The following is a 40937-nucleotide window of genomic DNA, read 5'->3' as shown; positions in this document are numbered from 1 at the left end:
TCCTTCTCTCGCCAATAGGCATTGGCCGAGACCCCTTTTCCGGTCGTGGCGACAAGATCGAACGGGCTCCAGTACTCCGCATAAAGCTGCTGCACAGGCCGTCCCTGGCGTGCTGCTTCAAGGAAGACGAAGTTGCGAACCAGGTCCGACGCCAACAGAGGTTCGCCGCGTGCGTTCAGCGTCTCGAAGATGACTTGCGGGTCGTCCTCCACCTCAAGCGTCAGGGTCATGATCTGGACGTGGTCGGACAAGGCCATGTACAGCGCTTGGGCACGGGCCGGATCCAGTTGACGGTTCGCCCCCAAGGGCGCCACGGCGTTGCTGCGACGGATGTCGGCGACGAGTGCATCTCCCAGCGTACCGTCCGTTGTAGGATCGACAGGGTCGGTGAGATCAAGGCCGCGCATGTACCCGAGGCAGGCGTGGTAGAGGTACAGAAAGGTCTGCACCATCAAGGGCCGTTCAATCTTTCTGCGTCCGTCCCGGGCTGGGTACGCTGCACATAGGTCCTGGATGCTTGTCGCCGAGTCGCTCAGGCGCCGCATCTCGTCCTGGCCGGCCTGGGTCGGCCAGACTTTGTAGTAATCTTCGGGGCGCTGGTAGGGGCCAGGATTCCGAGCCAAGCCGTCTAGCATCTGGGGGATGGGGCTATCGGCCAGTTGGAGCGCAGCTTGGCGGAACGCCAGCAGCAGGAGCTGCAGGGTGGTGGACCGCTGCTGACCGTCGATCACCTCGAAGGCCGGGACTCTGCCGAAGGTGTTGGGCACCGGCGTCATGACGATCGAACCCAAGAAGTGCTTCGGCAGCGGCTTCGCCACCATGGCCGCGCCCTTGGCTGTCAGCGCCTGCTGCTCCAGCACGGCATCCGACCGGTCCTGAATGTCTGCCCACAGCGGGCCGACCTGCTTCTCGAGCGTCCAAACGTAGCCTCGCTGGAAGATCGGTATCTGGTACTGGTGTGGCGTACTGAACAGGCCGGTGACTGTGGTCTTGTTGGGCTGCATCCAGAATCCTGCTCTTTGTTGTGGTCGGAGTTGCTTGGCTCAGCCGTCGTCGCGGATATCGAGGGCAGGCAGATTGGCAACAATCTTCTGAGTCTCCAGGCTGACCGTCACCACGCGCTGGAACAGCTCCAGTGGGTACTTGGAGTTTCCGATGGTCTCGACGGCCCAGTCGTTGGCGTCGTTGACGATGCCGCTGGCCTTGTCCACGCGAACGGCTTGGCGCTCCATCACCCAGTCCAGAGCGGCCTTGCCGTTGACCACGTACTCCCAGGCCGCCTCGGGGATGCCTTTGAGGGTGATTTTGGTGTTGTAAATCACCGTGCTGCGGTCATCGACGTTCTTGCCAGTCTCGGGATCCTTCTTCTTGGCAAACTTCATCTTCTCGACACGGTAGTCGGCGTCGGTCAAAGGACTCTTGGCCTCCATGATCAGCGGGCACTTCTCGACCGTGTCGTAGTTCAGGTGCAGCCTGGCCAGGGCGCGGCCGGCCTTGCTGAAGGCCCAGAAGTCAGCTGCCAACTTCACACGCGGAATGCGAGGCAGCTCCTTACTGAGGTTATCGGCGTACCGCGCGCGGTAGTCCGGCGAATGCAGGATGCCGTAAATGTAATAGAACAGGTCTTCCTTGCCGATCGCCTCGCCCGCATAGGCGGACTGAAAATGCACTAACCCGGCGTCGGTTATGGAGTCGCGGCGACTCACGCTTTCGCCGGACCCGAACAAGCCCTCATCGGCTTGCTGCGCGACTTCATCGTAGAGATAAAGTGGGAAGCACTGGGATACTCGAATATCAGTCGAACACAAATCGAGCAAAGAGCTGGAGATTAGCGTTGTGAATTCCTTCATCGCCCCAGCTCCGGACACGGCGATCACGAGATTCTCAGTCGCCGCGGTCGGGAAGATGCGCGGCATCTGGTAGACCATCTCGTTGAATCGTCGGTTGAAGTACAACCATTGCTTGGTGAATGGGCGATACAGACTGGTTACCCGACATGCCTCGTCGTACGCGTGGGGGCGTCCCTTGCCAAGCTCTTGCTTCAGTGCCCGCGTCCAACTGATCTGGGTGGCGTCGGTGTCGATGAATCCGTCTACGGCCTCGTCGCGCTGCTTCTTGGACTTGCCAGAGAACTCTGCATCGAAGCGTGCTAGTTCGGCGTTGTAGAAACCGATCATGCCGGCCATGTTGGCACCCAGCTTGTCGCGACTGGCGTTGTAGGCCCAGGCATCCCGGCCGGTGGCAACTCCGAGCGAAAAGTTGTCGAACAACTTGAGGGAATCGCCCTTCTTGTCGCCAAGTACAATGAACCGACTGAAGCTGTCGTCGCGTTGCTTCAGCCAGTCACCATGATCATCCGGGGTGATCTCCCCCCAATCCGGCACACCGGCCACGCTGAAGTAGCCGGCGATCTTCTCCAGCTTCTCTTCGCGGCTTAAGTAGTCACCAATGTCATGGAAGAAGATCTGTCCGCGCTCGGCAGCCTGCGGATTCTTGACCAGCAGTGAGATAGCGATGGGAGCACGACTACCACTACCGAAGATCTTGCCGCCTTCCTTACGCGAGGTTTCGCCAGATGTGCGCTGATTTCCTCGCAGATGGAATACGTAAAGGCTAGAAAACTCATCTACCAAGCACTTACGCATCCCGTCTTGCGAGGTTGCATCCAGAAACCCTGCATTGGTTACAAAGCCGATGATGCCCGCTTCGCCGATACGGTCACTGGCCCACCGGATGGACCGAATGTAGCTGTCATACAGATTCCTGACGGATGTCATCACCGACCGGGCTGCGTATGTTTCCTCAATGCGTTTGTCCAGCGCTGGATAGCCAATATTCTGGTTGTTGTCGTTCTGGCTATCTTGTCCCACCGAATACGGCGGGTTGCCGACGATTACGCGGATATCTAGTTTCTTCTGCCGCTTGCGCCGCTTGCTGTTATCCACCAGCTGTTCTGATAGCAGATCGTCCTTTTCGTACATCTGGAAGGTATCGGTCAGGCAGATACCCTCGAACGGTACGTAATCGCCGCCGGCGATGCCGTGGTAGGTCGCCTCAATGTTGATGGCGGCAATGTAGTACGCCAACAGCACCAGTTCGTTGGCGTGGATCTCGTGCTTGTACTTGTGCGACAGCTGATCCTGGCTGATCAGACCCGATTGCAACAAGCGCGTGATGAATGTGCCCGTGCCAGTGAACGGATCCAAGATGTGCACACCCTCGCTGCCCAGGGTCTGGCCAAACTCTTGGCGCAGCAGGTGGTCTACGCTGTGCAGGATGAAATCCACCACCTCGATAGGCGTGTAGACAATGCCCAAGCGTTTGGCCAGATTGGGGAAGGCTCCATTGAAGAATTTGTCGTATAGCTCCTTGATGATTTTCTGCTTGCCGGCCGGAGAGTCGATGCCCTCGGCGCGCATTTTTACGCTGTCGTAGAACTCCTGCAGAGTGGACGCTTCCTTGTCCAAGTGCTGCTCGTGCAGCACATCCAAGACGCGCTGCATGGCGCGTGACATGGGGTTGTGGTTTGCAAAGCTGTAGTCGGCAAACAGCGCCTCGAACACCGGCTTGGTGATCAGGTGCTGAGCCAGCATCTCGATGATTTCGGCGTCGCTGACCTTATCGTTCAGGTCGTCGCGTAGCTCCTTGGCGAACTCATTGAAAGCTTCGCGAGCGGCGGTCTGGTCGGGATCCTCAAGTAGAGCCTTGATGCGATCGATGTGTGTCTGGGCGATCCTGGCGATGTCGTTGGCCCAATCCTCCCAGTGGTTGCGGTTGCCGCACTTGTCCACCACCTTGGCATACAGCGCGCGTTCGATCTCGCCGACCTCGAATTCCAGCTGGGTCTGGTCGGGAGCAGGCCCGTACTTCTCGGCAGATTCGCCGATGGCGAACTTGCCTTTGGCCTTGCCGGCCTGCTTGGCGCTGTTGTCTCTCAGGGGGCTGGCCTTGCGTTGCACCGTGTCCGCGATGGCAATGACTTCCATCTTGCTGCGATCGGGCCCGACGAGGTCCAGCTTGTTGACCATGGCATCGAAGCGGTCATCGTGCGAACGCAGCGCCTGCAGCACCTGCCAGACCACAGCATAGGTCTTGTTGTCGTTCAGGGCCTCGTGGGGCTCGATACCGGCCGGGATGACCACTGGCAGCACGACGTAACCGCGCTTCTTTAGATGGTTGCCGTTCTTGTCTTTGACGGTACGCATGACCCGACCGACCGACTGCACCACGTCCACCTGGGAATTGCGGGGCGTCAGGAAAAGCACGGCATCCAGCGCGGGCACATCAACGCCTTCGGACAGGCAACGCACGTTGCTCAGCACGCGACAAGTGTCGGCTGGTGTGGGCGCTTTCAGCCAGTCCAGCTTGGCCTCCTTCTCGCCGGCGTTCATCCCGCCGTCCACGTGCTCGGCTTCGCAGGTCAGGCGCGCTCCTTCCTCGATGTCCTCGGCATCCTGGTAGGCCTCCACCACCGCCTGGAACATGCCGGCGATTTCCTTGGAGCTGACCTTGTGGGTCTTGCCGCCCTTGCCCGGCTCGATGACCTGGCAGAACGCTACGGCGCGCTTCATGGGCTCCGGGGTATCGGTGCCATCCTCGTGGATGCCTAGCTTGGCCAGGGCCTTCCAGCAGCCGACGATCTTCGCCGCGTCGTCCACCTTGAGCTGGTTGTTCTCGTCGGCCAGCAACTTCTGCAGGCGACGGTTGATGTGGCTTTCCTCCACTGCCAGCACGATCACCTTGTAATCCACGAGCAGGCCGCGCTTGACGGCTTCGGAGAAGGTGATGAGGAACAACTGCTTGCCGTACCAGGCTTCGTTGTCCATCGAGTACAGAGCCACGTTGTCGCGCTCGGCAACGGCTTTAGCGCTATCTCCGTAGATACGCGGAGTGGCGGTCATGTACATGCGCTTTGTGGAACGGATGTAGCTGGCGTCGTGAACGCGCACGAACGCGCTTTCATCATCGCCCTCAAAGGTGGCGCCAGTGGTGCGATGTGCCTCGTCGCAGACGATCAGATCGAAGTCCGGCAACCCGTGCGCTTGCTGGGCATCGTGGATGACCTCGATGGAGTGGTAGGTGCTGAAGACCACCGTCATGTGTTCGTCGTCGTGGCGCAGGGCTACGCCCTGGGCCAGCCGCTTTGCGTCCGTAGTCGCCGGGTAGCGCAGCTCGTGCGCGAGCGTCTGGACGGCGTCGTCCTCCTTACGGCCGCGCTTCTTACCCACGTCGCTGTCGGAGCAGACTGCGAAGCTGTGCAGCGAAATGCCGCTCTCCTGCGTCCATTCGGTCAGGGTCTGCGACAGCAGCGACAGGCTGGGCACGAGGAATAGCACGCGCTTGCCCTTTCCTGCCATTGCCTCGGCGATCTTGAGGCTGGTGAAGGTCTTACCGGTGCCGCAGGCCATGATCAGCTTGCCGCGGTCGGCCTCCTTCAAGCCAGCGGTGACTTCTTTGAGAGCTGTCTCCTGGTGCGGGAGCAGAGTCTTCTTCGCCTTGAGCACCGGCGCCTTACGAGGCTGATATCGCGCCCAGTCGATCTGGCTCTCTTCTAGATCGTGTAGGGTGATCTTGCTAACCGGCGGCTGCTGGTCGACCAGCGCGTTCTCCGCGTGGTCGGACCAGTGGTCGGTGCTGCTGACGATGATGCGATGGGTGAACGGCTTTCGCCCGGAAGCGGTAAAGAAGCTATCGATGTCCTTCTTCTGCAGCTTGTAGTCCGGGTCGTAGAACTTGCATTGGATGGCGTGGAACTCACCGGTGCCGGCGAGTTGCGCCACCAGGTCGATGCCGTCGTCCTTGGCGGTGAACCCGTGTCCGGGCGCCCAGTCTGCCCACGTCCAGACCTGGCTGTAGAGGTCGCGGTAGGTGGCTTCGTTGCGCAGATAGGTGAGGATCAGCTCCTCGAAGTACGTGCCCTTCTCCCGTTCGGTGACGGCGGCGGCGCGGTAGGTGGCGAGAAGCTGGGAGAGGGCTGTCACGGATATGGATCCTGGTGCGGCTGCGGAATCGAGTGGCCGGAGGGGCGCGACGATGCACACGCCATTTAAAATCAATGACATAGCACACAGCGATTGGTCCACCCCGGACAATCGATTCTAGGTGCTGGCACCTCAAAGGGCGAGGAGCCCGGACTGGTTGCCGCTGAGAGCTTTTCCCGCACCCACGACGGCGACCGGATGCCAACCGGCTGCTGGCGGGTGGGAGGACTTCGCACTCGCCAACGGGGGCCGCCAGGCGACGGATCAGGCGTGCCGACTCAAGCCGGTCCATGAAGTCGTTGATCGGCGTGTAGAAGTTTGGAATCCGGTCGTTCTCTTCGTCGGTGAATACCCAATAGGCGAGGCGATGCTTTGAAATCCCGGCCCGGCGGGCTTCTGCTCGGTTGGCGTAATCGGCATTCCACTGATTACCGCCATGTCCTTCTCAATCAACCGGCGCTCTCGCTTCACCGACCCAGGGCTCAGCCCTTCCTTCGCACGCTTGGCCAGGAGTTCGGCAGCGATCGCGCCGAACGTCGTCTCCGCCTGCTCGATCTTCGCGGCCCGCTCGATCCTGGCGGCGTTCGCGGGATTCCCCCCTTACCAAGCTCAGAGGCAGTTCAGCGACGCGATAGGCAGTTTCGCGCGGCTTGAGTGTCCGGATCTTAGTGTCGGTGAGCATGTGAGTCAGCCATTTGTGAGTCAGCGCCCCCAGCACCGACCATCTGACTCACAGCCTGACTCACTTTCTTGCCGGGTTCAACTGGACAACCACGGATGCGCACGCACAAAAAACCCCGCAAATTGCGGGGTTTATGACCATCGCATGGACTTGCCTGGACGACATCGGATGCCTATGTGGTGGAGCCACGGGAACCGGGTTCAAACCCTCTTGATGGGCTATTAGGGGCGTTTGGGGGCTCATGAGGGCCGGTGAGGGGCCGATCAGGGACTAGTCGGTCTCCCACGGGTTCGGCCAGCTTCCGACCGCTTTCAGCCATGAGCGGACACTTGGGTCTGACTCGCCAGTGAGTGCGAGGAGTTGCGTCGCGATGCAAGGGTTGCCCGTCCGCTAGCACTCTATCGCCGGACGCACTGCATGCCTATGAAGCTGCCACTTGGCCATTTGCATCACGATTTTGCATCAGCGCGAGGGTTCTCCATCGCATCTAATTTGCCTCGCCTGTCTGGATATCGATCGGCGATACACCTTCGCCAACACCTGGAACGTCTTGGGTGTAGGCCCTCCATCGAAGAAGAGAGTGATTTCCTCTTCCCGGCGGGTCTTCAGGCCTGGCCAGAGCTTTCCGCCTGCGAACACCCACCTTCGAAGCTGGGTCGGCACATCCTCGAAGTGGCCGCCATTGACCTTTCGAAGGAGCGTCGAACTCCTGAAATTCGCGCCTCCGACGTTGCAGACGAAGTCCGTCAGCGCCGAGAACTGATTGTGGGAAAGCGCGACCTTGACGGCGTGCATTACTGTGACCTGTGCGCTTGCCATGTCGCGCACGAGGATCTCCGCCCCCTCAGGTTCCGATACACCCTTCTTGAACTCGGGCGGCTCGCTTTCGTCGCAGTGCGATTTCTTGATTAGGCGTCCGTACGCGATCGTGCAGTACCCGGCTGTATCGTTGTACAGACGAGGCTCGAAGCCTTCGGATCGCTTCGTCAAGGCCAGTCCTTTGGCGTTGACGGGGCGGAGCACCTCGTCTTGTGCAAGCATATCACGCGCGCCTGCGCCCACCAATTCACCGGGCGCTAACTTCTCCCGGGTCGGAACCGTGCCGCCGGAGCAACCCGAAACCACCAGACCGGCGAACGCGACCGCTATCACGTTCGTCCAGGCGCTCGAACACAGAGAGTCGGTTCTTGATCCAATGCGCATCCGCGCATCTCCCTTTGCCTGTTGCACTCTGTTCAAGATCAGCCTAGCCGTCGTCCACTCTTTCCTGGTCAATCGAGCCGCGGACACCTCCTGCACCGGGGCACCGCATGCGCGATGCAGGCGATAATCTCGACTACTTGTCGGCCAGTTGGGCCGAGCAAAGGAATACGCTCACGTAACCAGGAGTCGCCTTCGTGACGGGGCGGGAAACGAAACGCTCACCCGTTCCGATCTTGAGCCGGTCGGCCCACTTGCGCTCCGATTGGCTTCCGGACTCGTACCGGATTTCGTTCTGAGTGATCTGGTAGTTCGGGAAGGCATTGGTGCGCTCGCTGATCGGGCGCAGATCGATGCGGGAGATGACCTCGGTTTCCGTATTGATCTCGCGGGCGAATTTCTCCAGCTCCGCCACGTAGGTTTCCGCCTGGCGCTTTAACTGTTCGGCCCCAGGACCTTCACACCAGAAGACGCCGATGTGCCACTTCTTCTGCTCCTCCCGGAACCGGCCTAATCCCCTGACAGTCACCCCAGCCTGGGAGGGTGCGCCTGCTTCGATTTTCGCTGTGCGCAGCGCCTGCACGGCGATCTCTCGGACGCTCGGCGCGGTGTCGTTGAGCGCTATGTCTTCCAGCATCTTGCGGACGCTGCGGTGGCTGGTGAATCTTCCAAGAGACTTCGCCGCGGGGGCGCGCACCAGCGGGCTGTTGTCGCCAGCGAGTTGGAGCAGGATGTCGACCGGTTTCGTAGTCTCGAAACTCCTGCCGATCGCCGTCGCGACGACCGCCCGAACCTCTACATTGGGGTCGGTGGCGGCATTGGAGAGAAGGGCATACGCCGTCGCCGTTTCCATCTTTCCGAGTGCTTCGACGGCCGATGTGCGGACTTCGATGGTCTCGGCCGGATCGCGCAACAAGGTGCCGAGCTCTACCGCGCTGTCGCTACGACCTCCGAGCGCCGAAGTGGCCTCGGCACGGATCGCGACATCCGGATCGCCCAGCAATTCCATCAACACCCCGGAGCTTTCCGGATCGTCGTTGCGACCCAGGATCTGGATCGCTTGCGTGCGTCGTTCGGCGCCTTTGTCCGGGTCTGCAGCCAGCTGCAAGGCGGACGCCGACAGGGCCCGGCTGTCGACCAGCGCCGAGCTCGCGATCTTGGCTACAGTCGAGTCGGCGTCGGTGCTCAGGGCCAGCAGGGTATCGCCTGCCGCGGGAATGTTCAGCTTGCCAAGGCTTCGAATGGCGGCCAGACGAAGTCGCATGTCCTGACCGGTCGCCGAGCGATCCTGCGCCACCGCGACCAAGGTGGAAACCGACCCGGGCATGGACAGTTCGCCAAGTGCCTCCACTGCAGCGACGCGAACGCTGGTGGAGGACTGGCTGGTTGCCAATTGCTCTACCTCGCCGACTGCCTCCGTTCGCTTGCCCTGGGCGAGGCTCCAGGCGGCAGCCGCGCGGACGTCTTCGTCGGGGTCGGCGCCAACGAGCCCCGCCACGCTCGAGGCAACGACGTCGGATCTCGCGCTGTCCATGATCGACCATTGCTGGCCCAGCCCGTAGACAGCGGCCGCACGCACGCGTGGGTCGCTGTCGGTCAGCCCACCACCGAGCGTGGTGTCCACGGCAGGCAAGGCGCCGAGCCGGGCGATCGCCGACATCGCCTCTACCCGCACGCCAGGATCGGAATCCGCCGCGGCCGCGGTCAGGGCGATCCGGCTGTCCTCGTTCGGATACAACCCGAGCGCGCGCGCCGATGCGATGCGCACAGCGGCAACTGGCGATGTTCCCAAAAGCCTTGCGAACTCGCCTTGGGCGGCAGGCCACTTCGCGTCCGCGAGGGCCTGGATGGCTTCGATTTGGATGACCGGGTCGTTGCCCGCTATCGCGTCCGTCGCCGCAGCCATGGCCAGTTCACGCTGCAACTGCGGGGCGGAGACAGGAGGGACGGAGCCGGGTGTGAACACACGCATCCAGCCACCGCCCGCGTTGGCCTGGGCGGAAATCCGGAAGTCCGCGGCCGTTTCCCGCAGTCGATTCGCCACGGCGGCCACGCTCACCAGCCCACGCTCATTCTTACCCTGCCAGGGCGCGCGAGTGGTCGGCTCTTTTGCAAATTCCGCGAGCTGATCCGCCAGCACACGCTCGAATTGCCCAGTGTCGTCCCCAGGTGGGCAATACGAAATGAGGGCCTGCGACGAGCCCTCCGTCGTCTGTTCCAGCAGCGATCCTTTCCCGATGTAGCCGAGGTCGGATTTGCCGAGCGCGCAGTCCGGGTAGATCATCACCAGCGTCCCGGCGCTCGCCATCGAGGCCATGTTCCTCAGTGCGATGGTTGGCAGTCCCGACCAGGGTTTCTTGGGGTCGTAGTCAGTGGTGACCAGGATCGATTCCAGGCCTGCGTCTGCCTGGTCCAGCTTCAGGGCAACGAACACGAACAGCACGTCGTGCGGACGCAGTCCCCGGATGGCCTGGAACAAGCCGGCCTCGATCTCCTGGCCGGTAGCGCGCGCTCCTGCGAGGTAGCTGATGCGCCTGCCGCTCATTCCGTAGTGCTCACCCAGCACCACGGCCAATCGACGCGTCGCATCGTCCTGACCATCTCCCGCAGTCACGATTACGGCACTGGTGCCGCTGTCGTTTTTCACGAGGGTCAACCCTGCGCTGGCCATGGAGCACCAAGACAGGAGCCCGCATGCCGTCAACCGGATGGTCCACATCATTGCCCACCCCAGATCCTGATCCGCTCGCTGAAGATCGGTGCTGCCACGGAATCCTCCAACCCGATGTCGTCCAACAGCCAGCGCATAGACGCGATGGCCCTTTCGTCACGCTCATCCATCGTGATCGATGGGTCGGTGTTCTTCCACCGGAGCAGGAGCTCCTCGGAGAGGGTCTGCACCCTCGGATCCAACAGGCCCTTGTTCGACCAGATGCGCAGTCGCTCCCGGTAGCCCGCTTGGCGCGTGTCGATTTCCGCTTGCGTCAACTTGCGGAAGAAAGGCTGCCAACGCGCCGTTCCCAGATCGTCCGTCTGCATCATTTTCGTCCGCGTCCTCTGCTCGAAGCCCTTTTCCCTGGACATCCGATCCACCTGCGCCCCGAGGAAATCGTTCAACTCCGTGATCGACAACCCGCCGTCCCTGGCCGTGTCCGCCGATTCCTCCGCAAGGGCCCGGAGCAGCACGTAGGTGAAAATCCCATGCCGCTCCTCGGTGAATTCGAGGGCGGCACCGCGCGAGGCCGCCACGATGAACATGACCCTCTCTCCTGATGCGTGTCCCTGGACGCCCGCATCATCGAGGTTCTGCAGCATCTGCACGGGGATTGCCTCGCGACTGGCGACGGACGTTGTCGGGCCGGGATTCGGCGTGGCGACGCTCGGCGTGGTGCTGTCGTTTGCGATGACCAGCCTCCCGGAATAGTTACCCGAATAGCAGTGGTCGAGCAGGATCAGTTTCCTCGTGGCGGGAAGTTCGCTGACCATTTCGGCGACATGCTGGAGTCGCAGGCCGTCCAGGTCCGGTCGCCTCGGGTTGCCCTTGTAGTTGAGCCAGTAGACCTGGTGGTTGGATTCGCGCAGGAGCCCATGTCCGGCGTAGAAAAGCACGAAGGTGTCCTCGGGCTTCAAGGACTCCTGCATGATCGCCAAGTGCTCGACGATGCGCTGCCGGGTGGCGTTCTCATCCAGCAAAATCGTCACGACGTAGCCCTGTCGCGCGAGGCTGTCAGCCAGGGCTAGTGCGTCATCGGCTGCATAGTTGAGCTTTGCCACGTCCTGTTCGGCGTAATCATCGATTCCCACGAGCAAGGCATACCGCTGCGATGCGGGTTGGGCGCCGACGCCTTCCGCGAACGCGCATGCGGCCACCAGGAAGAACGTCGCGCCGATCAATCTGTTCATTGCGGGCCTCCGGATTGCAAGGCAGTGCGCAACAGGTTGGACAGATCCTGCGCCAGCAATGCCGCGCGTACTTCACCAGCACGCCGATCCGGGTCGTTTCCAGCGACGAACTCGTCCAGCGCCACCTGCACCTCTTCGCTGTTGGTGTAATGGAACATCACCTCCGTCTCGAAGCGCCCCGCGTTTTCCCTGGCGCGCGCGGGGAAGATCGCGAAGTAGTCGGCGTCGATGCGGTTCGAAGCGGTGCCGTCAGGGTAGAGCGTGGCGAACAGTTCGACGGACGATACCGGACCCCGCGACTGGGCGGCGCCGACAGGAAGCGCCTTGGCGAGGAGCGCGCCCGCATCGATGACGCCTGTGCCGTACTTGCGGGAATTCCAGGAAGCACCGGTAGGACACGCCACGCCCGTCGGCGGCGGATTCGAGGCGTCGTTGGGGCGCCAGGAGGTCTTCTGAACGAGATCGCGGAACACGTTCGCGGTGTTGCCGCTGGCTTTCAAGCTCGCCATGGCGGGGTGGGCCCGGTGGCGGGAAAGCCACAGAGCCGCAATGCCGGCCGTCGTACCGGTCGCGAACGTGGTGCCTGCGCCCATGCCTGCGTCGTAATCGGCCGGAGCCTTCGTCGTAGCACGCCAGACGCCTTCCCCAGGCGCCGAGAAATCGATCGCTCGACCGCGCGATGCGTGGGTCCAGGGAGTGCATTGCGGATTGATGGCGGAAACGGCGATCGACTCGGAGAAGCGCGCCGGCCAGACCACGGTGCGGACGTAATTCCCGGCGGCCGCCACGACCACGACGCCGTTGTTCGTGGCGTTGCGGACGGCCTTGTGCAGCGTCCGACTCGGTGGGCCTCCCATGGCGATCGAGATGACGTCCGCCTTCTGGCCCCAACGCCCGGTCGCCGCATCTTCGATGGCGCGCGACAAGGCCGAGGTGTCGAACACCACGACCGATTTGTGCACGCGTAGCGGCATCAGCCTCGCGCCGGGAGCGATGCCGGAAACGCACTGCGTCTTCCCGGACAGTTGGCAACCGTCGGGGCTGACGATGACGCTTCCGCTGCCGGTTCCGTGACCCGGATTCTTCAACAGACCCTGCTCCAGCAACGGGTCGAGGGCATCGTCGTCGTTGTCGACGTAATCGTGATCGTGGGTGTCGTCGATCGGTATAGGCGTGCTGCCGGTCCAGTTTTCCGGGTTGAGGGTGTACCCCGTATCCGGGTGGCCGATGAAGATTCCGGATGCTTCGGCGCCGGCGGCGGCGACACCAGAATCGCGAATCGCCCTCCAGGCCGCCGGGACGTCCGCGTACTTCAGGCTCCAGCGCTCGTCGGCGAGGGAGATGGGATCCGGAGGCGAGTCGCCGCCTCGAATGCCCGTGTCGTCCGGCGCGTCGACGGTCGTCAAGGTGATGAGCGGTTCCGCGTAAGTCGCGCCCGCGGCATCACCCGCGCGGTAGGCGTCGTCGAAGGCCTGGCCAATGGAGTCAGCCGGCTCCGCATTCCTGATTCTTCGCTTCGCCGTCAGCGTGCTCGCGGACACCTCGACCACGAGACCATCGGCGCTCAGCGGTCGTGCGGTTGCGCAGGGCACACTGGCTGGGCAGACGGCGCGTCTACCGCCGTTGAGGGATGCCTCGGCGTTGGAAGCGAGCGCCGGCGTGGCGAAGTGGAGGGCGATGGCCGGCGCCGCCACCTCACCGAAGCGCGGTCCGCTGTTGTTTATGCGGACGCTGCGTTCCGCGGTCGTCCAGTCTTTCATCTCGACCAGGTCCGCCTGCCTCGCCATGGCCGTCGCGCGGGCGCGGACCATCTGCGAGAAAGGGGATTCGGTCTGCGGCACGACATCGCGGATGGCTCCTTGCCTGAAAATCCTGCCGTCGATCGGCGTGGTACTGGTGATGGCCTTGAAGGTATCCCCGACCCAGGGTCGATCCGCTGGCGCCCGCATGCGGAACGTGCGAATGACGCGTCTCCCCGCCGGGATCTGGTCCTGGGCGCCGACCGCCGGATAGACCAGGTCGATCTGCCCGGTGCTGCTCAGGTCCAGCAAGGCGAAGTAGAGCGGTTCGGTCGACAGGTTGCGGATTTCGACATCCAGTGGCGTTCCACTCTGGATGGCTACCGGCGTCGGGGTGCCCGGCGCCGAGTCCGCAGGACGCACGTCGAGCTCGATCCGCAGGTTGCTGTAGGGGTTACGCAACAACTGCAGCGATAGCCAGCGCGTCCAGTCGTGCAACTGATTGACGAGGCGTTCGGCGGCGTTGACATCTCCCACCGGCACCGTCGCGGTCAACGCAACGCCGTCGCGCGCAACCACTTCATAAATGCCATCGACGAGATAGATGCGGAAATCAGCCGCCGCCAACGATGCAGGCGATGCGTCCAGCAAGCGCAAGCTGGAATAGTCGGCCACCAGTCTCCCGATGGCGCTTCGCAGGCCGCTCTCGATCTGCGGGCTCACCCAGACTGCCCGCGCCTTGCCGTCGAAGGACACCGAATCCATGCGCGCCCTCGAATAGGGTGGAATCGTCGCGGCGCCGACCAGTGTTCCAGACGCCGCGTCGATCTCGACGGTGTCGATCTTGACGGTCGCGATCGGCGAGACGAGCGGGCCGCTACCTGGCGGGAAGACCGAAAGCACCGCGCCGGGACGGATGCCGTACAACGTTCCGGCTTGCACGGAGGCCCGCGCGCCGCCTTCGGGATTGACGATGATCCAGGCGCCGTTCGATCCGCTCGCGGTGTCGAAGAGCAGCGAATCCATGCCCGCCCCTTCCAGCTGCGGCGTCTGGCTCGGAAACTGCGTGTGGACGCGGTCGATTACCTTGGGAAACACGCTGCGGTAGGTGCCATTCGGATCGGTCTGGGCCACCTGCGCCAGGTGATAAGTGAGCGCCCCCTGGATGCGGTCGTCGAACATGTCCTCGTTCGACAGTTCCTCCGAACGCGAGCCGGAAATGAGGACGTACCCTTCGCCCAGCCCGAGGATGTCGTCTGCTCCGTCGGTGGATCGCGCGCCCGCTGGGGCGATAGTGCCCAGCCCTGGAGGCAACCGCTCGTCCCGCGCGATCCGACGCACCTTGTTGGTGGCCCGGGCGGCGTTTCCCGAATGGCAACTGTCGAGGATGATGGTGATGTACTTTGTTCGCGTCGCCACGGCTGAAAACGCGGCGTTCAATTCGTCATCGCTGATGTCATAGACATCGGGCATCCTCGAATCCACGGCCACGAGAGTTTCGTCCCAGCGATCCGTCTCATCGTTGGACACGTCGGGCATCTGCGAGCCGTGCCCGCTGAAATAGAACACGGCGACATCGTCGGAGTCGGACTTCTGCGCTAGGTCCTCCTTGATCGCACGGAGGATGCCGTCGTGCGTTGCTTGGCCGTCGAACAGGATGGTGATGTCCGTCGGCGCGAAGCCGTAGCGGTTCACCAGGAGCGTCCGAATCAGATGGACGTCATTCCTTGTTCCGTTCAGGTCAGTGACGCTACTTGCCTGATAGTTGTTCACGCCGACCAGTACCGCGCGCCGTCGGGTCTCGGCCAAGCAGTCGTTACATAGCAGGAGCAGGATGCAACCGATGAACCACGACGCGCGAAGGTCGATCATGAGTCGCCCTCCTTCTCATGCGGATGCCGTGCGCGCATCCTGCGAACTCGGGGTTCCTCCCCAGTAACACTTGCGAACGTAGTGGCTGCCGCCAGGCGGCCATCGCTAGAAGGAGCGCTCCGGCGACTTCGGATCGGCGCTCCACGGCGTGGCAAATGATTGATTTGCAAAGATTCGAATCTCGGCGAAGGATAGGCCGATGCTTGCCGCGGATGGGATCCAGATACCTGGCTCCTGACGAAAAGATGACCGCGTCGATCGGGTCTAGCGGCCGTCTTCGTTCGGCAGTCGACCGGCTGCGGCCCATCTCACTGCTCGCCGTGAACGCCTGTTTGACAGACACGTAGCGCTGCTCCGTATAACTGAGCGAGGGACTTCAGCTTGTCGTCCGGCGCGTGCATTGCCCGTCTCCGCAACGAGGGACGTCCGCTTTGGGTCGAAGGCAGACACTGACCGTCCCGCACCCTGCCATTAGCCAATGGGGGGCAATGAGGATCGTTAGCCGCCTGCCTCCGCCAACTAATCGCGGTAATTAGCAGCGCCTGCGTTCTCAAACGAATCCGCGTTCACTTCTATGGTCGCAATACCTGCCAGCTTTGAGTGGGCTGCGATGAACAATTTTGGATTGTAAGCTGCGCGCCAGCCGTGGATGAGGTCAGGCAAAGACCCGATGGCTCGCTACGCAACTGCGCTCCTGCCTGAATCCACTTCTGATTACGGCCGTTCTGACAGGTGTACACAACCACCGGTGCTCCGGGCGTCGTTCGTCCGTGAGCATCCAGACAAAGGTTGGACTGCAACCGCAATGTACCGTCCACCCCATGCACCCAAGACTGGTTGCCTCCGCTGTGGCAGCTATAGCCCAGCGCAGCTACGTTGCTGGTACCAGAGCCCCCCTTTGCATCCAGGCACAATCCATTGCCGGCTTTGACCGCACCACGCAGAGAGTTTCCTATCGCAGTGGCTTGAATGCTGCCCACTTGGATAATGCCGACGTTGGCTGGGCATGGCGCATTGACATGCGAACCCGAAACACTGGCTACGGCAGCGCCGTCATTTCCAACTGGCTTCAGGAACTCCGCTCGGGCGTAGGGTTGGTTATAACAATTCGAACTTGGAGAACTCCATTCGAAATATTCTGTCCAATTCATCATGCCTTGCGAAGATATCTGCATAGACTCGGAACGGATACTACCGAGCTTGAACGATAAGCCACTCATCATGTCGGTAACCGTAACCCCGAACCATCTGTCACCTTCGTGCGCAAGCCGGAACTTGTAAGTATGACCTGGCGTCCATTCATGGGCCATCCGACAGCTTTTTCCTTCGCCTTCCCCACCAAAAGTCAGACAATAGCTACCCGGACTTCCTGACTTTGCTTCGGACGCATTCCAAATTGAAAAGAGAAACATGCGCGGACCGCCGCCGTTGCTCTGCATTCCCGCATAACCGCCCGACGAAGTTCCTACGAAGTCAAACTGGTTGCTCCAGTAGACGTTTGATCTGTATCCAGGGTCAACTTCGACAGTAATGCTAAAGTCTACGACGCTTAAGCCTCTTATTCCTGACGGAAACTGATAGTAAGTATAGGTCCCCGGCGTACTTCCGCCAATGGTCGCGAAGGGAGCGATTAGAAGAGCGCTCGCAGCGGCGCAGCACATGACCTGCGAAAAATTCGTCATACTTCACCTCACTTGTAGTGACATCGCGTGACGAGACATCTTCGAGTCTAAGTATCTGTTCGAATGCGCGCCGTCGCCTTTTGCCATCAACTAATGGCGCGAGTAGCAGCAAAGCCCAATGAGTGGAACTCTTGTATTTCTCGGTTGCTATAGCCGTATCTTCGCCTGCCACTACTTAAAGCAAGATAGCTATCAATATCTGTTCACAGTCGCCATGGCAACAACGAAAGCCGCACAGACCCCCATCGATTTTGCGCTCATGCAATCGCTCTTGGCAGCTATATCCACCATATATGGAGGCATGTGCAATATATGGACTCGCATAGTAGGCGAACGCGATATGAAACCCAGTTCCATCAATTCACGCAACCTCTCTCAGACTATCTACACCGCGACGAGACGCAGATCTCGCCTTTATGTAGCGCTCTGCATTAGATGCCTTGCAGCTCAAGATCGCTCCACCGCCCTCAATAGCACCTCTAGGAAGCCAACTTCTCCGCTTGGCTAGACATCATTGGCCGACACAACGGAATGCCTCAATGATCAGTCTGTTTGCCGTCGAAAACCAAGCCGCCAAGCGAGATGAGCTGGGTGATCCGCTGCAGACGCTAGAGCGACACAACGACTTCGTGGCGCTCGCCGCCGCGATCGATGCCCAACTTACGCTAGGTGATCGTGGCCGCGGCGGGCGGTCGCCGTATCCGACTGAGCTGATGGTCCGGTTGCTGGTACTGCAACAGCTGTACAACCCGTCCGACGATGCTCTGGAATACCAAGTGCTTGATCGCGGCAGTTTTCTGCGTTTCCTGGGATTGGAACGCAGCGCGCGCGTACCCGACGCCAAGACCGTGCGGGTGTGGCGCGAGCGACTCAAGCGGTAAGTCCCTGCGCACGGTTGGCTTGGAGCGGGCGAAGGTGCAGATCGGTCTGAAAGTGATCGCGCGCAACCTGCAGCGGCTGGCGCGCCTGCTGGGGCGAGGCGTGGTGCCCGCCCAAAGGGTACTTAGCGAACGGGGGCGACGCCGAGGCGGGCATGTTCGCCCCTCGCAATGAGCGGAGTTGTCCAGTGACATTCGCAGCGGCGATGCGATGGCAAGGGGAATCGGGTTACTCGCGGTGCCCTAATGGGCTGAGCTAGCGACAACCTCGAGGACCTGCGCACCCAGCTGGCAACCCTGAACCTACCGGGCTTCCTGTGCGCGGTGTCGACGTCGGTACTGGCCGATAGTGCGCTCTGCGCGACCAGGCGCGCGCGCTCGAGCTCAAGCGCTTCATCGAGGCCAATGCGCAGGCGCTGGAGCAGCTGTTCGCCCAGAAGCTGGGCGTGCGCGGCGCCGAATCACCGAAGAAGTTGGCGCAGCTGCGCGGCTGAGCGAATTCGGTGGAGAGGCTTCCCGGAGCCGGTGGTTGCGTGCGGCCCGAGTGCCGGCAAGCGAAGCGGCGTCGCTCGCTTCGACCAAAGTTGAGGCCGCGAGCGGCCGGGCCTCAAGGGCCGGCCGGCCCGCCGTGCAGATGTGCACAAGGCAACGGGGCTGTCCGATACACGAACCCTGAGATGGGGCAGAAAGTGCTCGTTCCGGTTGCGGAACCGCTCCTGGGGCTCCACCCAATGCTTGCGCCAAATTCCGCGGGTAACGGAAGCGACGAGCCACCTATATCTCACAAGGCACACTCTAAGACTTTTCCCTATTGCGAGACCTTGCGGAAAGGGGCAGCTTTTTCACAAACAGGGGCTTCCGTCACATTTTATAAAGCGCACTGATCGATGCGCGCTGTGCTTGGTCCCTGCGGCGGAGGCACGAAGCCACTACAGCTCCGAATAGACCGTCAGTTTCAGGCTGCGGCCATGAACAAGTCTCTGCTGACCGAGTCGGTTAGCGGCGTAGAGACGATCAAGAGCATGGCAGTCGAGCCGAGGATGCTCCGCTGCTGGGAAGCCCAAACCGCGAAATCGGTGGAGGCCGGATCGCGCTCGGGCAGATGAGTTGAATCTTTTCTGTCGGGCCTGTTCGCGAAACACGATAAAGATGTTCGTCGATTCCCGACAGGGAATGCATCGAAACTCCCGGCGTCTCCACTAAAGTGATAGAGCTAAGGAAGCGCAGACAAAATCCACTGATTTCGGTGGCGTCAACAAAGATTTTGTCTCCGTTTCTTTTCTGGTGCGCAACACCTATGACCTGGGATTGCAGGTTGCGCTTAGCGACGAAGTAAACAGGGGGATAAGTAATGAAAAAGGTAATCCATAAGACATCGCTCGCCGCGGCTATCGCAGTGGCCGTAGCCATTGCGGCGGCCGCCGCAATGAGACCAAGCGAGGATTCCGCGCTGGCCGAGCCGCTGGGCGGAGCGCCGGCGGCGTCGTCTCATACCGACATGGCGCCTAGCGAGCGTCAGCGCTACATCGTGGTCTACCGCGAAGCGCCATTGAGCGTCTACAAGGGCGAGCTCGACGGTTTTGCGGAACCCGAGCATCTAACGAGTACGACCGACGACGCTGGTCGCATCGACGTGCATGGCGTGGAGTCTCGACGCTACGTAAGCCACTTGGCAACCGTCCAGGCTCAGCATGAGAAGGAAATGATCGACTTGTTGAATCGTAGCCCACGCGTGAACTTTCGGATGCGCCACGCTCTCAACGGTATCGTCGTCGAGCTGTCCGCCGCGGAAGCCAGTCGCATCGCAGAACTCGATGAGGTGCGTTTCGTCGAACCCTATCGCGAATATGAACTGAGCACCGACGCCGGTCCCAGCCTCATTGGTGCACCGGCGTTGTGGAACGCGGCCCCTATCGGCTACCGCGGCGAGGGCATGGTGATCGGCATCATCGACTCCGGCATCAACTTCGGCAGCCCGGCGTTCGCCGCAGTCGACGACAGCGGCTACCGGCATGTCAATCCGCTCGGTGCGGGAAAATACCTGGGTACCTGCGCGGCAAGCGGAGTTGACGAGGGCCGCTGCAACGACAAGCTGATCGGCGGCTACGACTTCGTCTGCAATGCGCCCGGCAATCAATGCGGCAAGGACGATGTGCGCGAGGAGCCCGGCTTCGGCGACACCAACAGCCACGGCAGCCACGTCGCCTCGACCGCGGCCGGGAACGCCTCGACCGCGACCTATCGCGGCCACAACATCCGCATTTCCGGTGTCGCTCCACGCGCTAATATCATTGCCTACGATGCGTGCTTCACCGAAATCTCTAGCGGCAAAGGCCGGTGCCCGAACACCTCGACGGTGCGCTCGATCGACCAGGCCATCGCCGACGGCGTGGTCGACGTGATCAATTACTCCATCGGCGGCGGTTCGAATCCGTGGAGCGAAGCGACCTCGCTATCGTTCCTCAACGCCACCGAAGCCGGCATCTACGTCGCCGCGTCCGCGGGCAACGCCGGCCCGACGCCGTCCAGCGCCGGCCACCTGGAACCCTGGGTCGCAACCACCGCCGCCTCGCAGCATGGCCGCGGCGACTTCGTTCTGGCGTTGGCGGTGACCGGCCCGGGGAGCGTGCCCGACGACCTGCAGGGGATCGAGCTGACCGAGGCCAGCGGCGGTACGCCGTTCACCGTCGCCATTCCGGCCAACACCCCCGTGCGGGTCAGCGCCGGCATCGACACCGCCAACGACGGCTGTGCCGCATTCCCCGCCGGAACCTTCCAAGGCGCGGTCGCGATGGTTCGCCGCGGCACCTGCAGCTTTACCGACAAGGTCAAAAGTGCCACGTCCGCGGGTGCGGTCGCGGTAGTCATCGCCAACAACCAGGCCACCAGCCTGAGCCCGAGCCTAGCCGGTGCAACCATCCCGGCGTTCGCCGCCAGCCAGGCCGACAGCAATCTGCTGCGCGACTTCGCTGCTGCCAACGGCAACAGCAGCACCGGTGGCATTATGCTCGAGGCAGTTATGCTCCGTAACACGCCCGATCAACTTGCCGACTTCAGCTCGCGCGGGCCGGCCGGTGCTCTGGACATCGTCAAGCCGGAAGTCACCGCGCCGGGCGTGGACATCCTCGCCGTCACCGCCGGCGCCACGATCAGCGGGCACGAGAACGCTGTCGGCCTGAAGAGCGGCACCTCGATGGCCTCGCCACATCACGCCGGCGCCGCCGCCCTGGTGCGCCAGGCGCGTCCTAATTGGACCGTGTCCGAGGTCAGGTCGGCCTTGATGATGACCGCCAAGCAGGAGGTGCTGAAGGAGGATGGCGTCACCCAGGCCGATGCGCACGCAATGGGCGCAGGCCGGATCCAGGTCGATCAGGCGATCCGCGCCGGCTTGGTACTCAACGAAACCACGGCTAACTACCGCGTGGCCGATCCAGCCAAGGGCGGCGACGTCTCGGCGTTGAACCTGCCGAGTATGGCCAAGGCCAAGTGCGTGAACTCGTGTGCGTTTACCCGGACGTTCCGCAATACTCTGGCGACCCGCCAGACCTGGGTTGTCAGAGCGCAGGGGGTGAGCGCGCTGGTGTCGCCCTCGCTGCTGACCCTCAATCCGGGCGAGAGCAAGGCGATCAAGGTCACCGTGGGCACCAGCGCTTTCGCGGCCGACGGTCGCTTCTACTTCGGCAAGCTGGTGTTGACGCCGTCCGGCGGCGATTCCGCCCAGCCGACGCTGCGCCTACCGATCGCGGTTGCGGTGCAGCCCGCGAAGCTGGAGTCCACAGCAGAGCTGGCCCTGACGTTGCCGGTCGGCGGCAAGGGCCAGATCACCGTGCCGCTGAGCAATATCGGTGGTTCTAACCTCGACTGGCAGATCGACAATGCCGGCAGCGGCGTACGCACGCTGGCCGAAGCCATGGGGCACAACGATTCCGGCGCCCGCGCTACGCGCTATACCGACCCGGAAAAGGCTGCTGCGCGCGCAAACCTCGGCGCCGAAGACTTCGTCGTGTCCGAGCCGACGTCCATTTCCCGAATCGAGGCCGCGGGCTTCCTCAGTAGTGGTTCATTCGATAAGGCTGTGAACATCAATTGGTCGATCTTCCGCGACGTGGACGGAAAACCGGAGGGCAATCCGGAGACGACGCCGAATCTGGCCGTATGGAGCCATACCGCTGTCCCGACGGGGGCGGGCGTATCGTTGCCGGAGGAAAAGGCGATCGTCCTCGACCTTGCCGCAGCAAAGCAAGATATCAATCTCCCGGCCGGCCGCTATTGGCTGACGGTGTCGCTACAGGCCCCGTTTGCGAACCGATGGGTGTGGTACTACGCGACCAGCGGCGACAGGGCCTACACCACGACCAGCATCGACTCAAAGGGCGCTGGTGCATGGTGGGTTTGGGACGATGAGCCCGGCCTGGCTCATGCCCTGCAAGGCGCCAATACGTGCGGGGCGAGATGGATCGGTGCCCCCACTCGGGCCTTCGGGCGACTGGCGGCCGGTAAGAATGCGGACACGAAGATCCAGGTCGATGCTGCCGGCTTAGCTGCGGGTAAGCAGGTGGGCTACGTGTGCGTGGCCAGCAACGACCCCAAGCGCCCGAAGACAGCCGTGCGGGTGACATTGACGATCACACCGTAAACGTGCGCGGCGCCGACGTTTCCGCCGGTGCCGCATGCAAGGACGCGCGGCGAACATGCTGCGTCGTCTTCACTTCCATTCTGCGGCTATATCGGTTGTCGCCACGCGGCAGCGGAGGTGGCAGAACAATATCAGGGGGAACACCATGAATACCTTGCGCAAGAATCTGCTCGCCGCGGTGCTGTCGCTGGTCTTCGCGCCCGTCTGGGCCGGCGACACCTGCGTCCTCGACGACGGCGCCGGTGGTACCGGTACCGGTGCTGCGACTGCGAGCGGCACCAACGCCGTCGCCTGCGGTCAAGACGCCAAAGCCGATGCCGACTTCGCCCTCGCCCTCGGCAGCGGTGCTGACGCCAATTCGACCGGCGCTATCGCCATCGGCTCGGGTACCACCGCCTCGGGCAGCCAGAGCCTCGCCCTCGGCGCGGCTGCCACCGCCTCGGGAGCCAACGGTAGTGCGCTCGGCGACAGTGCCGTTGCCTCTGGCGAGTTCGCCACGGCGACCGGTTCGGCTAGCTCGGCCAGTGGACTCCATTCCAGTGCCTACGGCGCCGGCAGTCGGGCCGAAGCCGAACACTCGACGGCCTTGGGCGACAATAGCCGTGCCAGCGCCATCGGCGCCATCGCCGTGGGTGATAGCAGCGACGCGTCGGCCCAGAATTCGGTCGCCTTGGGAGCCAATTCGGTCGCCGATCGCGCTGGAGCAGTATCCATCGGCACTAGCGGCTTCCAACGCCAACTGACGAATCTTGCCGCGGCCACCACCGACACTGATGCGGTGAACCTGTCTCAGCTCAACCTCCTGACCGGTGCGTTCGGCGGTGGCGCCAGTGTCGCTGGTGGAGCGTTCACAGCACCGACTTATTCGATCCAAGGCAGTAGCTATCGCGATGTCGGTGCAGCGTTCGCCGCGGTGGACGGACGTTTGACCGATCTCTCCGGACAGATTGCGGCGATCCCGGCCGGTCCACAGGGCCCCCAAGGCCCCCAAGGTCCTGAAGGCCCGCAAGGCTCTAGCTCGCAGTTGTCGGCTAGCTACGACGATGCTTCGTACGCCAGCATGAGCTTGCAGGGAGCGAGCGGCACCCGGGTGGCCAATGTCGCCCCCGGCAGCGCGTCGACCGACGCCGCCAATTTGGGGCAGGTTCAAGACAGCTTGCGCAGTGCGAATGCCTACACCGATTCGCGCGTAACTCAGGCATTGGCCGCTTCGACTCAGGCCGTCGATGAACTGCGCGACGATATGAACTGGCGTTTCCATCAGCAAGATCGTCGCATCAATCAGCTTGGCGCGATGACTTCGGCAATGGTGCAGATGTCGGCCAGTGCTGCGGGCCTGGGCGTGCGGAATCGAATCGCGGTCGGCGCCGGTTTCCAGGGCGGCGAGCGCGCATTGTCGATAGGCTACCAGCGTGCGATCAGTGAGCGGGCCACAGTAACTGTTGGCGGCGCTTTCAGCCGCTCGCAACGCTCAGCCGGCCTTGGCTTCGGGTTCGGTTGGTGAGTGGATACTGACGCCGCTAACGTCCGTTCCAATCGAGATATGTAGCACGCAAAATTTTCCCGAAGCGCAACAGCGGTTCGCTATGGAAGCCCTTAACCTCCCCCGAGCAACGATAGTGAACCGGATCAGAGGTGTTCTTATGAAGCGGAGCTTCTGAAACGGGGAACGGAAAGACCAATGGTAGGCGGAATCTGCGCGAAATGCTCCTAGTGAAACTGGAGCAAGCGCTTCCCGGCGGAAGGGACTTTCGCCCCCCCTTTCCTCCGTCTGGCTGCCAAGTCATCAGTCCTGGCCACGATGTTGCGCTATTTTTTGCAGAGGTACGTCTACAGAGACCGACAATCAAATAGGCTGTGCGAGAATCCAACGCTATGCTGCCGTAGCCAGAAAGTTGTGGCGACGGGGATGGCTCGAACGCACGAAACGGAGGGCGTCGGAGTCCCATGCGGCGCCCATCGCCGGATCGCACGCGTGCGTTATGGAAGAGCAATGTCGCAGCTCATCTGCAGGACCTACGGCCGGGACATTCCGATGCGGGATTGCGTAGCTCTGTCAGTGCCGACAAGATCTTTCATAGAGACTCGCTCTATTCGTTCGACAATATGTTCCCGCCGCGTCCGCTCGCCGTTCCGCATCGCAGGGCCCGCTGCATGCGCGAAAGCACTTAGTTGCAATGGCGGGCGTCACGCAAACCTATCCAGCTTCAAACAAAAGATGAGCTCTTATAAAAAATAAGATTTTTCCCACTATATTCTTTTGAAATATGTCGACTAGCATCATATCCAGCAGAGGCGGAAGGCGTCGCTGTATAAATCGCTTGCGGAGCAAGTCGTCTAGGAATTGATGTGGCAAGGCGGAAGGTCCCTGTGGGCTGCGCGAGGGGCGCGTTCGGTGTCGGCGGCGGGCATGGCCGATTTGTTGAACGTGTCACTGGAGGTTTCAGGAATGAAACTGCAAAGCTATCGGTGGGCAATCTGGTGCCGCGCTGGATTGAAAATTCCGCAACGAGACGCGATGAGTGCTTTTACTTATGAATCTGGAAGCGCCTTCGGTCGAGCCTGTTGTTCGCAGTTCGACCCTCGTAGATGTCGCCGAAATGGCGACTTTCGTCGAGATCATCAATGCCGGGAGCTTTACCGCGGCAGCAAGGATGCTTGGAACCAGTAAATCGGTAGTGAGCCGCCGGATCCGCGATATGGAGCGTCAACTGGGCGAGTGCTTGATCGATCGATCGACGGCCTACGTCCGACCGACTGAGGTTGGCGCCGCCTACTTCGTCAAATGCTTGGAAATTCTCGAATTGATCGAGACGGCGAACGACTTCGTTACGGGATTCAACAGGGGGGTTCGGGGGGGATCCGGGTGCTTTTGCCCCGGACCTTCTCCGTCAAGATCGCCGCGCCGTTGCTGGCGGAGTTCGCCAAAATCTATCCCGAGCTGAAAGTGGAAGTGCAGGTCGATGACCGCGAAGCCTGCTTAGAAGGCGGTGGTTTCGACATCGCCGTGCGGGTCGGGCATTTAGCGGATTCCACTCTTATCGCGCGATCGATCGGTCATAACCGCATGTGGGTCTGCGCCAGTCCCGCATACTTGGCATTGCGTAGCGCGCCTGACTCCCCAAAGCAGTTCGAACTGCACGATTGCCTGCTTCACTCTGGGGCAGGCGCCGTTGGTGGTTGGACCATGCAACACAACGGCCATGCCCATCTGTTCCGGACCCACGAGCGCATACGCAGCGCTTGCTATTTTCAGTTGCTCGAAGCGGCTAAAGCTGGATTGGGGCTGGCCTATCTTCCGGGGTATCTGATTCAAGACGCGGTACTGGCCGGCGACTTGAAGGTATTGCTGGCCGATGCGGCGCCGCCGCCGCAGCCGATTTCGCTGGTTTATCCTGCCAGTCGGAAGATGTCGCCGAAAGTTATGGCCCTAGTGACATTCCTGGCGCAAAGGATTCCGTCTTCTCCGGATCTCGTTTCTTTCTCGCCATGATTAAAGAAGGACGGCACTAAGGGGAGAAAAGCCTTGTCCGATGAGAGAGGCTGTTGCTAATGAAGCACATCTTCGAGCGCTCAATATGCGGGTACGACCCCAATCTAGCGGTACCGACTGAGCGGTAGCAAAGCTCCCGGGAGACGTCAACGGCGCCATTGGGGCCGGGGCTTCCAGATCGCGATGAACGCGTCCTTGCCGTTCGATGCTTCTCTCACAACCCGCAGATCGCCCTGTACCTCTAGCCCCCCCTCAAACCGAGCCGCACTAACACGCTCCTGCAGCGCGCCAGCCGTTGCTGGTTGTGCGTGATCTTTCAGGCCGATCAACACCTCTGCTCGCACCAATCCAATCGTGCGCAGAGACTTACCGCCTATCTGCCAGCCGCGCAAACAGGGGCTCGCCAAACGTGCGCCGCCTGGCGGCACCATGACTGCGACGTTGCCACGCGGCGCTTCGCGGCCGACCCGCTTCGCCATTGCATTGAACTGTTGGTCGATACCGTTGCCGCATCAGCTCCGTTTCGCTCGCTCGTTTGGCACAACCGCGATCGGCATACACATCGCGCCAAATATTAGCTGGATCCAGCACTTGATCGAACATTAACGTGTCGTTGAACGATGCCGGCGCTATCTCCACGCGATGAATGAAGCGCGGATCGGCATTGGCATGCAATTTGCACCTCGTATTGATGCTTGCCGTGCTTATAGGTCCAGCGCGCGTCGATGTATTTCTGCGCGCACTTGCCCCCGCTTCAGTCCGCGGGCACCTCTCCGCAGGCAAGACCGCCACTTTCATCACACGTACTGCGCCGGATCGGTGCACTGGCGATGACGGCGTCGAGATCTGATCCTCGTTGGTAAGGAATTCGGCCCGCTGCTATTGCCCGCTCACCGACGCGCTGATCTCGCCGATCAGGCCGTATCGCTTGAGTCGCTCGCCGCCCCACACCCACACCGTCTCTACATCGGGCGTCCGCGCGCTGCGCTCCAATGTTAGGAAACGTAGAAAACTGCCACGATCGAGCACTTGGAATTCCAATGCATCGTCGGGCTGGTTGTACAACTGCTGCAGAACCAGTAACCGAATCATCAGCTCAGTCGGATACGGCGACCGCCCGCCGCGGCCACTATCACCCAGCGTAAGTTGGGCGTCGATCACGGCGGCGAGCGCTGCGAGTCGATGTGCCGGTCTAGCATCTGCTGCGGATTTCCTTTTCCCGCTTCGCGGTTCGACTTTCGGCCGCAAACAGATCGATCATTAAGGGATTCCGCTGCGGCGGCGCAAGGGCACTTAGCCTAACGGAAAAGTTTGGCGGTTAGAGGTGCCCTATAGGAAGGCCTGCGAGAACTTCGTGCAGCTTAGATTCCAGTCGCGCTTTTGGGCGTGTCGTTCCAGCGTTTCCTTGGCGGGTCCGAGAGGTATTCTTCGAGCTCGAAGCTGAGTTGTCCAGTTGACTGCCAAGCAGCCGACAGACTATAGAAATGATCAGGTTTGCCTCGCCCCTTAGATTGAGGGGCGGTTCGTCTAGCTTCTTGGTCGAGCGTTCTTTGCAGCAGTACCTCTACTATTTCGTCACCTGCGCGAGTGGTGGTGGAGCCATCTTAATGCGGTTCCTAACGATGTCTTTCGCCGTGCCCTCTTGCCTGTACTTTTACGCTTCGCATCGCCGAAGCCCAGATGCATGAGGGTGCTCTGAGTAGAACTCTGACCTTTTGTCGGTCAACAGGAGTCGCGCAGGCCTTCCCCCACGCAGCGGTGCGCGCCTACCTTCTTCCCTTGGTCGTTACTCATCTAAGAACAGGATGTTCTTGGTCGCGGGCTATGCACGACATCTTCGCTCAGGCAGCCTAGCATTGGTGCGATCAGGGACGGCATCGATAGGGAATCGGTACTCCCGCTTCCCCGGCCAAGCGCCAGGGTGAATGAAGGCATGTAGCAAACTTGTACTGTGATTTGTCTGCGATTAGTGGCTTTTACCAACAGAGGATAAAATATGCTTAGGACACTAGTTCCGCTAACGATTCTTCTCATGACCGTTTCCGGTTCGGCGGCTGCGACCGGCACGAAATGCTTCGATAATGTTTCCGTGGTCAGGGTCATGCTCGGGCAGGTCGCATCCAACGGGAGGCAAGGAGATAGCGGTCAGGCGGTCTATATCGAGCTTAGCGATGGCATGATCATACCGTTCGATCGCGCGTATAACTTGGACTCTGACAAAGGTCGGATGATGGCTAGTGCGGTGCTGATGGCGCTGACCACCGGTGCGCGAGTCAGAGGGTACGATCACTACGGCACGCGGTGCGACGATGTACAGGAGATTCAGGTCTATTACGGCGGCTAAACGCAACCCTCAGTCCGCGCCGTACAACGGCTGTGAAGCGGAGGGGTAGCATTTTCTTGCTTTGAGGAGCGCGTCTGTGGACAAAAGAAACGAATTATACGAGCGCCCACGTCGGCGGCGAACGACATTGTACTGCTTGGTGGGCATGGTGCTAATGATCGGAGGCGAGGCGGCCGCGGCAGACTCTTTCGAGTCGAAAGGAGTGAACGACACGGGGCCGAATCGACTTGATCCTTTCGAATGGAAGCGAGTGAACTACATGGGGCAGAATCGAGTTATGCCCATGCGGGACGGTCGAATTTTCTCGTCTGACGATGCCACCATTCATCCGAAGGACGTCCACATCATCGGGTCGGCAACCGAGGCGGAAATCAACGCCCACTTAGGCCGAGTCGAGCGCGCCATCGACAATGAATACGATAGGGTGGTGGTCGAACCGGTGAGGCTGTGGACCAATACCAGCATTCCGTACGTAATCGACCCGGCAATGCCAGCCGAAACCGTCATCGCCATCAAGCAAGCGGTCAATGAGTGGAATGAAAGAACGCATTTCAGATTCGATTATGTGAGTAACGGTAAGCACAGGATCATATTCAAGCCGAATCCCTCCGGCTGCAGCGCCGACATGGGCATGCCTCGATCGGGAGAGGTCGGTGAAGTGCGGCTCGCTCTGACCTGCGATAAGCAGAGCGTCATACACGAAATCGGGCATGTCGTCGGCTTGCAGCATCAACACCAACATTTGGACCGCTCTAAGGCGATTATTATTCGCGATGATTCGATGGCCTATATTAAAGGAAATTATAGTAAGAGGCTGTATGGCATGACGATACACAACTTGCAGCCGATAGCATCCAATCCCGGTGATACGTTTCAGTATGATATCCGATCGGTAATGCACTACGGTTCGTATCCGCGCAACGCAGTCGATCTGGCTCAAGACCTCAGGAGCCGCAGACTCCCGTTTTTCACCGAGCGTTCGGGTAAGGAGGTCGAGCGCCCTACCTTCGGTCTGACCGACAAAGATATCAAGCTAGTGGCCAGGATGTATTCGCTACGCACGCTTTCGTTGCTCGGCATACAGTAACGCTTGGGGCGGTTCAAGGTCGCCGTGGAGTGCGGCAAGGGCGGATGCGATTGCGGCTGCACGGAGGGCGTTCTTGCGTCGATCGATTTCATTAACGATCCAACAGGTGTTCTGGGGTGCGGTTGCGATGACAGGTAACAGCTCGTCGCTAATGGTTGCGGTCGAGCATTCGGTTGAATAACTATTGAAGGAAATGGCATGATCAGGATATTTGCGGTGGCATTGCTGTTTAGCGCCAGTGGTGCATGTGCTGCGTCGCAGTGCTTCAGTGATGTGCAAGTGGTGAACGTCAGTCTTGGCTATATAGATGACGACGAGGTCACCGTCGACAGCGGAAACGCGGTTCGCTTCGAATTTTTGACGTCAGACGGACGTCGCTATTTTACCACTCTCGATTGGGGGCTTAATCTTAACGACCCTGTCGGCAGGGTTATGACTCAAGCGCTCCAATTGGCAATGACCTCCGGCCTTCGCGTCACCGGATACGATCATGTAGGCGGCACTTGCGATGATGTTCAAGAGATCCAGCTCACTAATTGAAATGGTCCGATGAGCCCGCGCCCCGACATTTGGCGTTGTGGTGGTTTCCATGGTGGCCGAATTATCATTGCGATGCCCCAGATCGAGATGGGCTTCCTGTGCGAGCGATGCTGCGATAGCTTTGCGGTGTCATAGTTCCAAGTGCTAGAGCCATCAAGGGGCTGAACAATTTCTCTTGAGCGAACTCAGCGCCCCCCATGCAGCTCAGCTTTGGGGCTGCGGAACGGTAAGGTAAAGGCAAATCGACGCGGCATGAGCTCTTCCTGACCTGAATCACACAGGTCTTTCGTGGAAGGAAATTCTGTCGCTGAACGAGCCACACTATCCCAAGGCGAGCCGCCGCGCTCGTCAGCCGTACGCGCTCGAAGCCATGTTGCGAATCATTGTCTGCGATAGTTGGACGCCTCGCGCGATCCAGCGATGGAAGAAGCGATTTACGAGATCCCGGCACAGAGTGAGTGGGCGATCTTCTCAACGGAGGCGTCACTGCTGTTCGAGACGATATTCACAACAAAGTCCAGGCCGTCTTTCGCGCGCGTGGCTCTCTCTCGGAAGTTTTCTAAGGTGCGGGGAGATTGGGCTTGGGGAACGGTAGATACGTGAAATCATCTAATCACCGCTCAAGCTGAAGCCGCGTTGAGTTTAGCTGGATTATCTGTGCGCTCCACTGAAGCCGAGGATTAATTCCGAGGGCATTCAGTCCGGCATCGCCAGGAAGAGCATCGTCCAATAGCTTCGACGACTTCTGGTGCCAGCGTCGTCAAGGTTAGCGCGAGAGTGAAACATAGAAGAAATCTCAGGTGGCTCACGGCCCCGAAGAGCAGGGAGAAGGGGGCGGGAGGGGGCAGTACATTTCCCAGTTTAAGCGCAAGTGAGAAAGCAACAAATTGTGGCCTGCCGACGATTTTGCGTCCGTCACTCGGGTTCGCTTCTTCAGCGGCTGGAGGCGTCATCAATTAGCTCGCCCCTTCTCCTCCCGCTCAAAACCAAATCAAAGGATGACAGCATGAGACGCAATGCATCGATCGCACTATCTCTGTGCTTTCTTGTCAGCTCCAACAGTATGGCCGCCGAGGTCAATACTTATACCTGGGCGCTGGATATAGATAGCAATTCCGAAGACTTTGATTACCTTCTGCAAGACAATATTGTTATTACTTCATCTAGCCATCTCGCGCCATCGACTACCCCGCTGAACACGAGCCTGTCATCGAGCTGGATGGTCGACGGTCGTGCCGACGCCGGCGCCGAGTTCACCGCGCTATACCGACTTCGACCTGCCGTCAAAACCTATCCCGAAGGAGCACCTCCGCCAGTCACCTTCGAAAACTGGGCCTTCATCCGGAAATTGATATATATGGGAGGAGATCAACGCACGGGGGCTCATGTGATCGCCCCCGACCCCAATTGGGTCAGCGCCGCGCATGATAATGGTGTCAAGATCTACGGCACCGTGTATATCGACCATAAGTACGGCAATTCCGGCATGGTCAATACGCTGATTGGTTCGTTAAAGAACTCCTGGAATTGGGATGCGACGGAGGAAGCGGACTTTGATATTCCCGCATTGTATCGACTGGAGCAAATCGCTAAAGAGCTAAATTTAGACGGTTGGTTCCTTAACATCGAGCAAGGTTTCGCGAATCTGAACTCGCCGGATACCATACAGATGCGGCGCCTCTTGAATCACATTTTTCCGAAATTCAAGGCCAGAGGCGTAGAGTTTATTGCTTATACCGGGTCCGGCAACAAAGGCCTGGGCGGAGTCATTACCGATGACAATATTGCAGACTTCGGCATAACCAATCCGATCTTTCATGGTTTAGACCTCGCACTCGGCATCGACTCGATCGATACCGCGCGGAAGTTCCCGTCCACGTCGCAAAAAACGTACCTGATGTATTTGGACGAAGTCTTTACCCGCAACACCCCGCTCGGTAAGACCTGGCCCTTGAGGATCAAATCCGCCAAGGCCACGCAATGCCAGTACTTCAATGGGGCAGGCGCATGGCCGGGCTTCAAGCAGTACGCGAAAGCCCGTTATCCGGCGGGCAAGCTCCCAACAGCCTTGTGCGGCGGTGTAACCGACCTTCCGATTCCCACTACCGTGCTTAAAATCAACTTGATGTCGTGGTCCCCGCATGCTAATTGGGCCGGCGTGCATGAGGAGGACTGGCAGGTCACAGCTAAACGGTCTGGACAACACTGTATCGGTAACTGCTATCTGGAATTTTCCACGGGCGGCCTGCAGAGCGAAGTGCTCGAGTTCAATTATCCTATCGAGTATCAGGCAAACGCAGCCACTTGGCTAAGCATGCGTAGCGATCTAAGTGCATGGACTGGCTGGGCGGATAGCGATCCTCGCGTCAATTTCCTCGACCAACTGTTTGTCCAATACATGCCTGGATTCAAGTGGTGGGAAAAAGAGAGAAATAAGAACGGTCGCGATGGACGTGGAAATACCCGCTCCAATAATGCTATAGGCGGCCACGTATGGAACTACTGGGCAAATCCTGTGAGCCACCCACAGCAGGGAATAGCCTGTAATCGGGTGACCCCCGAGCAAGCCGCCCAGCATGGCGTCGCCCAAGACAAATCCTGTATCCTCCAGGTACCTACTTACACCTCGACCTTCAGCGTCCCTCGCTATCCGGAAAATTATGGCGATCACGGCCAGTTCCCGTTGCTCGATCTGGTGATGCAAGTTAATCCAGAGGGATTTTCATATTATCAGTTCTACGACGAGCTAATCGCTAAGGGTGAAGCTACCTGGTAGGGCCGTTGAGCCCGGCTTGGCTGCGGTATGTGAACGGCGTGAAACCTGCCGGAACAATGCTCTGACCTTGACTGAACCTTTCGCGCGGACGAACGACATTCGTCCGCGCGCGCTCTTAGCTTGTCCGCAATGAGTATGATCTGCCCAGGTCGTACCAATGATTAGTGTTAAAGCCCGGAGTAGAAAAGTGCTGGGTTATTGATGAGCAGTCCTCGGATGAATACACTCGGGAATGTCTGGCGATCGAGGTCGGGGCAAGTCTGCTAGCGCAGGACGTGATCCTGACCTTGTCGCGGTTGATGCGGCAATGCGGCAAGCCGTCGTTTGCACGTTCGGACAACGGCACGGAGTTCACGGCTACCCGGGCAATGCGTTGGTAGCGCGATGTGGCGATCGGTTCGGCACTCATAGCGCCGGGCAGCCCGCGGCAGAACGGCTTTGTCGAGAGCTTCAACGGCAAGCTGCGCGACGAACTACTTAACCGCGAGTGGTTCCGCTGCCGCGCCGGAGCCAAGCTACTGATCGAACGTTGGCGGCAGTTCTATAGCGAGCAACGGCCACACAGCGCGCTGGGCCACAACCCACCGGCCACCATCCGACGTGGTTGGCGCGAACCCGATAGCCTTCCCACCGGACTCACTGCTTGATTGGCTACAAGATACGTACGCAGGTCAGCGGCTCGATCACCGACAGCAGCTCCTTCCACGGAACCACCCGCGCCACTTCGGTCAAGAAAACCTTGCGCCGTGCCCCTTGCGTATACCTTTCCGTTCGGCATAGCCGAAGCTCAATGGCACGAGTGTGCTCTGAGTAGGATTTGTACAGCTCGTTACCCAAGGATAAGAAGCCCCTGCTATACATTCCGCACTAGAGCGGGAAAGGGAAGTCTTGCCGACGCACAAGATAGTCAAGAACAAAAACTCACCAAAACTAACATTTCCTCACCACTGCAATTTGGTCGCGGCAGAAAAATGTAGTTAGTGCGTCATCAGATGCATGCTTTGATTGCATATACTTGGCTGATATTGTTCCTTCCAAGTCGAAACTACCATTCCTCACAGGAGCCAATCGTATGGCTGCAGACGAAGTCTCCTCGCAAGAGGCGAGGGTCTGCCTAAGCGACGCGCAATGGCATTCCATAGTCTTATCCCTGTCTGGCAATATGCAGACGAGGGCGAAGCACGATCAGCAGCACCATTACAGGGCCTTTATCGAAGCCGTGCTGTGGGTAGCAGCCAATCGGGCATTCTGGAACGAGTTGCCAGCCGAATATGGCTCATGGCGGTCAGTCTACGCGCGCTTCTTGCGCTGGCATGAAGCGGGTATTTGGGCGAGGATCGAAGGTGCACTTGGTACAAGTGCCCACGCGGCGCTCCTAAGCTTGCTATTGACCCATTATCAGAATGATCAGCATAGACGTCAGCTTCGGCTAATACGAAAGGCACCCCATGGTGCGGATGACTTCGAGTTACAGGAACATTGGACGGCCGATGTACGAAATGAATCTAAATAGAAGGGGCATCACCTTGCTTCTTGTGCTGCAGCACCAAAGAAGGTTCGGCACTTACTAACCTCAAGTGCACTACCCGCCTTGAGCCCCCCCCCGACGGAAGCGCACTACAGTCATTTCAGTCCAGAAGAACGTGGCGTGATCATGGCCATGACGCAGGAAGGTTACAGCGACCGCGCGATAGCCCGCATACTGCGGACAGCAGAGCAACCCGCGAGCTAGCTCGCAATAGACATCGCGCGGTGAGTGCGAAGCCGCCGTGGGGCCGCTCTCGCTGCGGCTATCATGTCGCAATAGAACGGAAAATGGCCGAGGGAGGAGCGAGCGAATCTCACCATATTCAAGGCGCCATCATCAGAGCCCGCCTCTAATCAAGCCACCTCTATTTGCAATAGGTAGTCTAGACCGTGGTGTTCGAGGTAATAACCGATTTCGCTCTTTGATCTCAATCCGAGTTTACGTAGTGCATTGTATTTATGCACAGTGATTGTCTTGTAGCTGCGATTGCTATCTATAGCAATCGCCTGCAGATTTTTGCCTCTAGCCAAAGCAATCATCACCTCCCTCTCCCCGGATGTCAGCTGGTACCACGGATGTTTGCGAGCTGCCTCGAGATCGATCCGCGGGTCCACGTAAACATTCCCTGCTATAACCGCACTGATGGCATCGATCGCCACCGGAGAACCACTTGATTTCGAAACGAAGGCGCGGGCGCCGAGATCCAGAAGAGCCTGTGCAAGACAGGGATATTCCATTACGGTGTAGATCATCACCTGCAGCGAAGGCTGCATTGCTAACGCTGCCTGTAATAGCGGGGCGCCGCTCAATCGGCCTGGCATACGTAAATCTAGAACCAGATACCCCCAAGCCCCCGTTTGCAGACGGAAAAGTAGACTATCGCCGTCGGCCACCGAATCAAGTACAACGCGAGCTTGGCCGAACGCTGTTTTCAGCATTTCGGCTAGCGCGACAAAGACGATCGGATGATCGTCTGCGATCAGTATTCTTGCTGGAAATTGGCTCTCATCCATTTTCTACTTGCCTCATCTTGTCAGGCCAAGTACGTGATGCCGCCTGCAGGAGGTGGCTAACTTCCGATATTGAATCCGCTTGCGCGTTTCTCATCGACACTGATCCAACAATATTCGACCGCCCATGCTCAACTTCCGGTTTTCCAATTGTTTCGCAATCAGTTTCAATCGCGACACTCAGTAAGATCCGACCAAGTTCATTAGCCAACCGCGATGGTCGTAATCGAAGTTGGTCAGGTCGTCGCTGAACTCGGTGAAGTTGTAGCCCACGCCGACGCGGAAGTAGCGGCCGATGTCGCGGTCCACACCGATCAGGAAGCCTTGGCGATCGCCGCCGTCCTTCACGCCCAGCCAGCGGTACTCGGCCAGCGCATGCCAGGTTTCGGCGAACTCGTAGCGGGTCTGCACCGCGGCGAAGGTGGTCGCCGAATCGGCCCACTGCCCCTCGAGACGGCCGTAACGCACTTCGCCTTCGCGACGCGCCAGCTTGCCGGCGAACTCCCAGTGGTGGTTCGGGTTGTAGATGCCTTCCAGCGACAGGATCTGGCTGCGCTGATCGTAGAACGCCACGTTGTCGCCGATCTGCGGCAGCGCCGACACGTCGTACAGATACGTGTACTTGCCCAGCAGCGCGTACTTGGTGCTGTTCCACGGCCGCCAGGCGAAACCGACGTTGCCTTCGATGAACTTGGCGCCGGCCTCGGCGTTGATCTGGTCGGTGGTCTTGGAGTAGTTGAAGCGTGCCGCGATACGGAAGCTTTCGTTGATCTTGTGGGTCAGGTTGTTGGTCGTGACCCACTGCTCGCGACGCTCCGCACCGGTGTCCTCGCGCCATTCCAGCTTGCTCTGCCACTGCGTCGCGGCCGAGGTGTGGCCGCCGCTCAGGCTGACCGCACGGCGATCGACTTCGCCGATCTCCTTGTCCAGGCGTGCACTCTGCAAGGTGAAGCCCAGGTTCCAGCCCTGGCTCGGATAGAAATCCATGCCGTAGGTGTGGGCCAGGCCGGATTCGTTCGGCGCCTTCAGGAATTGGCTCTCGTTGTACATGCTGACCTGGTTCGACAAGCGCCAGCGCTGGCCGAGGGTCCAACCCGAGTTGAGGCGGTTGTTGAACAGCGGGTCGAAATCGGTGCGATCGGTCGAGTAGGTGTAGCTGCCGTAGACCGTGTGGTCGGGCTGGATGCGGTACTCGGCGTTGATCTGCGCCGCGTCGCCGCGGTCGCCGGTGGTCAGCTCGGCGCCGACGCTCGACAGGTTGCCGAACACGTACTTGCCGCCCAGGGTGAAGGCGTCGTTGTCGGCGTAACGGCCGTTGTCGTCGTCCAGGGTGACCTGGGCGGTGCCGTACAGATCGAAGCTGCTGCCGAAGCGGCGCTTGTACTGCAGGGCGCCCAACACGCCGGCGGCGTCGAGGGTGGCGCGGTTTTCTTCGACGCGACGGATTTCCGCGGCCCAGGTGGTCGAGTCGCTGATCCGCCATTCGCCGGTCAACTGCGCCTGGGTCAGCGATTCGCTGCCGCGTTCGGCGCGGCTGTAGCGGCCGTAGATGTTGAAGGCCGGATTGAACTGGCCCAGCACCTCGAACCCGTGCTCCTGAACCTCCTGGCCCAGGTCGTAGCGCGAGATCGAGAAGCCCGGATCGACGCGACGCCACCAGGCGCCGGCCGACCAGTCCAGATTCGTCCAGCCCAGCTCCTTGAAGTTGGCGCGCGCTTCCACCGAGCGCGCCGTGCCCTTGCGCTGGTCGAGCCCGGAGTTGATTTCGTTGAAGCTCAGGCCGCCGTTGTCGGAGAAGAAGATCGGCGAACTGGTCGACTCGGTCTGGCTCTGCTCCAGCTTCAGGTAGGTGCCGCGACCGGCCTGCAGGGTCAGGTCCGCCCCCTTCAAGGTGTAGTCGTCGCCGGCGCGGTTTTCGTCGACATAGGTCGCGCCCAGCGCGACGTGATCGCCGAACCAGTGCTTGCCGCGGAAGCCGGCAGTGACCGAGTCGGCATCGAAGCCGTTCGGAATGAACTCGTAGTCGACCAGCAGCACCTGGGTGAAGCCGTCCAGGGGCGTGTCGCGGGTCAGGGTCGGGATGTTCTCGCGGGTCACCTGCGCCAGCGGACGGGTCAGCAGGATGCGGCCCTGCATCTCGTCGATCTCGTAGTCGGCACCGCGCACCAGGTCGACCCGGTTCTCGACCCGGCCGGTCGTCGCATCGCGGACTTCCAGCACGATCTTGTCCGAGCCCGGCAGCACGTCGGTGTGCTTGAGGTAGTACAGGCTGCCGCCGGTGCCGATGAACTCGTTATGGCCGGGCGCGGTCTGCGCCTCGGAACCGAACACCCGCAGTTCGCTGCCCGGCTCGCCGAGCACGGTGCTGCGGCGGCTGCGCCAATTGAGCGCACCGCCGTACAGCGAACGGCTGTACTGGCCGTATTCGGTGCCGGTGATGCCGGTCTCGAAGTTGCCCCACAGCGCCTGGCTCTTGTCCCAGTCGACGCGGACGTACAGCCGGCCCATGGTGTCGACGTCGCGGTAGGTGGTCGAGTCGTCGCCGTAGACCGGGTAGTACAGGTCCGGATCGAGGCGGCGGAAGATGTCCTGCGGGTCGGCCTTCCAGAAGCCGTTGAACAACTGGCTGACCTCGCGTTCGCGCGTGTCGGCCTGGGCGGTGACCAGGTACTTGCCCTTGATCTTGCCCTTCAGATAGAAGCCCAGGCGGCCTTCGAGCAGAAAGCTCTTGTCGAAATGCTCGTCGCCGGCCAACGGCTCGATCGAACCGGAGGTGCTGCCCTTGGAGGCGGTCACATCGGCGATCGCGACGGCGAACATGTAGCGCCCGCTGACGTCGATGTCGAGCTTATGGTTGATATGGTTGATCTCGCCGCCCTCGCCCTTCAGGCGCAGGTCGTACTCGTGGCGGCCGATCGGCTCAAGGTATTCGGCGACCAGCTTGCGTTCCAGGTCGACCGGGAAATTGCGCCCGTTGATGGTGACCGAGTAGTTCTCGGGAATGTTGCGGCCCTGGATGCGGATGCGCGAGCCGTAGATGCCGATGTTCTGCTGGCGCAGGGTGCTGCTGCCGAACACGGCTTCGGTCAGGCTGTTGCGTTGCGCCTCTTCGACACCGAGCGAGGTGCCCTGCTTGCGTTCCACGGCATTGCGCATGGTCTGCAGGCCGCGTTCGGCCTCTTCCGGCCGCACCAGCTGCATGCGTTGCGGATAGGTCTCGTCGACGCTGCCGTCGGCGCCGTAGGCACGCACCAGGTACAGCAGTTCGTCGCCGGCACGCGCTTCGTAACCGGCCGGCAGGGTGCCGTCCCATTCGGCCTCGCTGATCGCCCCGACCGGCAACTCGACCTTGGCCAAGGGATCGACCAGGTCGGTGTCGCTGGCGCGGTAGATCAACACTTCGGCGCGCTGGATGAACGAGGAATAGTTGTTGTACGCATAGAAGCGCACCGGCTTGAGCACCTTGGTGCCGTCGAACGAGACCAGGCTGGTGCCGCTGATGTTCATCTCCGGACGGCCGAGGTGGGATCCTCGGTCGCCCAGATCACCCCGCCGTTGGGCAGGCTGACCGACCACTTGCCGATCGCCACCGCCTTGCCCGGCTGCTCCAGCGCCACCGACACGCGGCGGTCCGGCTGCAGGGCTTCCGACGAGGATTTCGCCGTCGTGCCCTCGGTGACCGGCTTGCTGTAGCTGCGCGTACGCAGCTTGAACAGCAAGCCGTCTTCGCCGCTGCACGCGTCTTCCGTGCACTTCACGGCTTCGGCAGGCCCTTCGGTCTGGGCGGCGGCCTCTTTGGTGGACTCCTGCGCAGTCGCCAACGGGGCTGCGCCCGCCAGCAAGCTGATCAGGGTGTAGTCCAGCAATTTCATCTTCATCTTCATGATCCGCCCCCTCAATTCCGCTTCACGTCGACAGGGGCGGTCGGATCGTTACTCGACTCGACTCGCACCTTGGCGCGCACTTCGGGGCTCAGTCGTTGGGCCAACGCGTCGTAGACGGCCTTGGCGCGTCGCATGCCGAGCGCAGTGTTGTACTGGTACGAAGCGCGCACGTCGGTGTGGCCGACGATCGCGATGACGCCGCCGTGCATGCGCTCCAGCGCAGCCGCGACCTTATCCAGCAGCGGCTCGAACTCCGGACGGATGGTCTCCTTGTTGGTGTCGAACAACACCGTGCCCAGCAGCGCACCGCCTTCGCCCAGACCGACGATCAGCGAACCCGGGTCGTCGGCGTTGCCGCGCACGCTGACCTTCAGCGCCTGCAGCACGTCGGCCGGCAATTGCTTGACCAACTCGGCCTTGACCGCCGAAGCCCGATCGAACGCCAGCGACTCGCCATCGCCGTTGGCGCTGATCACCACTTCGCCGCCGCGGTGTTGCTTGATCTGCGCGGCCATCTTCTCGATCGCCGGCAGGTACTGCGCACGCACCTCGGCGCTGCCCGGGGCGAAGAACACTTCGCCCAGTTCCATCTCGATCTGCTCCTCACCGCCTTCGATCAGCCCGGCCGGCAGCTTGACGCCCCAGTCGAAGCGGACCGGCAGGCCCGGGGTGACGCGGCGCGTCAGCGGGTTGTCGGTGGTGAACACGCTGCCCGGCGGCAGGGTCGACGGATCGACCTTGAGGATGAAATTGCGGCCGCGTTCCAGGGTGCCCACGTCCACGCCCTCGAGGTGATAGCGGCCGTACTGGTCGGTCTCCATCAACAAACCCTCGATCGAGGCGATACGCACGCCCGGGATACCGCGTTCGTCGACACCGGTGTTGCGGACGATGTAGTCGACCACGTAGCCGCCTTCGGTCGGGCTGACCCGACGTTCCACCGTCGGGGCCGCGCCACTGAGGTTCTTGGCCGCGTCGCCGCTGCGCTCGATCCGGGTGGTACCGGCCGCATCCATCCGCACCGTCACGCCCTGCTTGGTGGTCAGCGCGAAGTCGTCGGTGAAGCTCAACTCCTTCAGGCGCTGGCTGATCACCACGCGGTGCGCGTCGACCGGATCGGCGTCGGACTGACGGGCCGAGATGCTGCCCAACACGATGCCGTGCAGCATCGGCGAGCTCGCGTCCGGTTCCGCCTTCGGACCGGTGCCGCGATCGACCGTAGTCGAGTTCGGCACGTAAGCGTCGGCAGCGAAGCCGCCCTGGACCCGCGCGTCGTCGATCGCCGCGCTGTCCTGCCAACCGTCGCCGTCGCGGTCGTCGAACACCGTGCCCAGGATCAGGGCGTGGTCGAGCAACGGATCGGCGATCAGCTGCACTTCGGCGGTGGCCACGTTGGAGACGATCTTGCCGTTGTCGCGCATCAGCGCGCTGTTGGAGTGGATGCCCGCGCGCACGCCGGCGCCGACCCGCAGCAGGTAGGTGAACGTCGCGCGCTCACCGGCGGCGATGTCGACCTGGTCGACCTGGATCGGATAGGTACCGACCAGGCGACCGACGCCGTCGCGATCGGCGACCGACAGCGAACCGTCGACGAAGGTGAAGCCCGCAGGCGGCGTATCGACCAGGGTCGCATCGATCGCATCGACGGTACCGGTGTTCTCGACCGTGACCGTGTAGCGGACCAGGTCGCCGATCTTCACAT

The 40937-nt window shown here is 60.8% G+C and carries 23 protein-coding genes and 1 pseudogene (1 of these 24 cut by a window edge); 12 read left to right on the top strand and 12 right to left on the bottom strand.

Translation table 11 applies throughout. The annotated features are described in order from the left end of the window. From GLA29479_RS20680 to GLA29479_RS23985, 7 genes are all read right to left on the bottom strand, one after another. Positions 1-1004: the 5' portion of a DUF262 domain-containing protein gene (locus GLA29479_RS20680; protein WP_248842768.1), read on the bottom strand. The gene continues 16 nt to the left of window position 1, outside the view; only the first 1004 of its 1020 coding nucleotides appear in the window; the start codon lies at positions 1002-1004; its stop codon lies off the left edge, out of view. Positions 1005-1043: 39 nt separating this feature from the next. After that, on the bottom strand, positions 1044-5981 hold the full coding sequence (locus GLA29479_RS20675) for a DEAD/DEAH box helicase (protein WP_057972714.1): 4938 nt from the start codon (positions 5979-5981) through the stop codon (positions 1044-1046). A 1144-nt stretch (positions 5982-7125) separates the two neighbouring features. Beyond that, a complete protein-coding gene (locus GLA29479_RS26080) occupies positions 7126-7938 on the bottom strand; it encodes a lysozyme (RefSeq protein WP_345775648.1) in 813 nt (270 codons plus the stop codon). A gap of 61 nt (positions 7939-7999) precedes the next feature. After that, on the bottom strand, positions 8000-10510 hold the full coding sequence (locus GLA29479_RS20665) for a HEAT repeat domain-containing protein (protein WP_169795708.1): 2511 nt from the start codon (positions 10508-10510) through the stop codon (positions 8000-8002). A 71-nt stretch (positions 10511-10581) separates the two neighbouring features. Beyond that, complete coding sequence (locus GLA29479_RS20660; RefSeq protein ID WP_057972711.1) at positions 10582-11766, bottom strand: caspase family protein; 1185 nt, start codon at positions 11764-11766, stop codon at positions 10582-10584. Further along, the gene (locus GLA29479_RS20655; RefSeq protein ID WP_057972710.1) at positions 11763-15377 is read right to left on the bottom strand and encodes a caspase family protein; all 3615 of its coding nucleotides are present in this window, start codon (positions 15375-15377) and stop codon (positions 11763-11765) included. Before GLA29479_RS20655 ends, GLA29479_RS20660 begins: the two co-directional genes overlap by 4 nt. Before the next feature lie 572 nt (positions 15378-15949). Further along, on the bottom strand, positions 15950-17059 hold the full coding sequence (locus GLA29479_RS23985) for an RICIN domain-containing protein (protein ID WP_082638867.1): 1110 nt from the start codon (positions 17057-17059) through the stop codon (positions 15950-15952). Positions 17060-17598: 539 nt separating this feature from the next. Here GLA29479_RS23985 and GLA29479_RS26015 point away from each other — a divergent pair. The 6 genes from GLA29479_RS26015 (at position 17599) to GLA29479_RS20635 (ending at position 26066) form a co-directional block, all read left to right on the top strand. Then, positions 17599-17940 (top strand): IS5 family transposase, encoded by a 342-nt coding sequence (locus GLA29479_RS26015; protein ID WP_057972709.1) that lies wholly within the window; start codon positions 17599-17601, stop codon positions 17938-17940. A gap of 965 nt (positions 17941-18905) precedes the next feature. Then, positions 18906-19043 (top strand): hypothetical protein, encoded by a 138-nt coding sequence (locus GLA29479_RS25450; RefSeq protein ID WP_169795707.1) that lies wholly within the window; start codon positions 18906-18908, stop codon positions 19041-19043. A 245-nt stretch (positions 19044-19288) separates the two neighbouring features. Continuing rightward, positions 19289-22573 carry a S8 family serine peptidase gene (locus GLA29479_RS20645; protein ID WP_082638866.1) on the top strand — a complete coding sequence of 1095 codons (3285 nt, stop codon included), beginning with the start codon at positions 19289-19291 and terminating at the stop codon, positions 22571-22573. 55 nt (positions 22574-22628) lie between these two features. Beyond that, entirely contained in the window at positions 22629-24077 is a 1449-nt protein-coding gene (locus GLA29479_RS20640; protein WP_169795706.1) for a YadA-like family protein, read from the top strand. A 1030-nt stretch (positions 24078-25107) separates the two neighbouring features. After that, positions 25108-25518 (top strand): LysR family transcriptional regulator, encoded by a 411-nt coding sequence (locus tag GLA29479_RS26185; RefSeq protein WP_082638864.1) that lies wholly within the window; start codon positions 25108-25110, stop codon positions 25516-25518. Continuing rightward, positions 25410-26066, top strand: coding sequence for a substrate binding domain-containing protein (locus tag GLA29479_RS20635; protein WP_425599989.1), 657 nt, complete (start codon positions 25410-25412; stop codon positions 26064-26066). The genes GLA29479_RS26185 and GLA29479_RS20635 overlap by 109 nt, the downstream gene beginning before the upstream one ends. Before the next feature lie 879 nt (positions 26067-26945). On the opposite strand, the gene GLA29479_RS20630 is transcribed toward GLA29479_RS20635, so the two are convergent. Further along, positions 26946-27227, bottom strand: coding sequence for a transposase (locus GLA29479_RS20630; RefSeq protein WP_057972705.1), 282 nt, complete (start codon positions 27225-27227; stop codon positions 26946-26948). Positions 27228-28098: 871 nt separating this feature from the next. Here GLA29479_RS20630 and GLA29479_RS20625 point away from each other — a divergent pair. The 6 genes and pseudogenes from GLA29479_RS20625 to GLA29479_RS26180 all read left to right on the top strand — a co-directional run bounded on the left by GLA29479_RS20625 (position 28099) and on the right by GLA29479_RS26180 (position 34326). Beyond that, positions 28099-28410 carry a hypothetical protein gene (locus GLA29479_RS20625; RefSeq protein WP_144436659.1) on the top strand — a complete coding sequence of 104 codons (312 nt, stop codon included), beginning with the start codon at positions 28099-28101 and terminating at the stop codon, positions 28408-28410. Between the two features lie 202 nt (positions 28411-28612). Then, positions 28613-29497 (top strand): M12 family metallopeptidase, encoded by an 885-nt coding sequence (locus GLA29479_RS20620; protein WP_169795704.1) that lies wholly within the window; start codon positions 28613-28615, stop codon positions 29495-29497. 198 nt (positions 29498-29695) lie between these two features. Then, a complete protein-coding gene (locus tag GLA29479_RS20615) occupies positions 29696-30037 on the top strand; it encodes a hypothetical protein (RefSeq protein WP_057972702.1) in 342 nt (113 codons plus the stop codon). A gap of 1006 nt (positions 30038-31043) precedes the next feature. Continuing rightward, complete coding sequence (locus GLA29479_RS20605) at positions 31044-32813, top strand: endo-beta-N-acetylglucosaminidase (RefSeq protein WP_082638861.1); 1770 nt, start codon at positions 31044-31046, stop codon at positions 32811-32813. A gap of 215 nt (positions 32814-33028) precedes the next feature. Next, positions 33029-33460: pseudogene (locus tag GLA29479_RS23975) on the top strand (integrase core domain-containing protein); the annotation flags it as partial. A 425-nt stretch (positions 33461-33885) separates the two neighbouring features. Further along, entirely contained in the window at positions 33886-34326 is a 441-nt protein-coding gene (locus GLA29479_RS26180) for a transposase (RefSeq protein WP_082638860.1), read from the top strand. Between the two features lie 368 nt (positions 34327-34694). Here GLA29479_RS26180 and GLA29479_RS23960 read toward each other — a convergent pair whose 3' ends face one another. The 4 genes from GLA29479_RS23960 to GLA29479_RS20585 form a co-directional block, all read right to left on the bottom strand. Then, entirely contained in the window at positions 34695-35354 is a 660-nt protein-coding gene (locus GLA29479_RS23960; RefSeq protein ID WP_082638858.1) for a response regulator transcription factor, read from the bottom strand. Between the two features lie 177 nt (positions 35355-35531). Further along, entirely contained in the window at positions 35532-38858 is a 3327-nt protein-coding gene (locus GLA29479_RS20595; RefSeq protein ID WP_057972698.1) for a BamA/TamA family outer membrane protein, read from the bottom strand. Further along, positions 38855-39229 carry a hypothetical protein gene (locus GLA29479_RS25645; RefSeq protein WP_211265007.1) on the bottom strand — a complete coding sequence of 125 codons (375 nt, stop codon included), beginning with the start codon at positions 39227-39229 and terminating at the stop codon, positions 38855-38857. Before GLA29479_RS25645 ends, GLA29479_RS20595 begins: the two co-directional genes overlap by 4 nt. Before the next feature lie 17 nt (positions 39230-39246). Beyond that, on the bottom strand, positions 39247-40935 hold the full coding sequence (locus tag GLA29479_RS20585) for an OmpA family protein (RefSeq protein WP_057972696.1): 1689 nt from the start codon (positions 40933-40935) through the stop codon (positions 39247-39249). Positions 40936-40937: the final 2 nt, after the last annotated feature.

The organism is Lysobacter antibioticus (genome assembly GCF_001442535.1).
Taxonomy (GTDB): domain Bacteria; phylum Pseudomonadota; class Gammaproteobacteria; order Xanthomonadales; family Xanthomonadaceae; genus Lysobacter; species Lysobacter antibioticus.
Note: the sequence above shows the minus strand (reverse complement) of the source record. Positions and strands in the feature narration are given on the sequence as shown.

Bases quoted from the DNA above. Each gene is read 5' to 3' on its own strand.
- GLA29479_RS20660 (WP_057972711.1), bottom strand. From the start codon at position 11,766: ATGAACAGATTGATCGGCGCGACGTTCTTCCTGGTGGCCGCATGCGCG.
- GLA29479_RS25645 (WP_211265007.1), bottom strand. From the start codon at position 39,229: ATGAAGATGAAATTGCTGGACTACACCCTGATCAGCTTGCTGGCGGGC.
- GLA29479_RS20595 (WP_057972698.1), bottom strand. From the start codon at position 38,858: ATGAACATCAGCGGCACCAGCCTGGTCTCGTTCGACGGCACCAAGGTG.
- GLA29479_RS26180 (WP_082638860.1), top strand. From the start codon at position 33,886: ATGGCTGCAGACGAAGTCTCCTCGCAAGAGGCGAGGGTCTGCCTAAGC.
- GLA29479_RS20655 (WP_057972710.1), bottom strand. From the start codon at position 15,377: ATGATCGACCTTCGCGCGTCGTGGTTCATCGGTTGCATCCTGCTCCTG.
- GLA29479_RS20640 (WP_169795706.1), top strand. From the start codon at position 22,629: ATGCTGCGTCGTCTTCACTTCCATTCTGCGGCTATATCGGTTGTCGCC.
- GLA29479_RS25450 (WP_169795707.1), top strand. From the start codon at position 18,906: ATGAACAAGTCTCTGCTGACCGAGTCGGTTAGCGGCGTAGAGACGATC.
- GLA29479_RS20615 (WP_057972702.1), top strand. From the start codon at position 29,696: ATGATCAGGATATTTGCGGTGGCATTGCTGTTTAGCGCCAGTGGTGCA.
- GLA29479_RS23960 (WP_082638858.1), bottom strand. From the start codon at position 35,354: ATGGATGAGAGCCAATTTCCAGCAAGAATACTGATCGCAGACGATCAT.
- GLA29479_RS20605 (WP_082638861.1), top strand. From the start codon at position 31,044: ATGAGACGCAATGCATCGATCGCACTATCTCTGTGCTTTCTTGTCAGC.
- GLA29479_RS26185 (WP_082638864.1), top strand. From the start codon at position 25,108: ATGAATCTGGAAGCGCCTTCGGTCGAGCCTGTTGTTCGCAGTTCGACC.
- GLA29479_RS20625 (WP_144436659.1), top strand. From the start codon at position 28,099: ATGACCGTTTCCGGTTCGGCGGCTGCGACCGGCACGAAATGCTTCGAT.
- GLA29479_RS23985 (WP_082638867.1), bottom strand. From the start codon at position 17,059: ATGACGAATTTTTCGCAGGTCATGTGCTGCGCCGCTGCGAGCGCTCTT.
- GLA29479_RS20645 (WP_082638866.1), top strand. From the start codon at position 19,289: ATGAAAAAGGTAATCCATAAGACATCGCTCGCCGCGGCTATCGCAGTG.
- GLA29479_RS26015 (WP_057972709.1), top strand. From the start codon at position 17,599: ATGATCAGTCTGTTTGCCGTCGAAAACCAAGCCGCCAAGCGAGATGAG.